This is a genomic window from Photorhabdus akhurstii (genome assembly GCF_019090985.1).
GTDB lineage: Bacteria > Pseudomonadota > Gammaproteobacteria > Enterobacterales > Enterobacteriaceae > Photorhabdus > Photorhabdus akhurstii.
In genome coordinates this window covers 4489875-4547545 of record NZ_CP020335.1, presented here as the reverse complement: position 1 = coordinate 4547545, position 57671 = coordinate 4489875, and the positions used below count along the sequence as shown (strand labels likewise).

General features: G+C 41.8%; 35 protein-coding genes and 2 pseudogenes (2 of these 37 cut by a window edge). 24 read left to right on the top strand and 13 right to left on the bottom strand.

Annotated features, from left to right (window positions below; genetic code table 11):
• The 6 genes from abiEi to B0X70_RS19440 all read right to left on the bottom strand — a co-directional run.
• On the bottom strand, window positions 1–260 hold the start of the coding sequence (gene abiEi / locus B0X70_RS19465) for a type IV toxin-antitoxin system AbiEi family antitoxin (protein ID WP_217470162.1). The gene continues 298 nt to the left of window position 1, outside the view; 260 of the gene's 558 nt are visible here — the first part of the coding sequence; the start codon lies at window positions 258–260; the stop codon falls past the left edge of the window.
• A 260-nt stretch (window positions 261–520) separates the two neighbouring features.
• Window positions 521–1585 (bottom strand): Fic family protein, encoded by a 1065-nt coding sequence (locus tag B0X70_RS19460; RefSeq protein ID WP_217470161.1) that lies wholly within the window; start codon window positions 1583–1585, stop codon window positions 521–523.
• A 134-nt stretch (window positions 1586–1719) separates the two neighbouring features.
• The gene (locus B0X70_RS19455) at window positions 1720–2571 is read right to left on the bottom strand and encodes a class I SAM-dependent methyltransferase (protein ID WP_036808718.1); all 852 of its coding nucleotides are present in this window, start codon (window positions 2569–2571) and stop codon (window positions 1720–1722) included.
• Between the two features lie 691 nt (window positions 2572–3262).
• Window positions 3263–4174: a recombination-associated protein RdgC gene (gene rdgC, locus B0X70_RS19450; RefSeq protein WP_105399777.1), complete on the bottom strand. Its 912-nt coding sequence runs from the start codon at window positions 4172–4174 to the stop codon at window positions 3263–3265.
• Window positions 4175–4390: 216 nt separating this feature from the next.
• Window positions 4391–5671 (bottom strand): aldehyde dehydrogenase family protein, encoded by a 1281-nt coding sequence (locus B0X70_RS19445; RefSeq protein ID WP_217470160.1) that lies wholly within the window; start codon window positions 5669–5671, stop codon window positions 4391–4393.
• Between the two features lie 82 nt (window positions 5672–5753).
• Window positions 5754–7274, bottom strand: a complete 1521-nt coding sequence (locus B0X70_RS19440) for a hypothetical protein (protein ID WP_217470159.1) — start codon at window positions 7272–7274, stop codon at window positions 5754–5756.
• Between the two features lie 1663 nt (window positions 7275–8937).
• On the opposite strand from B0X70_RS19440, the gene B0X70_RS19435 reads away from it, so the two are divergent.
• The 9 genes from B0X70_RS19435 to B0X70_RS19395 all read left to right on the top strand — a co-directional run bounded on the left by B0X70_RS19435 (window position 8938) and on the right by B0X70_RS19395 (window position 18313).
• Window positions 8938–10893, top strand: a complete 1956-nt coding sequence (locus B0X70_RS19435) for a bifunctional 2',3'-cyclic-nucleotide 2'-phosphodiesterase/3'-nucleotidase (protein ID WP_217470158.1) — start codon at window positions 8938–8940, stop codon at window positions 10891–10893.
• Window positions 10894–10980: 87 nt separating this feature from the next.
• Complete coding sequence (locus tag B0X70_RS19430) at window positions 10981–11760, top strand: ribonuclease T2 family protein (RefSeq protein ID WP_217470157.1); 780 nt, start codon at window positions 10981–10983, stop codon at window positions 11758–11760.
• 196 nt (window positions 11761–11956) lie between these two features.
• Entirely contained in the window at window positions 11957–12208 is a 252-nt protein-coding gene (locus B0X70_RS19425) for a type II toxin-antitoxin system RelB family anti-toxin (protein ID WP_036778377.1), read from the top strand.
• A gap of 3 nt (window positions 12209–12211) precedes the next feature.
• Window positions 12212–13510 carry a type II toxin-antitoxin system HipA family toxin gene (locus tag B0X70_RS19420; RefSeq protein ID WP_217470156.1) on the top strand — a complete coding sequence of 433 codons (1299 nt, stop codon included), beginning with the start codon at window positions 12212–12214 and terminating at the stop codon, window positions 13508–13510.
• A gap of 804 nt (window positions 13511–14314) precedes the next feature.
• Window positions 14315–14920, top strand: coding sequence for a DUF1062 domain-containing protein (locus B0X70_RS19415; RefSeq protein ID WP_036808733.1), 606 nt, complete (start codon window positions 14315–14317; stop codon window positions 14918–14920).
• Window positions 14921–14969: 49 nt separating this feature from the next.
• Window positions 14970–16484, top strand: coding sequence for an MFS transporter (locus B0X70_RS19410; protein ID WP_217470155.1), 1515 nt, complete (start codon window positions 14970–14972; stop codon window positions 16482–16484).
• 478 nt (window positions 16485–16962) lie between these two features.
• Entirely contained in the window at window positions 16963–17382 is a 420-nt protein-coding gene (locus B0X70_RS19405) for an Hcp family type VI secretion system effector (protein WP_246593542.1), read from the top strand.
• A gap of 26 nt (window positions 17383–17408) precedes the next feature.
• Window positions 17409–17816 (top strand): hypothetical protein, encoded by a 408-nt coding sequence (locus B0X70_RS19400; protein WP_217470154.1) that lies wholly within the window; start codon window positions 17409–17411, stop codon window positions 17814–17816.
• Between the two features lie 5 nt (window positions 17817–17821).
• Entirely contained in the window at window positions 17822–18313 is a 492-nt protein-coding gene (locus B0X70_RS19395; protein WP_217470153.1) for a DUF4225 domain-containing protein, read from the top strand.
• Here B0X70_RS19395 and B0X70_RS19390 read toward each other — a convergent pair.
• Window positions 18288–18890, bottom strand: coding sequence for a hypothetical protein (locus tag B0X70_RS19390; protein WP_217470152.1), 603 nt, complete (start codon window positions 18888–18890; stop codon window positions 18288–18290). The genes B0X70_RS19395 and B0X70_RS19390 overlap by 26 nt on opposite strands.
• 60 nt (window positions 18891–18950) lie before the next feature.
• Entirely contained in the window at window positions 18951–19160 is a 210-nt protein-coding gene (locus B0X70_RS26005; protein ID WP_377311842.1) for an Hcp family type VI secretion system effector, read from the bottom strand.
• A gap of 994 nt (window positions 19161–20154) precedes the next feature.
• Between B0X70_RS26005 and B0X70_RS19380 the strand changes: the two genes are divergently transcribed.
• The 11 genes and pseudogenes from B0X70_RS19380 to B0X70_RS19330 form a co-directional block, all read left to right on the top strand.
• On the top strand, window positions 20155–21525 hold the full coding sequence (locus B0X70_RS19380; RefSeq protein WP_217470151.1) for a condensation domain-containing protein: 1371 nt from the start codon (window positions 20155–20157) through the stop codon (window positions 21523–21525).
• 141 nt (window positions 21526–21666) lie between these two features.
• Window positions 21667–23262, top strand: a complete 1596-nt coding sequence (locus B0X70_RS19375) for a beta-ketoacyl reductase (RefSeq protein ID WP_217470150.1) — start codon at window positions 21667–21669, stop codon at window positions 23260–23262.
• Between the two features lie 114 nt (window positions 23263–23376).
• Window positions 23377–26682, top strand: coding sequence for a non-ribosomal peptide synthetase (locus B0X70_RS19370; RefSeq protein WP_217470149.1), 3306 nt, complete (start codon window positions 23377–23379; stop codon window positions 26680–26682).
• A complete protein-coding gene (locus B0X70_RS19365; RefSeq protein ID WP_217470148.1) occupies window positions 26675–30769 on the top strand; it encodes an SDR family NAD(P)-dependent oxidoreductase in 4095 nt (1364 codons plus the stop codon). Before B0X70_RS19370 ends, B0X70_RS19365 begins: the two co-directional genes overlap by 8 nt.
• Window positions 30770–30860: 91 nt before the next feature.
• Window positions 30861–32558, top strand: coding sequence for a beta-ketoacyl synthase N-terminal-like domain-containing protein (locus B0X70_RS19360; protein ID WP_246593342.1), 1698 nt, complete (start codon window positions 30861–30863; stop codon window positions 32556–32558).
• A gap of 50 nt (window positions 32559–32608) precedes the next feature.
• On the top strand, window positions 32609–34378 hold the full coding sequence (locus B0X70_RS19355) for an aminotransferase class III-fold pyridoxal phosphate-dependent enzyme (RefSeq protein ID WP_217470147.1): 1770 nt from the start codon (window positions 32609–32611) through the stop codon (window positions 34376–34378).
• 129 nt (window positions 34379–34507) lie between these two features.
• The gene (locus B0X70_RS19350) at window positions 34508–34993 is read left to right on the top strand and encodes a hypothetical protein (protein ID WP_046395736.1); all 486 of its coding nucleotides are present in this window, start codon (window positions 34508–34510) and stop codon (window positions 34991–34993) included.
• 98 nt (window positions 34994–35091) lie between these two features.
• Entirely contained in the window at window positions 35092–35961 is an 870-nt protein-coding gene (locus B0X70_RS19345; protein WP_217470146.1) for a beta/alpha barrel domain-containing protein, read from the top strand.
• A 17-nt stretch (window positions 35962–35978) separates the two neighbouring features.
• On the top strand, window positions 35979–36728 hold the full coding sequence (locus B0X70_RS19340; RefSeq protein WP_036782223.1) for a creatininase family protein: 750 nt from the start codon (window positions 35979–35981) through the stop codon (window positions 36726–36728).
• A 1763-nt stretch (window positions 36729–38491) separates the two neighbouring features.
• A complete protein-coding gene (locus B0X70_RS19335; protein WP_217470145.1) occupies window positions 38492–39490 on the top strand; it encodes an Rpn family recombination-promoting nuclease/putative transposase in 999 nt (332 codons plus the stop codon).
• A 117-nt stretch (window positions 39491–39607) separates the two neighbouring features.
• Window positions 39608–39892 (top strand): annotated as a pseudogene (locus B0X70_RS19330) (ISNCY family transposase); the annotation flags it as partial.
• 1576 nt (window positions 39893–41468) lie between these two features.
• Here B0X70_RS19330 and B0X70_RS25380 read toward each other — a convergent pair.
• The 3 genes from B0X70_RS25380 to sbcD form a co-directional block, all read right to left on the bottom strand.
• A complete protein-coding gene (locus tag B0X70_RS25380) occupies window positions 41469–41810 on the bottom strand; it encodes a hypothetical protein (protein ID WP_246593341.1) in 342 nt (113 codons plus the stop codon).
• A 292-nt stretch (window positions 41811–42102) separates the two neighbouring features.
• Window positions 42103–45789, bottom strand: a complete 3687-nt coding sequence (locus tag B0X70_RS19320) for an AAA family ATPase (RefSeq protein ID WP_217470144.1) — start codon at window positions 45787–45789, stop codon at window positions 42103–42105.
• Window positions 45786–47021: an exonuclease subunit SbcD gene (gene sbcD / locus B0X70_RS19315; RefSeq protein ID WP_217470143.1), complete on the bottom strand. Its 1236-nt coding sequence runs from the start codon at window positions 47019–47021 to the stop codon at window positions 45786–45788. The genes B0X70_RS19320 and sbcD overlap by 4 nt, the downstream gene beginning before the upstream one ends.
• A 304-nt stretch (window positions 47022–47325) precedes the next feature.
• Here sbcD and phoB point away from each other — a divergent pair, with 304 nt between their 5' ends.
• The 3 genes from phoB to brnQ all read left to right on the top strand — a co-directional run bounded on the left by phoB (window position 47326) and on the right by brnQ (window position 51057).
• Window positions 47326–48015: a phosphate regulon transcriptional regulator PhoB gene (gene phoB, locus B0X70_RS19310; RefSeq protein WP_217470142.1), complete on the top strand. Its 690-nt coding sequence runs from the start codon at window positions 47326–47328 to the stop codon at window positions 48013–48015.
• A gap of 23 nt (window positions 48016–48038) precedes the next feature.
• Window positions 48039–49376, top strand: coding sequence for a phosphate regulon sensor histidine kinase PhoR (gene phoR / locus B0X70_RS19305; protein WP_217470141.1), 1338 nt, complete (start codon window positions 48039–48041; stop codon window positions 49374–49376).
• A gap of 349 nt (window positions 49377–49725) precedes the next feature.
• Complete coding sequence (gene brnQ, locus B0X70_RS19300) at window positions 49726–51057, top strand: branched-chain amino acid transport system II carrier protein (RefSeq protein ID WP_036808777.1); 1332 nt, start codon at window positions 49726–49728, stop codon at window positions 51055–51057.
• Window positions 51058–51196: 139 nt separating this feature from the next.
• Here brnQ and ggt read toward each other — a convergent pair.
• Together ggt and B0X70_RS19290 are read right to left on the bottom strand one after the other, a co-directional pair.
• A pseudogene (gene ggt, locus B0X70_RS19295) lies at window positions 51197–52956 on the bottom strand (gamma-glutamyltransferase).
• Between the two features lie 220 nt (window positions 52957–53176).
• Window positions 53177–53779: a peroxiredoxin C gene (locus B0X70_RS19290; RefSeq protein ID WP_036808784.1), complete on the bottom strand. Its 603-nt coding sequence runs from the start codon at window positions 53777–53779 to the stop codon at window positions 53177–53179.
• A gap of 884 nt (window positions 53780–54663) precedes the next feature.
• Here B0X70_RS19290 and B0X70_RS19285 point away from each other — a divergent pair.
• Window positions 54664–57671, top strand: partial view of a toxin VasX gene (locus tag B0X70_RS19285; RefSeq protein ID WP_217470140.1) — the 5' portion only. Its footprint extends 7 nt past the window's final position; the window shows 3008 of its 3015 coding nt (coding positions 1–3008); it begins with the start codon at window positions 54664–54666; the stop codon falls past the right edge of the window.

Genomic DNA, 57671 nt, shown 5'->3' with positions numbered 1-57671 from the left:
ATGTAATTGTATTCACCACGTCGTAGAGCTTTGGCAATATGTTCAATGGCGTAACTATCGTGGCTATGAGCAAAGTTAAACAGATAAACCCCGCGTACAGGTCGTGCAAGCATTGATTCTTTAACCAGACGATTTAAGCCCGCTTGAAGTGTTTTAGGGCTATCTTCAGGAAAGATTTTTCTGAGATCGGCAAGGGTGAAGACATATCGTCCTTTTTTGTCCCAGTCAATAAAACGTTTAAGTGCAGTAGCTCTATTCATAAGTGGACAATAACTCTATGTATTTTTGGTTTTGATGCTCACTTGATTATAGTTATTTTAAGTAGACATTAAAGCACTATAATTATGGTGTTAATGTCCACTTAGTAAATTTGCCAAAATAGTGAAGGGAGTTAGTGTTTCGCTGGTATGGTTGAATTATTTCTTTAATATATTGATATTTAAGTAGATATTATAGTCCAATTTTATTTGTGCAGGTTTTCATCGAAGTCTCCGATAAGGTAGGAATTGGTTATTTTCCACTATTTGTGGTGATTTTTTAAATTTATCCCTTTTGCTGTCAAACGATAGTGCTGTGATGGGCTGCTAGGTTTTTCTGGATGGCTCATTTCAATTAATCCTTCTGCTAGTGCGGGTTGCAAATAGCGCTGTCGGAATGAATTACGATCTTTTAATCCAAGGGCTGATTGCAGTTGCCCACGGTTCATTTCCCCTTTCAATACCATAATTAGTTGTTTAACTTGTTGGGTAGCATGATGGGTAGCATGATGGGTAGCATGATGGGTAGCATGATGGGTAGCATGATGGGTAGCATGATGGGTAGATGTCAGAATTGCATCACGGATCATATGTAGCATAAACTCAATAAATGGCGCACAATCAACGAATTGGCTACTGAAATTAATTGCTTGATAGTAATGAGCTTGATGTTCATGAACCAGACTTTCAACGGGAATAAATTCAAATAATGGATTCCAGTGGCTTAAAATCAATGTTTGCCATAACCGGCCTATTCTGCCGTTTCCATCGGCAAATGGATGAATGAATTCAAATTCGTAATGGAAAATGCAACTGGCAATAAGTGGATGAATATCAGTAGAGCCTAACCAGTGAAAAAGGTCACCCATCAGCTTTGGAATCCGGTTTGCTTGTGGAGCCATATGAATGACTTTTTCTCCATCCATTACACCGACGCCGCTGTGTCGATAACTGCCGGCATTATCTAGCAACTCCTTCATCAGAACATAATGGGCTTCCAGTAAGTTTTGCTCTGATGTGAAATACCAATGGTTGAGCTTTTCATAAGCCAAGATAGCGTTACGCGCTTCTTGTATTTCACTGATCGGTGCAATAACTCGCTTTCCTTCAATAATGGCTGCGATTTGGCTTGCATCAAGTAAATTACCTTCAATTGCTAGTGAGCCGTGAATTGTGCGTATCCGATTGATACGTCTTAATCTCTGGGCTTTTATTTGCTCCTGTTCTGTGCTTAACCGCCCGATATTCTCACTGATTTCAGCAACTAACTGGATCATTTTAGCTGTAATTGAGAAAGGCGGTTGATAGCCTTTTTTAACTGAATTCATTGAATACCTAATTGGATTTGTAGGATTACGGTAAATAGCTTTAATTCTGTTATTTAGTTTTGGAATACGTCGGTATTATCGCCAGTAAGGTGATACTGAGCAACAGACTGGCGATTGTTACGAGGGTTGTCTGATTATTTCCCTGCCAGCACACCATACATTAATGGCATACGAGGCATTCCTTCCGGCTGTACCATTTTTCCGCCACCGATATTACGCATGCCTTCAAATCCACTCCATCCATTTGAGTAAGGGTATTCATTGAACTGTTCAATTCGTAATCCTGCTTGTATCAGAGCATTGAGTACTTCATTGATTCCCCAGTAAAATTCATAAGTATAGTGAGGGTTCTGGAAATCTTTAACACCTTCTTCTATCACTTCACCTGGATAGAGGGTTTCGACGGATTTAGCGACATAATCGTGAACTCCGCCTTCATCAATGACTGCGCCTTCCCTGAAATAGTCATAATGAGGCTTCCATTGCGCATTAAAATAGAGGGAGAATGGATGAAATTCAATCAATACAAATTTTCCCTCTGGTGTTAATAATTGTGAAATAAGTCGGGCCCAGTTTTTTAGGTCAGAAATCCAAACTAATACACCATAAGAACAGAAAATCCGATCAAATTTCAAATTTTCTGTAATGGCTTGTTCCATCCAATCAAAAATATCCGCTCGGTGGAATAGGGCCGGAATGCCACTATCGCTGGATAGCTGACGGGCGAAATTAATTGCTTCATCAGAAATATCAACCCCAGTTACATTGGCGCCATATTTCACCAGACTTAAAGTATCCTGACCAGAATTACATTGCAGGTGTAAGATATTTAGATCTTTTATATCACCTAGTAGTGATAGTTCCTCTGGATAGAGTGTGTTGCCGCCTTGCCTGAAAAAAGCGGCTTGATCACCTTTATGACTATTATGGGCAACAGTAGCGGCATTCCACGATAAACGATTTGCCTCATGAAATTTTTTATTCATCTGTTTTTACCTGTGTCAGATTGAGGATAAACTCAAGTTTTTCGTCAAGATATCCTGCCTGTGTTAGATGAGGGAGAATTAAGACGTTTTTGACTAAAATGAGAGTTGTATTTCGATATATAATAGTAATGTAACTTCATGTAATTATTTATTTTTATATTAAGGTTTGTTTATTGTCAAAACAATATTGCCATAAAAAAATTAAAATTGTTGTATATATTTTAATAACAATTAAAAAAACTACTTTTGGTAAATTATCGGTGAATAATATAACTTTAGTTACATGTTACATTTAATAATGTTATTTACTATAATTTTTTATAGAGATAAGCGTGGTTAAACGGATAAATCAATATGGAGTTATGGAGGATATACGCTTGGCATGGGAACATAGATCTTAGCTGATAAAGGTTAACTTTTGCGGTAGCTTCGTATTGTACTAGGATGGATGGCGGTTTTTGCTGAAATAAAGTTACGTGCTTCCTCTATTTCGTTGATTGGTGCGATGGCTTACTTTCCAATTTTGAATTGATTGTTCTCCAAATGATTTTTTCAGAGTAAATTAAAGAAGATATTGCTGGTAGTATGAAAAGGGAGTCTTTTTAAAAAATATCTGGCCTTGAATTGAGGAAGGCATAAAATACCGCTTTGAAAAATAGTTCAAAGCGGCAAATAGTATTAAAAATTGAGGTTATTTTTCCGCTTCGCCACCCAGCGCTTCAATGGTGCTTTTAATCAGCGCACTCAATTCGCCGGTCATTAGAATAAAGTCAGCATCAAACCGTTGGGCAAAATCTTCCCGATCAATGTCATCATTTTGTTCACGCAGAGTATCACTGAATTTTATGCGCTTGAAAGCGCCATCATCTGACAACATAAATTGAATACGCTCTTCCCAATCGAGCGCTAATTTGGTGACACATTTGCCAGCTTCTATATGAGTAGCGATTTCATCAGAAACCAAATCTTGTTTTTTACAACGGATCACGCCGCCTTCTTCCAAAATAGCTTTTAATTCGGCTTCATCCATTAAAGCAAAACCTGCTGGCAGATCACCGGAACGTACCCATTCTGTCAGGGTTAATTCTATTGGGTCTTTAAATGTCAGGGGAACAACAGGTAAAGAACCCAAGCTTTTTCTCAATAATGCCAAATTATCTTCGGCCCGTTTAGCACTGGCAGCGTCAACAACGATCAGATTGTTGGCGATATCGATCCAAATATAAGTTTGGCTGAATCGGCTAAATGCCCGTGGTAGCAGGGTATGCAATATTTCATCTTTCAGAGAGTCTTTCTCTGTTTTTTTAAGTTTGCGATGTTGTTCTCCTTCCAGTTTTTCAATTTTTGCCTGTAGTGCTTGTTTGATAACAGGTGAAGGCAACATCTTCTCTTCTTTACGGGCGCAAATTAGAATTTGGTTATTTGCGACATGGGTGAAGGCGTCACTGTGTGAACCCATTGGTGGCACCCAACCTGTTTTTGCCATATCTTGGCTGCCACATGGGGTGAATGCTAACGGACTCAATTGTTTTTCCAGTTCATCCGCAGAAAGTGAAATTTCCCGGTTTAAACGGTAAATCATTAAATTTTTGAACCACAACATAAAATTACCCCATATTTTTGCTCAATGAATCGGTGAGCATGACCAACATAAGGTAGCATGATAGCGAATCACAGGGATAAGCCCTAGTATCTTGTGTCAATTATCTTGCTTGGCGGTTTCGTGATTGTATTAATCGCTAAGACACGCCGTGCTTACTTGTGGAAAGTACGGCGCGGTCAGGTCATCCGTTGAAATAAGAGGATTCACCGGAGTGGTTTAAATTCCCGCTTGAACGCAGCGACGTTTTTCACCTTTTGGCGTGGGAAGGGGATCAAAGGGTTCAATTAAATAGTGGTATATGTCACGCTGTGGCAATGTACTGCCGCTAATCCGATTTCCTTCATACCAAAGGCATGAAGCCGCCGGCCCTTGACCGCCATAGGGAAGATAACCGTGTTCTTCCAGATGTAAGTCAGTATTGCTCAGAATACTATCTGGCAGGTGAAGGCGTTCGCTGAGTTGATGATGGATATAGTCACTGGTACCAAACAAAGATATATACATCGCATTAGCAGAATATAAGGGATCAGAAAAATAATGGATTAAATCTTGATCCTGATAATATCTTTGTAAGAAGAAAACCGGGGCAAAAAATTCTTTATAATTACCTCCTAATGATAATTCTTTCTCGAAAACCGTCGGTTTTATCATGCCATTGATGGGATTAACTTCTCCTCCATAGGTGCAATAGGGTCTATTTACTTTAAATACTGAAGCAATTTTTATACTGTGATCGATATCGCTATTGGGGCCGACGATATTCTTATAGTCACTATAAGGTCCAATTTTGTCTTCAATATTCTTCAAATCAGAGATTAATCGTTGCTTGAATAAATCGTATATATCATTGTGTACTAATATAGCGTTTGGACCCGCGCAATCCTGCCCTTGATTGTAAAGAACGACTCGTTTTGCACTTTCAACGGCCAGATTAATGTCTGCATCTTTTGAGATAATAAGTGGATTATGACCGGCGCCATTAAGAATAAATAAGGTGTTCTTTCTGAAATGTTTACGGACTTTGAGTGCATTCTCTGGCGTTCCCGTAAAGATTACCGCATCCGTTATTTTTACTCGTTGACTTAAAAATAACTCCTTATCTTCATAAGAAATAGATAATGTCGGAGAAAATTCGGATAAATTAATAACCTCCTCAAATTTTCTGTAATGTGTGTGCATTGCTGTCGGCGGACGTATGCACACGTTTTCTGCCATAAGTGAAGGGATAAAACCAAAACATACCGAAGCGTAAATGGGTTGATTAAGTGGGAGGAATGATGTCACACCATAAATTTTCTTTTTGAAATACGCTCTGTTGTTCTCAATATTATTCAAGACGTCTATTGAACGGAGAATTTCATCTTCGGTGACGTTTTTACATTGATAGCCAGAGAGTGCTTCAACTAGCGCCTCGCGATTCTTCTGTAAAGCTGAGGAAAGTTCATCACATTTTTTTCTGATTTCGGTGAAGTTAATTTTACTGTATAACTTAGTCATATATATTTGGTCCTCCTCGATGCTATTGTTTATTAATCTCTCTTTTTGATGTCTATTAATTTCGTTATTAACGATATTCTCCTCATTTTTTGGGGATTGGTTTTTTATATGGATTGTTAAAATGGGTTAGAATATGCTGCATGCAATTTAAATCTAACCATGTTTTAATTCGTGGGCCTTTGGTATCGCCAAATAACCCTCGATAGAGCAGAGACCATATTTGGGATGATTCATCATCTGAAAAATGGTCTTCATATGTACTGATTATACGTTGGAAAAGTTGATCTTTAGTGGATATTTCTCCTGAACTTATTGAATTGGCAATGTCTGAGAAATAATTTTCTTCTTTAATGTCTTGTAACCCTTGGTTTTCATTTTTACATGTCCTGATATAATAATTATAACTTATTTCCAATTCCTGATTTGAAATGGATTCTCCCGGTTTTTTATAGCAATTTAAAAAATTTTCAGCAGCGAGTTTACTCGCCGGTTTTGAAGCGTGTAATATTCTTGCTATCTTCGAAAAAGATAATCGTTTTCTATCTTTTTGCGAAATATTCACTTGATCATTGAGATGTGGCGCCAGCGCGACATAAAACTTAGATGATCTCTGTGGCTCTTTTGAGAGATAAGTGCGAATTGCGTCTCGTGTAAGCAGATGGCGAATATCATCCAAAGAGAAACTATTTCCTTTCGACTTCGATATTTTTTTACCTGAATCATCGAGGAAAAGCCCATATTTGTAAAAACGTGGAGTTGGCCTGTTTAATGCTCCCGCGATCTGGCGAGCAACGGCGGCGGAAGCCAGCAGATCTTCACCATGCATTTCAAAATGAATGTTCCTGGCAAGGAGGCGCATACCCCAGTCTGCTTTCCATTGAAGTTTAGATTTACCGTTTAGTACCGAAATAGTTTGCTCTTGATCTAATATCTCATTTTTATAGAATTCCCGAATTTCTACGCCATATTCATAACCGGGTTTATTAATGACTTCATCACCAGGTATGTAATAGGTTATTTCTCCTGACGCAGGGTTCACACCTGTGACTATGATATGCTCAAGTACCGCACCGGTTCTTTCAGAAATGGGCATGATCATGCTGTAGGTTCTTTGTCTTAAAGATCCCGTCGATGCCTTGCATATTTGGTTTATTACTGAGAAATTTTGCAGAAATAGTTTGATTCCGTCATTGTAATCGCCATTTTGATAGGCTAAAGAGTTTCTGACTAGTTGACACTCTATTTCATATTCTGCGGCGAGCTTCATGAGTTGATATTCCGCCATTTCAGAGAATGACGGGAAATTGCCGAAAGGGTCCGGCACCTTACTTATCGGTTGGCCTAAATAAGGCGTTAATGTTTCAGCATTTGGAATATTCAGAGGCACTTTTCTGAAAGGGTCCAAATCATCTGAAATGAGATAAAAATTAACTGTTCTGCCTGCTTTCTCCAATTCGGTTTTGATGAGATTGGCACGGAGGATTTCACAAAGGGTTCCTATGTGTGGCAGTCCTGTTGGTCCAAAACCCGCTTCGATATTGATTGATTCCTTGTATGGTATAGCCTGATTAATTTCGAGGGCTTCCTTGACATACCATTTCATTTGCAGTTACCTCCATCATAATGTTTTGATTATTTTAGGGTTAATGGTGATGAATAAAGACGGTAGAGGTGTTATCAACTTGTCAGGAAATCCTCAGTAATCCTGATGAGAAAAAATGCTTGAAAATGTTAGATTATTTTATATTTTTTGTTTTGATATCAGCGATTAACCTTAAAACTTCTTTAAAATGAATGAATAGTTAACGCTAGTTCTAGCTAATTAATTATTACTATAAACTTATTCTAAATTCTTTCGGCTCTACTGAAGTGCTGAAATGATAAAGTTTAATGATGCGCTTTCTAATGTTAAATAAAATTAATGTAATTATTGTTTCTGGTCAAGTGGCTGACATAAATTTTTTTATTTTCTCTTCATTGCTGAATTGAGTGAGATGGTGGCGACATTGATGAATGTGTCATGCTGAGTAGAAAAGTCATTTATAGGAATTTAGTGTAGCTCAATTTATTGAAGAAATATAATGCTAAAAATAAATTTTATACTTTTTTTCTTTTATATCAATGTGATGAGATTATTCTGAATTTTATTTGTAAATTAATTTTGTTTTTTTCTTTAATTGTTTTTTTTAAATTTTAAGTTTAATTAATAAAATGAATTTTTTATTTTTATAATATCTTTGATATAGATTTGTTTTTAACATAAAAATAATAAAAATTAATTTTTTAGATTATTTTTATGTGAAATAAATAACATTGTTTTTTTATGCTTTTTAATATCTTATTATTTTAGAGTTAAAATTAATTTATATTAAATATAATTGTTAAAGTTTTAATCTGTTAAATGATTTTTTCATGAATAAGGTAATTAATAAAATTCAATTAAAAAGATCAAGTTACCTGACAATGTGATTATTATCACAAATAATTGTAATTATCTGTGTATTTAACGATATAATTGTGCATTTTATCACGAAAATAATTTTTGTTTTATTTATTATATAGTTGCAATAGATTAAGTGGCTAAAAATCACATCGAAAAATTGAAATGTTAATAAAGTAACTTTTTTAACTAAAAGCTTTCAGTTATTTTGATGTAAATTAACAATTGCTTTACAATTAAATGCCGTAAGAATTTATATAAGTAGACCTAATATGGGTAATAATTAATTGCTTAAAAATATTTTCAATTTGTTAGTAATTTTATTTTATACAGTAATATTATGAGTGGTATTTATTAGCCTGAATATTTTACCTGGTTAAACAGAATAGCGAGATTTTTGTTCAGAAATAAAGCTAATAATTAAATATAAAGTATTATAGATATTTTATTCTGACTTAATTGAAATGGAGTACTGTTAAAGGTGGATGAAGAGCAGATTTTATCGTGTTAGTGACAAAAAGAAGGAGTGAGATCCTGGCAAAGTGGTATGCGCGGGTAACTCTCTGCGTGTTAAAAATGAAAAGGCCCTAACTATAAAAAAACAGAGTTATCTCGTTGGTTGAGATAAACGTTTAACAATTTCTCAGTACAATAGCCTGCGTTTGTTCGTTGAAACGGCATATGATGATGTGCACAGCGACAATCCAGCTTATGAAAATAAAAAACAGATGGTTCTGGAAACGAGAACTTGTCTGTACTTATAAGTTGACAGTGATAAGAGAACTGATTTTAGTTTCTCTAAACTAGCCTAAAAAAGAGGTGTGAAATGGTTAACAATGTGTTGAAAGTCTCCACATTAACCTTATTGGTCGCATGTAATGTCCATGCTGCAACAGTTGATTTGCGGGTAATGGAAACATCTGATGTTCACAGTAACCTGATTGACTTTGATTATTTTAAGAATAAGCCTACGGAACAATTTGGTTTGGTACGCACAGCGAGTTTAATTAAAGCAGCTAAAGCGGAAGCTTCCAACACCATCTTGGTCGATAACGGTGACTTGATTCAAGGTAGTCCACTGGCGGATTACGTGGCGGCAAAGGGCCTTAAAAAAGGGGAGTCTCATCCAGCACATCAGTTAATGAATACAATGGGTTATACCGTGGGTAACTTTGGTAATCACGAGTTTAACTTTGGTTTGGATTATCTGAAAAAAGCTATTGCTGGCGCGAAGTTCCCCTATATCAATGCCAACATCATGGACGCGAAAACCGGTAAGAACTATTTCACCCCCTATATTATTGTTGATACGCCGGTGAAAGACCGGGAGGGTAAAAACCATACCATTAAGATCGGCTATATCGGCTTTGTACCGCCACAGATTGTTATTTGGGATAAGGTCAATCTGGATGGAAAAGTGGTCGTTAACGATATTACTGAAACTGCGAAAAAATTTGTTCCTCAAATGAAAAAAGCGGGGGCAGATTTGATTATTGCTATTCCTCACTCCGGTTTTTCCAAGGAGCCTTATAAGGCAATGGCTGAGAATTCGGTTTATTACCTGAGTGAAGTTAAAGGCATTGATGCGATTATGTTTGGTCACTCGCACGGGGTGTTCCCAAGTGAAGAATTTGCAGACATTAAAGGCGTTGATGTTGCCAAAGGTACGGTTAACGGTATTCCGGCCGTTATGCCCGGCCAATGGGGTGATCATTTAGGCGTTGTTGATATGGTTATCGACAACGAGGGCGGGACATGGAAAGTGGCGCAGGCAACAGCGGAAGCGCGCCCGATTTATGACAAAGTGAATAAAAAGGCACTGGTTGAGAGCGATAGTGAGTTGGCGCACATTGTCGATCAAGCTCATCAGGGAACACAGAGTTTTGTGGGTAAATTTATTGGTAAAGCTTCCGCCAATATGTATAGCTATCTGGCTTTGATTCAAAGTGACCCGACAGTGCAAATCGTGAATGATGCACAAGCAGATTACGTTCGGCATTTCATTCAGGGTGATCCTGATTTAGCGGATATTCCGGTTCTGGCCGCCGCAGCGCCATTCAAAGTGGGTGGACGTAAAAATGCGCCGGCAGAGTTTGTTGAAGTTGAAAAAGGCGATTTAACCTTCCGCAATGCAGCAGATTTGTATCTCTATTCCAATACACTGGTGGTCGTTAAAGTCACCGGCGCTGATGTGATTGAATGGCTGGAGTGTTCGGCCGGTATGTATAACCAGATTGATCCAAATTCAACTCAACCACAGTATCTGTTGAACTGGAGCGGCTTCCGTACTTATAACTTCGACATGATCAGTGGCGTGAATTATAAGATTGATCTGACTCAGCCTGCTAAATATGACGTTGATTGCCAGATCATCAATCAAGGGGCGAACCGTATCAAAGAACTGACTTACCAGGGTAAACCGATCGATCCTCAAGCTAAATTTCTCGTTGCTACCAATAATTACCGCGCCTATGGCGGTAAATTTGCCGGTACAGGCGAAGATCACATCGCATTCGCTTCACCGGATGAGAACCGCGCTATTTTGGCGGCTTACATTGTCAAAATGTCTAAACAGAAAGGGATGGTAGAGACTAACGCCGAGAATAATTGGTCGATTATGCCAATCAAAACTGATAAGCAACTGGATATCCGTTTTGAAACGTCTCCAAGTGAGAAAGCGGCGAAGTTTATCAAAGCATTTTCTCAATACCCGATGAAATATTTGGCAAACGATGATATCGGTTTTGCGGTATATCAAATTGATCTAACTGAAAAAAAATAATTTTAACTGTCCTACGCCTGCCCTGATTTGGGCAGGTTTTTATTTGCTTACCATCAACAGGGAAATCATTTCCCATAAGGAATTAAGATGCGTTTTTTTAATTTATTATCAGCAATAGTCGTTTTACTGGTTGTTGGCTGTGCGAAACAACCAGAAGTAACAGGAGTGGCTGACTCGTTAGAGTTTCGAGCAACATTGGAAGAGGGTGCATCTTGTATCTTACCTGCTACTCCGCCGAAAGATTATGACTTCGTTGCCAAAAATGACCGTTATGGTCAGAATGCAACTGCATCGACAGATTATTTCAAACTGGCTATTAGTTATTCTCCAGCATTTTGTAAGAGCAAAGAAAAGAATATTAATAAACTGAAAAGTAGTAACAAACTTGCTGAGGCGCAGCGTGAATATGAAAAGTTTGAATTGCAATGCTTCTCCGAAAACAAATTTAGTTGGGTCATTCACGGCTTATGGGCGCAAACCTGCAACGGTAAATCAATGGCGCAGTGCCGTGATTGGTCTGATGTTCGCAAACATCCACGTCTTTGCAAAGGGGATTTGCCACAACTGGATTATCAGGTGATTGAACCTTATCTGTGCGCTTCTCCCGGGGCAGATCTGTTGCAAGGCGAGTGGGAAAAACATGGTGTTTGCGCGTTTGCAACGCCAGATCAATTTTTCAGTAAACAGCAGGAGCTGTTCGATGAGTTGGTATTGCCGAGTAATCGTCCATCTAATGAACAATTAATTAAGTTCCTCCAGAAAAATAACCCATCATTGAAGGGAAAAACCATTCAGATCAATAGTGATGAATTGTACATTTGCTACAGCAAAAATTTCGACGTGATTGATTGTCCAAAGCGTGAGTAATGATTGTTCTCCTTTCTATAAAGGAGGATCACAGTGATGTGCCTGACCTGCGGTAGCGTGGGTCAGGTTTACCTTCTCTTCAAATAGTCGATATATCCCTTTCAGGGGATATTTTTTTCTTATCCTTTATAGGGGATAAACTTGAATTTATCCTCTACAGGGTATATTTTGTATTTATCCGTCATAGGGGATAATTATGAAGATCACATCACCAGCAATGCTCGCACTCGCAATGAGAGAGGCCCGTAAAAAAAGCAAATTGACTCAGCGGGAAACGGCTGATCGGGTCGGTATTAAACAGAGCACTGTATCGGGATTCGAGAAGTATCCAGAGGGCAGTAAGATGGAAACCTTGTTCAAGTTACTCTCCGCATTGGAACTGGAGCTCCATGTATCAGAGCGCGGGAATTCACAAAGAACGAGCACCGGTTGGAAAGAGGAGTGGTAATCGATGAAGGCGTTGACGGTTGCGCTTAATGGTTTTGAGGTCGGAACGCTATTTCGTGATGGCACTGGTGCGATGTCATTTCAGTACAAAGATGAGTGGTTGCTCCTGAATGGCGCTCGTGCCATTTCACTTTCAATCCCTCTTAGCACCCAACGGCATAGAGGCAAAGAGGTATTTAATTTCTTCGATAACTTATTACCAGATTCTGATGCGGTTATTGCCAGGATACAGGCTCGGTTCAAGGTACAAAGCAAGCATCCTTTTGATCTATTGGCTAGTGTGGGAAGGGACTGTGTAGGGGCCATTCAGCTTTATCCAGAAGGAGCGGACATCCCTCCCGTCAGTGATATGGTTGGTGAACCGCTTAATGATGATGCTATTATCGAGCTGCTAGAAGGGTATCAAAGCTTCCCGTTGGGAATGACAGAGCGAGATGATTTCAGGATCTCATTAGCCGGAGCTCAAGAAAAAACCGCGCTTCTCTGGCATCAGGAATGCTGGCAACGCCCCCAAGGAAGTACACCCACGAGCCATATCTTCAAACTGCCAATTGGTCGGATAGAGCAAAACAATATTGATCTCAGAGAAAGCTGTGAAAACGAATGGCTTTGCCTAAAGATTGCTAAGGCATTTGGCCTCCCTGTAGCTAATGCCGAATTGGCAACCTTCGGAAAGCTGAAAGTATTGATTGTTGAACGTTTCGACCGTCGATGGTCATCTGATGGGAATTGGCTAATGCGTCTTCCACAGGAAGACCTTTGCCAGGCTCTAGGTATTGCTCCGGCACTCAAATATGAATCGGATGGTGGACCTGGCATTGCAGACGCTATGAAGCTGTTGCTCGGTTCTCTACAACCAACTCAGGACAGAGAAACGTTCTTCAAGTCTCAGATCCTGTTCTGGCTGTTGGCGGCGATTGATGGTCATGGCAAAAATTTCAGTATGTTCATTCAGCCTGAATCAGCGTACAAGATGACACCACTTTACGATGTGTTGTCGGCTTACCCTATTTTTGCGACGAAGGGGATAGCACCGAAAAAGGCCAAGATGGCAATGGCATTACGAGGAAAGAATAGCCAATATAATTGGGCGTATATCCAGCCACGTCATTTTTTATCTACCGCTCAACACGTTGGATTTTCTACTGAGACAGCAGAAAGTCTGATGACGCGGATGGGAGAAATGTCAGGAGCTGTAATCGACCAAGTTGCGCGTGAATTACCTAAAGACTTCCCTAGTCACATTAGCGGTCCAATCTTTGAGGGGCTTGATAAGCAGGCTAAAAAACTCCGTGTTGGATAAATCAGTTACTGGAAAGGTGGTGTGCCACTGTAAGATAACGAACAATTTCCCTCTTAGGGGATTGTTTTGAATTTGTATGTAATCTTAAGCTAAGTACATATAAATATATATGCTTAGCTTTTCCTTCTCTCACTTATATACGCAAAAACTATAAAGCAAACAACAATAGCGATAACACCAAAGAGTGTTAACCAACCCCACACATTTGGGAAAAAGAATAAAGCAATAGATGACCACACAACAATAACTACCAAAGGAGTATACGACCACAAAAGATCCTTAAAGAATATAAAAAAAGCGCCTTAAACCACTCCTGGCTAAAAAGTTTTTTGCTCATATTCATACTCAAATATTAATTATATCCGCAATTGCATGAACAATATCATCTTAACTGCACTGTTTCCCGATAAAGCTAACTTGTAGTGGCTCACAAAATCATGACACTCGCATAGCCTTTTCCCATTAGCTTTTCGTATTCAGTCGGTGAAATTCTCCCATTATAACTATTATGGTGCTGATATCCCGAAATGAACGGCGTCTGATGCAGAATTCAGAACGCCTTCGAAAAAACATTGCTTGCAGTCTTATAAATTCACGTCAAGCTCTTCTGTCTTCTGTCTTCTGTCTTCTGTCTTCTGTCTTCTGTCTTCTGTCTTCTGTCTTCTGTCTTCTGTTTCTCTGCCCCCTAAGCAACGAATTGATAAAGGGTTTCAAGATCTGATGTTATAGAATATCATCAAAATCAGATCTGAAATTAACCAATTTAGCCGTAACTAACTCAACCAATTTAAACTTGGATCTATCATGACAAATAGAAATGTTATCTGGTTAGTAAGGCCTGTAGGCTATCAGGCCATTTTGAAACGTTGCCCTGGCTGTGAAGTAAAAAAGGAGTTTTATCCAGCCGGCACTTTTAGGGTTAATGCGCAAAAAAAAGTCTTAGATGTGTGGAGTATCTATAAATGCGAAAAGTGTGATTACACTTGGAATATTGATATTTTTTCCAGGATTCATGTCAACAAATTGGAAAGCAATTTGTATGAACGGTTTTTGCATAATGATCAAGATGAAATACGACGGTATGCGTTTGATTATCGCGTATTGGCAAAGAATAGAGCTGAACTCGGCGCGGCTCCTGACTTTATCATCGAAGGTAAAGAGCTTCATGACATCGCTCAAATTCCAGCGGCAGAGATCACAATACAGCTTGAATATCCCATTCCTATCAGATTGATCTCAATCTTGACCAAAAAGCTTGCATTGTCACGTAGTCGAGTGGCTAAGCTCGTTGATCAAGGCACTATTCAGGGGGTAACAGAAACGGAATTAAACAAAAAGTTGAAACGCGATATCACTCTTAGCGTTAACGTTAACGATTTATTGCAAGAGTATGAGAGTCATTGTGTCTAGATGACACAGAATTTCCTGGAGATGACGGGTATAAGAATGGATGAATGAAATGAATACAATAAAGAAATGGTGGGTGCTCACTGCTGTTTCAGTCGCGTTATCGCTGGTTGCTATCGATATGACAGTGTTATATACCGCGTTACCGAGTCTGACCCACAGTTTGGGGGCGAATACAACGGAAAAGTTATGGATAGTGAATATCTATCCTCTTATCGTCTCTGGGTTGTTGCTAGGTGCGGGTACCTTGGGAGATCGCATCGGGCATAAGCGGTTGTTTGTTTACGGTCTCATCATCTTTGGCTTCTCATCCCTGGCGGCGGCCTACTCTTATTCGCCGGAGATGTTGGTTGTTGCTCGGGCGTTATTAGGGGTTGGGGCGGCCATCATGATGCCTGCCACACTGTCGATTATCGCTTTGACATTCGAAGATGAAGATGAGAAATCATTTGCCATTGGGATCTGGACTGCGGTTGCCTCTGGCGGCGCGGCGATAGGCCCCCTGATTGGCGGCTTATTGCTTGAATATTTTTGGTGGGGATCAGTGTTTCTGATCAACGTTCCTTTGGTGATTTTGACACTCATTCTGTCATGGTTGTTTGTCCCAACGGCGAAAACAGATTCGTCTCATCCGTGGGATCTTATTGGCTCCTTGCAGATCATGGTTGTCTTGATAAGCTTCGCCTATGCTATCAAGGAATTTGCCAAACGGCAGCCCTCCTATATCGCAATATTGGTCACTTTCACCCTGACGATAGGTTTTCTGGCGTTGTTTATTCGACGGCAAAAACGTAGCGTGCATCCGTTGATTGATTTTGACCTGTTCAAAAGCCCGGCTTTCTCATCGGCGGTTATCGCCGGGCTGGTGGCTTCCGCCTGTTTGATGGGCCTTAATTTGGTGTTAAGCCAGCGTTTGCAACTGGTATTGTCATTAACGCCTTTGCAATCCGGGCTATATTTTCTGCCATTCTCATTGGGCGCGATTGTTGCAAGCCCGGTGAGTGGTTGGGTTCTTCCTCGTTTGGGCAGTGCTCGATTCCTCATAACCTCGTTATTGATGTATTCCATTGCCATACTGGCGCTCATGGCGAGTTTTTCAACACCTCTGCCTGTGCAGATAGCTTGCTTTTTTGCGCTCGGTATGTGTCTTGGAGCAACAATGACCGCTGCATCCACGACTATCATGCAGGCAGCGCCGCCAAATCGGGCAGGTATGGCGGCGTCGGTTGAAGAAGTTTCCTATGAATTGGGCGGTGGATTGGGCATTGCGATCATGGGTAGCATTATGTCATTCATCTATAGCTATTTCATTGACATTCCAGTGGATTCTCCAGTCTACGATATTGCTAAAGATGGTATTGATGGCGCACTGACTGCGGCAAAAGATATGGCGCCGGATGCCGGGCAAGCTTTGGTCAGCCTCGCTAAGTCAGCGTTCGACGATGCTGTTTTTTCTGTGATGGGCGTTGCGTCCCTGTTTCTCCTGATGATGGCGGCGTTGGTGTGGTTCAATTTCCGCCGCTCCTCATTGAGTGATGCATCTCATGCTGCGGTTCATCATCAGTGAAATAGGTGAGTAGGATTGATTGCATCCATCGTTTCTTAATCAGAAGTTAATGGTTGAATAAGGGAGCCGCATTTTTGCTGGCTCCCTTCCTCATTTAGCTTCATGGGTACGCTTGGGTTTCGCCTTGATATTCAACCCAGTGACCCTTTTTACCAGTACCCGGATAAAACCCTAAATTGAGATGTTAAAGACGCACTCAAAAGTCGTAAAACCGTTCTAAACTTTCAGGATGTGTTTGATCTTAAAATCACTCACGGGTGTTTTTAACGTACTTAACGGGTATTTTTAGTGTCTAAAATCGTCCGTTTAACATAATGGGTCATGGGTATCTGAATTTATAGATAAGATAATTTTTTTATTTTTAATGTTTTATTTGAGTTATTTTTGTAATGTTATGATTTTTTTTAAGGAAATTATATGGGGTATAGTGATGGCGAATATTATTTATCTTAAGTTACAAGGAAAGAAATAGGGTTCAATCTCTGGCGGATGTTCTACTATAGAGTCTATAGGTAATAAATATCAAAAAAGTCATGAAGATGAAATATTAGTTAATGAATTATCTTCCAATTTATCAATGCATCAAAATGTGAATTTTCAACCTATAGATATACGTAAACCTATCGATAAATCTTCTCCTTTATTATCACAAGCGTTAACATCAAATGAAATATTAACATGTGAATTTTTCTTTTATCGAACTTCGATGAGTGGTGGGCTTGAATTATATTATAAAGTTAAATTAACCGAGGCATCTTTGGTTAATATAAATTTCTTTTGTCCAAACTCTATAACACATAATGACGCACAACCAGAAGAATCTCTATCCATTAAATTTAAATCTATTACGTGGGAACATGTGACTGCCGGGACTAGCTCCTATAGTATATGGGAATAGAGGGTGTACTAATGATAATGCCGTCAATGAAACAGTTTGATTATTATGGTGATGAATTAATTAAAATATCCAGATATTCAGCAGCTTATTTGTTGGATGATATTGAACTTAAAAATAACTATTTACGTGAAATTAGTCAGGTGGTTAGATTGATAAGGAGTGATTTTCAAATTGCCTTATATAATTATAATCAAGGGCGCCAGGAGTACTGGGCTGACATAAAAAGATGCATAGCCGAAATAAGAATGGAATTGGATGCGGAAAGGTATGGTTATGAACAAGGAAGAAAAAAAGATAGGAAAACATATTTAAAGACTCAAGAATATTCAGGAAATGGATTTCTATTTTATGGTAAAAATGGGTTAAAAATTATTGGAGGCATTGTACAGTTCGGAGCTGGAGTTATGTCTTTTCGCACGAAGGTGGGGGGGTAAAGAAAATGGAGTCTAGAGGTATGGGAGTTTTAGGGACAGTAACAGGGATTGGCGATACAGTGGAAGGGGTAACCAATATCATGTATGAATTTACAGATGGTGAAATTAATCCCGTAAATCCCATTAAATATTTTACAGAAGAAGGATTCTCTTTTTTGGGCGCTGATGAGGGTTCTGGGGAATTAGCGTATGATACTGTAAACTTTGGCGTTGGTATTTATTTTGGGTTTGCAGCGTTTACTAAATTTAATCCTTCTAAAAGAATTATAAACTTACCTGTGGAAACAAAAAGTGGTCTTGAAAAAGTACCACTTTTACATAGATTGTTCACTGAAAAGGGGGGAGTTAGGTTATTCAAATATATGGAAAGTGATTATAACAGAAAAATGTTTACCAGTAGTAAAGCGGTGCTTACTTATAAAACTGGGAATACGGCAATTAAAGCATACTTGCTGTTAGATAAATATCTTTTTAATGAGAAAGATGAAAATAACTGAAAAGGTAAATTATTTTTGCCTTTAAGTATAAAAGGAAACTAATTTTTTTATCTAATGATATTACTATGGGTATATGGATTATAGCAACGAAATATATTGATGCAAAAATGTAAAACATTACATATGGGTTGTTATTACTTGCGTATATGCTTGCGAAATATAGTAATATGAATATGAAGTTGAGTGTGATTATTGTGGGTAGATCCCAGCGAAACAAATCACTAAGCCATTCATTATATTTATCTTTTGATTTGATTTGTTGCTCATATTCCTCGTTAGAAAATTTTATTTCCTTCTCATATGAGTCGTTTAACAATTTAATTTCTTGCTCATATGCCTCGTTTAACAATTTAATTTTTTCCTCACGATGTTCATCGTTTAACGATTTAATCTTTTTTTCGTGTTTATCTCTTAAAGATTTAATTTTTTTCTCATATTTCTTTCTTAAAGATTTATTTTCTTTTTCAATCTCATCCCTTACGTATTTCATTTCTTTCTCATAGGCATTTCTTAAAGATTTATTTTCTTTTTGTGATAGTTTATTTAATAGGTAAATGTTGTTATTTTTCATTTTCATAATCTTCTCTCTTTTTTATGGGCGATGGTATTTTTTGTCGCCCATCACTAATGTTAGTTATCAGGCTATTTTTATTTGTATTTTTTCATAAGGAGAACTTTCGTTTAAAAACTTAGTATCTATTCTTTCTATAAACGCATTTTTAAATTTAAATTCATGTGCGATTTTTCCATCAACATATTGAAAAATAGTCAATTCTAAATTTTCGTTTTTATCAATAGCATTAAGTAATAAAGGGGATGAACTATCTAAATTTTTTTCTAAAATTATTGTTTCTATATAACTTAAGTCATCAATACCTTTTGATAACTCAAGGTAGTTAACCTGTATTTTATCTTTATGGGTATCATTGAACAGTTTCTAGACAACAACCCTTGATTTGCCCCTGTAATTTCCATGTAAGTGGTATGCTGCATAGCATTTCTTCCTTTGTTACTTATTCCTAAGTAAGCCTTTATTTGAAAATAGTCAATAAAAACTGATGCATCGTTAGATATATCATGTATGACATAAATATTAATGTCTAGATTTATTTAAATAATGCTGACCTGGTTACTTTAGAGCTGATGATAGGCTTCCGTGCAGTTTCGGGCACTTCGGATCGCTTTTCTGAGTGCCATATCGTCAATCAGATTGAGGACATGAGTGCTCTTGACGATGGAGTCCCGCTTTATCATAGATCTCCTTGGCCTGCTGTTTACCATCCGAAGTGAGTTTGTAAGCTAGGCGGGTTGGCAGCAAATAACACTAGAGGTGATAGCTTCCACAAGTCAGACCAGAGCGCCTAAAAGAACAAGAGGGCATGACCCGGTTTATTGCCTGGCTGGACTTTCTGTGTGAACAACTTGAACCGGGCACAACCGTCTGGCACTTAATACGAGAAACGGAAAATATAACGGAGTAAATCTAATATCTCCATGCCGAAAGTATCACGTTGATTTTATATAACTATGGCATTCATAAAAGCCGGAAAGTGAGGATATGGTTAAAGCAAAACGTTAACCAGATTACTTATTTAATAGTAATAATGTATTAATTATTTTGGTCCAGCTCAAATATCTGGATTGATTCGTGGAGGTTTCCTTTTTTATTGCTACTTTTAAAATCGTCACTGTATTTTTAGTACCTTAATAAATGACGCAAATTATCATTCCATGCGGGGTAGCCGGGCTATCAATTCCCGTTTTTTACTCTGCATGTTCGCTTTCTCTGGTAGTCAAAAGTAAACGCTGTGTTATTCGACTAGTTTATATGCAGATAGAGTATGGAATCTGCACATTTCGTTTCTGCCCGTCGGGCTTGCAATGGAAAGGTGAATATTATGCGTGTTCAATTAGGGCAATTATATGATTTGCGATATTCGCTGAGAGTTGATCAATTATGTGTCGGTGAAGTATTAATGCCCTTGGAGCGATTGGAACCGGCACACCTCAAGGTAGCGATTGAATATATATTGAATAAGTATTCTATTCTGAGAGCACGGTTTATCGGTAGCGGGATGGATATGAAGATGGATTTCGTACCGCCTGACAGTGAATTATTGCATCAAGCTTTTGAAGTCAGAGAGCGAACCGATAGTCCATGTGATCGCCGACGCTTAATATCAAACTACATTGCTGAGGTTAGGGCTGCCATGAATTTGGCAAATCCGCCGTTATTGCGTTACTGCCTGTTTGATGGCAATTGTGCCCGTGATCAAAGATTGGTATTGATATTCAATCACTTAGTTTGTGACGGTATTTCCAGCCGGATCTTATGGCGAGATCTTTCAAAGGCATACAGAATGTCAGTGAGTGGTCAGCCCCTTGCCCTTGAGAGTGCCACAAATTACGAGCAATTTTGTGCTGAGTTGTATGAACGACATCGGCAAATCGTAAAAGCTGTTATCCCTGATGATGAACAACAAGTTGAACAACCTACCCTGAATATTCTCGGTGGGCGAAGTGTTGAGTCACTCCCCATTAGCAGATTGTCTGAGGCCGTCACAGAAATCAGGCAGCTTGATGGCGAAGCTTTAAATAGGATACGCCTTTTGGCTAAGCGACATCGCGTCAGTGTTGCGGATTTATTGTTAGGTAGTTGGTTAAAGGCGCTGGCGGCTGTTTTTGGGAAGGGCAGCCTGAATATGCTGTTGTGGGTCAGTCCTCATTTTGTAGGATATTGGGAAACCTCAGTGGCTAATCTTGTCGGGTCAGTATCATTTCCAATCACAGTTAAGTTTAATATTGATCCAGAGCCATCGTTGGATAGCACTCTCCAGCATGCGGTACAAGAGTTCAATAACGCGATGGAAAAAGCGGCGGATTATGCTGCGACTTACTTGGTGCCTAATTCCATCTTTGGATGGCCTGAACTTCCTGCAATTTCTTTCAATTTCGTTGGTGATCAACGACGGTCTCCTAATGTTATTGGCTATGAACTGTCGCCTGAAAAAATACGTATTGGGAAACCCGATGAAGATGCGCAAGAGATACCATTGAGCATGGATATAGAGGTCTATGCCGATATGATGGAAGTCACTATTTCTTCCAGGCCAGATTGCCATCTACAGATTTTACCGCCTCGTTTAATGGATCTTTGGTTAGAAATGATTGGAGAACTTGGAATTGAACAGCCGTTTTTCTCTGGTTATTAATAGCATATCTCACCGTTTTTTCGCCTTTTATGGGCGTAAAATTTGACGCATAGGGGACGAAAGCCTGATGCGTTTTGATAATGTGCAGCTTAAACGGGCTACACGTGTGATGTTTTGTTTCGTGGTTTGGAGAAGAGTGGCATGCAACTATTCAATCTGGATTGGGTGAAACGTAATATCGTATTGCCCGAAGTTCCGTTATTAACTCAATGTACTGTCATTAGCAGAAACACCGATTTTACTCACCGGGTGAAGGAATTGATTGAGGCGAAAGGCATAGATGTCGTTGATATTGATCTTGGCGCAGATCCCGCCTCCCAAATTGACTCAATAGGGGACACGGACACCCTGATCTATTTGGCTAGCCACGAAGAATTCTTGGACGCTGCGGATATTGTGGCTAATGAATTACGTGAGTTCGAAAGTTTACGCCTTATTGCTAATAAAGTTGCTGAGCGCCCTCACGATGCAAAACCGCGGCTTTGGGTCCTTACCCAAGGTGCGCAGAGGTCTGGCGAGCAATTTAATACAGTAGGTTTGTCTGGTAGTAGTTTATGGGGATTAGGCCGGGTCATTGCGAAAGAGTATCCCTCTGTTGACGTTGGCTTGATTGATTTGCCGGTTAAACAGGTTGGGAACGAAGAGATAACATCGGTTCTTGCCATCATGGCAAATCAGCATCAACAGAGAGAGTTTCTCATTCATGATCAATGTATTTGGCAGCGTCAGGTTGGACCGTTAGCGGTTAGCCAAGAAAAGACGGAGATAAAACAGAATGCAAACTATCTTATCACCGGCGGGTTTGGCGATACCGGGCGTATGCTGGCGGATAGTCTGTTTGCGGCCGGAGCAAGGCACGTCACGTTGATGGGGCACTCCGCTCCGCCAGCTAATTTAATTACTGAGTCTGAACAGCGAAAAGCACAGGGTTGCAATCTCCGTTTGTTCCAAGGTGATGTAGCCGATATCGAGGACGTCAAAGCGGTGTTGCGACGTATCGATAGAACGGGTCACTCTTTACGGGGGATCTATCATTTGGCAAGCGTTGTTGAAGGCGCTCTGCTTACCACGTTAAACAGCCGTTCGGTTGAAAAAGTTTTCCGCCAGAAAATAGCGGGAAGCTGGAACCTACATCTGGCAACTCAAGGGTTAAACCTGGATGGATTCATGACATTTTCTTCACTGTCAGAGATTATTGGCGTTGCAGGTCAGGGGGCATGTACTGCCGCGAACGCATTCGTGGATGCCTTGATGAGATATCGGGCCGCGACTGGGTTATCAGGCATGGCGATCGCATGGCAGCCTGGGGGGGATATTAAAAATGTCATGGATACCGTCATTAGAGCGGATATTGCTCCTTATGCCGGGCTGATTGCTGGAAACTTTAGTCAGGTTGCTCTGGAGCGGCTGATTTACCAGCAAGAGCCGGTGAATGATATAGAGTCCGCTTTCAGTTCTACGCAAAGTGATAATGCTATGGTCACGCCTGAAAAACCTTCTCATGAAGAGCAACGTCAGGCGATGACTGAAATAGTGATAGAAGAGCTGAAAAAATTGGTTGCAGGAGGAAACGTTACTGCCGACACGAAATTGAGTGAAATTGATATGGACTCTATGTCGGCGGTGACGATTGCTCAGCGGTTGCGTGGGATCATTGGGAAATTAGTCCCCATGTCCGTTTTTTTTGACGACTGTAGCATTTCTGAGCTGGTTGAAAAGTTGAAACGCTATTTCTGACGAGCCGTTGATTGATGGAGTAACACCAAGCACAAACTTTGCCCTCTCCGTAACGAGGCTGGCTTAGCCAGAGGGTAGGGATACTGTTTAAGTATTTATGGAGCTTGACACGTTATGTATAAAGATTACTCACAGATTAGTGATGAAGAATTGCTGTCCATGCAACAAAGAGCCTTATGGTTCATTGACAACTATACCCCTGGCGATTCCAAATATAATATTTCCATGGCATTCCGTACTCACGGATCGTTTCAAATCGATGCTTTTCGTTACGCGGTCAACCGGCTTGTTTCTAAGAATGCCACCCTGAGAAGTACTTTCGTTAATGTGAATGGCGAACCAAGGTTGGTCATTAACGAACACTTACCGCCGGCATTGGAGGTTTTCGATACAACGAACTTGAGCCAGAAGGCGCTTGAGGATGCGGTTCAGAACTTTCATTCCATCCCTTTTCAATTAGAAAAAGCGTCGTGTCTGCGTTTTGGTATCTACGTCGTCGGCGCGGAAGAATACGTTTTACATATGTGTGTTCACCATATTGTGTCGGATTTTACTTCACTGGGGCTGATGTGGGATCAGCTTGAACACTATTATCTGGCTGAACTTGGCGAAGATGATGATTCCTGGTTGCCGCCCGCAGAGGATTTTAAGGATTATGCCGTCAAAGAACGAGAGTATTACCAAAGTGAAGCGGCGGAGGAGTCGAAAGCTTATTGGAGTGAATGTTTAAAGCAGCCGCCAGCCGTGTTGCAATGGGATAGTTTTTGGCGTAAAGGCACTAATGACAAGTCATCCATTCTGTTTAGCATTGGTGAAGAGACAACCCAAAAAATCAAGCGGCTTGCTTCAGGAATAGGTGGATCGGTCTTCACGGTCATGTTAGCCGCATGGAGTGTTTACATTGCCAGAGAGACAAAAGCTGCCGATATCGTTATGGGGGTGCCGGTATCGATGCGTCACTCGGTTCATCAGCACATTGTCGGCTGTTTGTTTAATGTATTGCCCATACGTTTATCCGTCGAACAGACATTTAACCACTTCCTATTGGCAGCGAAGGAGCGATTGTTATCGGCCCTTGATAATCGAAATTTTTGTCTCAGCCAAATGGTCGAACACCTGGCTGTGGAACGATATGATGATCGTAATCCATTGTTTCAGACAGCGGTGAATATGTTAGGGCAGGTGGGGCAATCGCGTTGGGCTGCGCTGGAGATGGCTGACGATTCTGTTCAGGCATCATGGGCGGGACAGACTATTTCCCCATTCAGGGTTTGTCAGCAGGAAGGCCAGCTTGATATTGACCTGTTTTTTGTGGATGCCGGTTCCCACTTAAGATGTGAGTTTAAAGCGGATAAACATTTTTTCTCACATTTGGGCCTTCGGATATTTGCAGAGCGCTTCGAGCAAGTGCTTGAGATGTTGATGGCAAATCCTGATGAAGAGATGAATACTCTGTTGGCGCCAGAATCAGAGGATTACAATCTGCCATCAGGCCCGATTAATGCTGGCGTTCTTCCAGAAGTATCAAACCAAACCCTCGTTTCTCTGTTTGATCAACGGGTGACGCAACAGGCGGCGTCAATAGCGATTCGTTATGGCGCCGATACATTAACTTATTTGGATTTGCAGCGTTGGTCGCTGGAGGTCGCTGTTCAGCTTAAACAAAATGGGGTTGTACCCGGCGATCGCGTCGGGATTGCATTGTTGCCTTCACCGGAAGCGGTGGTGGCGATGCTTGCTATTATGCGTGCGGGCGCGGGATACGTACCGTTAGATCCCAGATTGCCGCAGAACCGTTTGGCGCAGATTGTCGAACAATCAGAGATGAAGGTTATCGTTGTTAACGCTGATGTTGACTCAGATAACGGGTGTACAGCTAAGCTGATGACCATTGCGACAGGACGAGTTGATCACAGTACACCTGATCACTGTACATTTGATCATTGCACGCCTTCTTCAATCGCATACAGCGTCTTCACTTCTGGCTCCACTGGAATCCCCAAAGGCATTGATGTTGAACACAACAGTGTTGTTTCCTGTTTTAACGCAATGGACGAATATTTAGCCCCCACGCCAGGCGAAGTATGGACGTGGTTCCATGCCGCCAGCTTTGACTTATCTGTGTGGGAGATTTGGGGCGCTCTGTGTTCCGGTGGGGTTTTAGTCATTGTGCCCGATGATATACGCAACCAACCTGACAAGTTGCTGGATCTGATCGCGGCAGAGCAGGTAACGATTATCACCCAAACGCCATCCAGTTTGAAAAGCCTGTTATCTGAGTTTCAGGCTCGGCCAAGGGCTTATGCGATAAAGCATTGGGTAATTTGTGGTGAAGCGCTACTCAGTGCCACGATTCGGCCCTATTTGGATGAGCGGTGGACATTGTGGAATATGTATGGCCCGGCGGAGGCAACAATTTACACCACCGTGGAGAAAGTAACGGCAGAGCTGACTGGCTACAATGTGATCCCCATTGGCAAGCCGTTAAACTTCGCAACGGTCTATCTTTTAACTCCTGCGGGGCAAACACCCCCGATAGGTGAGGTTGGCGAAATTTACATTGGCGGTCGTGGCGTTGCCCGTGGTTATGTTGGTCTTGAGCAGTTAACTGATCAACGTTTCATTGCCGATCCCTATATTCATCATGGACGTATCTATAAAACCGGTGATTTAGCCTATTGGGATGGGGAACGAATCCATTTTTGCGGTCGCGTGGATGACCAGGTAAAAGTTTCGGGTTATCGAATTGAGATTGCTGAGATTGAGGATTGTCTTAATCGCCATCACGCTATTGCGGACGCCGCCGTTATTATTGAATCTCACGAAGGGCTTGATCGTTTAGTCGCAATATTCGTCCCTGTCAGTAAGGATAACCTTCCCGAAGAGTCCGCTATTCGTGATCATCTCAAGGCTTATCTCCCCATCTACATGTTGCCTGGCAGGATTATGTTAGCGGATGAATTGCCGCGTAATGCTCACAACAAAATCGACAGAAAAGCATTAAATGGTTTGATTAAAGTGGGGCAATTGATCGATATCAGTTCGTTGAGACCGGCGCCTGTGTTACCTGCTGATTCGATTTTCGCTGAAATTTCGAGAATTTGGTGTGACGTGTTGGGAAGATCAGCCGTCGGGCTGGATGATGCATTTTTTAATATTGGCGGTACTTCATTAGCACTGACGAAAATCCATGCACAACTTGTTCAATTACCGGGATGTGGCGCTTTGACTCTTGCAGATTTATTCCGTTTTCCAACTATTCGAAAGTTAGCTAATTATCTTTTAACCCCTCTGCAATCGATGGCGCCGGTAGAAGTCGCGGATAAACCGACCCAAGCGCGACGTCAGAAAACGTTGAATGCAAGAAAAGCGTTGAAGGAGAGACAAACTCACTCGCCAAAAGGGGAACAAGATGTCTGAGAATGCGATTGCCATCATTGGCGTAACTTGTCGGTTACCTGTGGCGAATAGCTTGGATGCGCTATGGGAGAATCTTGTTGCAGGCCGAATACTTGCCAAAAGATATAGCCAGGAAGAGCTGATTCGCCTTGGGGTAGCACGGCATATATTCACGGCAAAAAATTATGTTCCTGTCGATTCGTGTTTACCGGATATTGATCTATTCGACCCGGATTTCTTTTCAATCAGCCAGCGAGAAGCTGAATTGCTCGATCCTCAACATCGAATGCTGCTTGAATGCGCATGGGAACTGGCCGAAGCGACGGGTTATGGTAATCCTTTCCGACGCCCGCGTATCGGGGTTTTTACCGGGAGTTCGATGAATACCTATTTGCCTAATGTCATTAAATCTGAGTGTGATCTGGTTTCAATAATGGGGACCGAGCTCATGCTGACTAATGATAAGGATTATCTCCCGGCCCGGATTTCATACAAACTCGGTTTTAACGGGCCGAGTGTGGCTGTTTTGACTGGCTGTTCGACGTCACTGACAGCGGTACATATGGCGATACAAAGTCTCTTGCTTGGTGAGTGCGAGATTGCTTTCGCCGGTGGTGTTTCTGTGAATGCCTATTCTCGACCGGGTTATTTTTACCAGAACGATATGATCTTCTCAGAGGATGGTTATTGTAGACCGTTCGATGAGAAGGCATCAGGGACTTTCTTTGGTGATGGGGCGGGGCTGGTGGCGCTACGGCCATTGGATGAAGCCATTAGCAATGGGGATACCATCCATGCGGTGATCCTCGGTTCAGCGGCGAATAATGATGGTTCAGCGCGGGCGGGCTTTGCGGCGCCGGGGGTGGATGGGCAACGAAAACTGATTTTGGATGCTCAGGCGCTCGCCGGTGTTGGGCCGGATGAATTAGGAATGATTGAGGCGCATGGTACCGCAACGCCGCTTGGGGATTCGGTGGAATATGCCGCGCTTTGTCAAGCTTTCCGCCAGAATACGGATCGTGAGAGATTTTGTGCGTTGGGATCGATCAAGGCTAACGTAGGTCATTTAGCGGCGGCGGCGGGAGTTGCCGGATTAGCCAAAACGATAATGGCGCTCAAGACCGGCGCCATTGCCCCACATCCGACTTTCAACAGGGCTAGCTCTGCTATGAATCTTGAGCAAAGTCCCTTCATTATCAACACGATTCCCATTAATTGGCCGGTGAAAGGGCCACGGCGGGCAGGGGTTAGCTCTTTTGGCGCCGGTGGTAGTAATGTTCACATGATTTTGGAACAAGCGCCGGTACGAAGGGCAGGCCAAAATAACGTTGGCTGGCGAGCTATTCCGTTAGGGGGACGCAGTGCCGATGCCTTGAACACATTGAGCGCCGATTTGGCAAAAATGTTGGAGGCTGAACCAGATACGCATATTGATGAAGTGGCTTTTACTTATGCGGAAGGGCGTGCCGCTCAGCCATACCGAGCCTGTTTGTATGCTAAAGATGTAAAAATGTTGATTGATGGTATTAAAAATGCCGATTTTACCGTCACAGCACAAATCTCTGAACCACAACGCTTGGTGGTGGCGCTTGGTCCGGCTATTCGATCCGCTTTATCAATGCAGATACCTGGCTATTGGCAAGAAGTGGATAGGTTGCTGTCTGAATTGCCGACAGATGTTTCCTGTGACATCAGTAAAATCGATATCACTGAAATGACAGTAAGTGATGGCAATAAGGGAAAAATTGCTAATCTTGTGGCGATAATCGCGGCGATCAATTGTTGGCGGAAGATGATTTCGACGCCAATATTCATCATATCCGATAGTCGTTACGACCTTGCGGTTGCTTGCTCGTTAGGCATGCTGACACTGCCTGAAATCGTTGATAAGTTGCTAGAAAACGCGACATCACATTTCGTTGAACGTGCTATCGCTTTGCCCGGAAGTTTTTGGTCTAAACATCACGGCATGATTGATGGCAATAATGTGAAGGCCATCTTAATTAATGGAGCCTCTTCGAGCTTACAGCAACAGAATGAGATCATATCAGCAAATGACGTGATATTAGCATTGGGCTATTCGCCTGATAGTTTCTCTGAAATCGTGGCAAAACCTGAAAATATTATTCGTTTGGATGCTGCCCATGAAGAGCACGACTCTCTTAAAGAGCACGATCTGGCTTTAGTCAAACTGGTCGGCAAGCTCTGGCAACGTGGTTTGGTGATAGATTGGTCGATATTGCGAGGCGGGGAGGTTGTTCAACGTATTCCACTACCGGTTCAACCTTTGCAACGTCGGCGCTGCTGGTACACAGATTCAACATTACCCGAGTACAAACCGGAGACTTATGGTCAACCTATAGCAAATTCTGAAACTTCCGACGAGTCAGTCGGCGTTTATGTTGAACGCTGGAAACGAACACAGCGCCTGTCGCCGGTATCATCATCGGCGACTAAGCATAACTGGCTGATTTTCTACGATAACAGCGATAAAGAAATTTGTCCGATTGCGGATGTACTGCGTGAACTGGGGCAAAATGTGTTTGAAGTGCATGAAGATCGTGCCACTTCTTGCGATGAAACAGCTTTCCATAAAACAGCGTTTAGCGTCAACGTTGATGATCCCATCAATATTCAGTGTTTGATGCTAAGGTTGCAGGAACAACAAGCGCATACGCCCGATCATATCCTCTTCATTTTGGGTGATATCCCGTCAACGGATGACCTGCCGGTAGAGAAAGATCGATTCACCTTTACGCTATTTAATTGGGTGAAAGCGTTTTCTCAAGTGGGAAATAAAACCATGTCGTTAACATTGATTGGCCCCGGTTTTGTTGACGTGATGGGCAGCGAACCACGGAGTGTTGAGCGGGCTACGGCGCTGGCATCCATTCCCGCGATCAGCCAGGAATTGCCCGGCATGATAGTGAAAGTTATCGACACACCAGCCAAAGAACTTAGCTCTCTCAATGATGCTCAACATATCGTGGCTGAACTTTTCACTGCTCACGATCAGAATGTGGTTGCTCTGCGTCAGGGTTGGCGTTGGGAACGCTATTTTGACGTTGTAAACCCGGCAGTTAGCGAAAATCTTTCATCTGGCATGATCTGTTTAGTGACCGGAGGATTAGGAACGGTTGGTTTTGGTATTACACAATATCTGGTCACTAAGTTTAACGCGAAACTTATCCTGCTCGGCCAGACACCCAGAGATCTTACTCAATCTGATACGTTGCAGAGCCAACGGATAGCGCAATTGCGCAATATGGGGGCGGACTTTGCCGTGATTACCGCCGATGTGACAGATAAAGCCGGTGTGCTGGCGGAGCTTTCCCGTGTGGAATCCAGACTGGGGGCTGCGAATTGCTTTGTCCATGCCGCCGGGCCTTCTGGTCAGGCAACGATCCAGTGGCTACAAAATTCTGACCATCATGATTGGGAAAAGTTGATGCAGCCAAAGTTAAAAGGGGCGGCTGTTTTGCATGAAATATTTGCCGATCGTCCTCTGAAGTTTGGTTGTTTTGTCTCATCTCTGTCAGTGTTCGCGGGGGGATTGGGGCTTGCGCCTTATGCCGCGGCAAACGAAGCGGGTGCCGCATTTGCTGCAATCCACCATTTGGATAAACCCTATTTCTCCATTGATTGGGATGGATGGGAAGGTTGGGATGAATCAAGTAGTTTCAAATACAGCGTAAATCGCGCTCGCCCGTTACATCATGCCGATGTCGTTAATGCATTGGATATTATTTTCTCCGCCTGCCATGCAGAGCCGCGTTTTGCCGTCTCCACCATACCTTTGAATGATCGGTTGCATGATGTTGTGGAAAATTCATTGCCGGCGGAGACGGCGCAGCCTGCAATGGCATCTCCCTCGGCATCAAATAAATCCATTATCGATGAGATGGCAGCCATTTGGCGTGATGTACTGCGCTGCCCTGTTGATCATGAATCGAACTTTTTCGATTTAGGGGGAGACTCACTGGTCGGAGCTGAGTTGGTGAGACTAGTTAAGGCTCATTTTAATGTTGCGGTATCTATGGTTGATCTTTTCGAATCGAGCACCGTGGCGTCTCTTACGATGCAAGTCGAGAAAAAACGATGCAAATAGAAAAAAAGCGCAATCAAAGCAGGGTGCTCTAGTGCAAATCATGCTCTAGCGCGGATCGGCAGGACCAACGTGTTCGGGAAAGGGAATTAGCATGAAATCAAAAACACAAATGCATTATTCAACAGATATTGCGGTTACCAGCATAGCTGGACGTTTTCCTAATGCGGATTCGAGTCAAGATCTTTGGAAGGCGATCTTAGGTAAACGAGAACTGATTTCGAGTTATACCAATGAAGAACTTCATCATCGGGGCGTTAATACTGATGAATGGGGATTGCATTACGTTCCGCGTGGTGGGTACCTCCAAGATCCAGAGGCATTTGATTACAGCTATTTTCAAATAATGCCGAGAGAAGTTTCTAAAATGGACCCTCAACAACGGATTTGTCTGGAGGTTTGCCATGAGGCGCTTGAACTTAGCGGTTATTCCAGCGGGGCAGACGCAGGGATCTGTTCAGTGTTTGTCGGCTCTCGCCGGAGTACCTGGCAGGCTGCACCGACGCTGAACCATTCTCCTGCTGACGCCATGCTGTTATTTGGCGGAAGTTCTGTCGATGCTTTGGCAACACGTGTTGCGTATAAGCTCAACTGCTTAGGGCCTGCTGTCAGTGTAGGCACTTTCTGTTCAGGTTCGCTGGTTGCTGTGCACATGGCTTGCAACAGCTTGTTGCTAGGTGAAAGTGACATGGCGCTGGCAGGGGGTGTTTGCGTCAGGTATCCGGCTCATGTTGGCTATATTTACCATGCAGGGGGAATATTGTCCCCGACGGGACGAGTTCGCGCATTCGACGAGAAAGCTGACGGTACGATTTTCTCTGATGCCGCCGCATTCGTAGTATTACGCCGTCTGGAGGATGCTCTGCTTAATGGCGAGCCGATTTTAGCGGTTATCAAGGGATCGGCCATCAACAACGATGGGGCGGTCAAAGCGGGTTATAGCGCTCCGGGTGTTTCAGGTCAGGAGCAGGTGATCCGTCGTGCGCTTGCCGCGGCTGATGTTCGAGCTGATCAAATTGGTTTAATTGAAGCGCATGGGACTGGCACACCTGTTGGTGATGGGATTGAATTACGGGCGCTAGGACGAGTATTTGCCGATGTATCTGCCAGATTCTGTGCTTTAGGCTCGATTAAATCCAATCTTGGTCATGCTGATTGTGCATCAGGTATCGCCGGGCTGATAAAAGCCATCTATGCTGTCAACTTAGGCATTATTCCGCCGTCAATGAATTGTGAATCTCCTTGTGCTGAACTACGGGACCCTGAATCCCCGTTTTATGTACCTACTGAATCCAGAGACTGGAATAACGATAAGGCGGAGAGAATTGCTGGTGTTAGCTCATTTGGGATCGGCGGCACAAATGTTCATGTTGTCGTTGCCGAACCACCGGCGACAAAGCCTGACACACCTTCCTCGGCGGCGGCACATCTGATCCCGCTGAGTGCACGTACCGAGGCAGCGTTAGCGCAAAAAATTTTGGATTTAGTGAAATATTTTGAACAGTATCCAGCCGTGAATATTGCTGATGTGGCATTTACCTTGCAGCGTGGCCGACGACATTTACCCATACGCAAGGCGATTGTCGCACGTGATATTCATGAACTGATATCGGGCCTGTTAGATAAATCCCTGGTGGTAGCCCCTCAATTGAGTGAACTGCAAGAGATGTATATTTCGCCTGCCTCTGTCTGGCAGGCCGGGGAAAGTATCAATTGGGATATTTTTTACCAGACCGAACATCGTAAACGGCTCCCGCTTCCAACTTATCCATTTGAAAGAACGGCAATCTGAGCTGTAAAACGGGTAGAGATCGTCTTCATTTTGAGGAAAGTGAGGTTGATATGAGTAATATTGAAATTATTCAGAGAGAAATAATCTCTATTTTTGCAGAAACATTTGGTTTACCGAAGGAAGAGATAAAACTGGAAATACCGTTAGTTGAATTGGGGGCGGAGTCACTCCTGTTATTTGAAGCATTGGAACCAATTCATAAACGATTTGGTATAAAATTTTCAGTACGACAATTTTTCGCAGAATTACAAACGGTTCGTCAACTTAGTGAATATATTTTGCTGGCGGATAAAAATAATGTTGTGGTGGATAAAAACAGGATTGCGGAAGATAACCATGCAGTAATTCAGCCTCAACCTGTCTTGGCTGATCAAGAAAAAAGAGTTGCTCAATCCGATACGCCAAATATTCCACCGGCTAACAAGGAACGCTTTTTTCAATGGATGTCGAGAAGTGCGCTACCGATTGAATCTGAGGAGAGAAAAAAATATCTGGCTTCATTTATATCTAAATATAACGAGCGAACGATTAAATCAAAAACGCATTCGGTAGCGGTACGTAAAAATATTGCAGACAGCCGTTCTGGGATTGGCTTTAAACCCTCCATAAAAGAGCTGCTTTACCCGATTGTCTGCACCAAGTTTGCTGGGCCTATCGTCCAGGATATTGATGGCAATGATTACATCGATATGACGATGGGGTTTGGCGCGCATCTGTTTGGTCATAGCCCACCCTTTGTAGTTAAAGCGCTTACTCAGCAAATAGACAACGGTTTTGGTTTGGGAACCCGGCATGAGATAGGCTTAGAAGTGGCTGAACTGATCAAAGAGATTACTGGCATGGATCGCGTTGCTTTTGTCAATAGTGGAACGGAAGCGGTAATGAATGCGGTTCGGGCAGCTCGGGCGCTTACTCGTCGTAATCATATTGTCCTTTTTTCTAGCAGTTACCACGGACATTGGGATGCGGTACTGGCGAGAGCCAGTGAATATGATGAAGTTAATACGACAAAACCTGTTTCAGTAGGCATACCTGAAAATATGGTTGCGGATGTTTCGGTGTTTGAGTTTGGTTCCAATGAAGCCATTGAATTTCTCAAAACGAATAGCACCGATATCGCTGCGGTGCTGGTAGAGCCGGTGCCGACTCGTGACCCAGGACTAAGCAATCCAGATTACTTGCGGCGTTTGCGTCTGGCGACCAGAGAGTTAGATATTCTGCTGATATTTGACGAAATTGTGACAGGTTTCAGAACCCATCCAGCGGGTATCCAGGGATTATTCGGCATTGAGGCGGATATTGTGACCTATGGCAAAACGATAGGTGGTGGAATGCCATTGGGCGTCATTACCGGTAGGAAGAATATGCTTGATTCGATTGACGGCGGAAACTGGAACTTCAACGATGACAGCTTCCCCGCAGCGGAGCCGACATTCTTTGGCGGGACCTATTTTCAACATCCGCTTTGCATGGCTGCCGCGAAAGCCACTTTGCTGGAGATCAAAAGGAGAGGGGAATCTTTTACCAAGGCATTGACTCGACGTACTGAATGGTTTGTTTCACGTTTGAACCAACTGTTCTTAAATCGTCGGGTTCCCATCGAAGCAAGATCGTTTTCCTCATTTTTTAGATTAATTCATCGCGACAACATGGATTTGCTTTACTACAACCTGTTGATGAGAGGGGTTTATATCTGGGAATGGCGTTGCTGGTTTATCTCCGATGCACATGATGACACTCATCTGGAAAAAGTTTATTTGGCATTTGTGGATAGCTTGGATGAACTTGAGGAAAACAACCTGCTTCCTCGATATAGCTAGATCAAACTAGATTATTGTGAGCGATAACTTATTGAACTATTAAGCATCCTATCCTCTGGCTGTGCTGATTTCGGTGCTTTGAAACGACGGCTCATAGTCTGTTGGGTAAATAAAATTAAGGAGAGCGTTATGCCGTTGGCAAACAAAAGCGTTTTCATTGGTGGGCCGATTCAATCCGCAATTTACGATGGTGGTTTTCATGAAGAGTTAAGAATGACCATCCAATTGGCGGTTAAGACGGTAGAGACACTGAATGGCAAGGTATTTTCGGCACATTTAACTGAGAAATTTGGTATTGATACCCCCAATTATACGCCGGAGATGGTATCGAAACGAGATTTCCAATGGATGCAGCAGTGTGATTTTTTCATGCCCATTCTCCCGGTTCATCAGGATGATGAATTATTACGTACTGACGGTACGCATATTGAGCTTGGTTGGGCTTCTGCCCTGAAACGGCCTGTCTTGTTGATCACTAAACTACCGATAGTGCGTGGCGGTAGCCATTTATTAAAAGGATTGGAGCATATTTGCAATTTGTCGAAATTGGACATTCAAGATTTTCGTCATAATCCGCGGCAAATTGGCGAGATTTTCAGGAGTTTTGCAGTTTAGTCGCTATGGAGCGCCTTTTGGAGATATACCGCCTTTCTATTGAATTGAAAGGCGGGTTAATAGCAAGTTTGTTTGAATGGGTAATTTGTGGAGTTACGATGGAAAATCAAGTTATTGAACCGATTTATGATGTTTTAGGAATGAAGATAAAAAACCCAATTATTGTTGGGTCGGGCCTGCTTTCTGATCAAGCTAAAAATATTCGCCAGTTCATCGCTCACGGCGCAGGGGCGGTCGTGACAAAAACGATTTATCCGCGCTCAGAAAAATTGCATACAGAAAAGACCTACTTGTTCAGTACAGGGATGTTGAACAATACGACATATTCGAAGAAAACCGTTGAATATTGGTTAACGCTTCTCCGTGAATTTAAGGAAGAACAACTTCCGGTGATAGTTTCTATCCATGCTGAATCACCTGCGGCGTTAGGTGAATTGGCTGTTCGAATCTCGGAAGTGACCGATGCCCCTTTGGAGTTGGGTATTTCATGCTTGCATGCGGACGACTTCACGGAAGACACACCGGAACGTGTATTCAACTACACCAAAGCGGTGAAGGAGCGAACGGATACCCCTTTTGCGGTCAAACTCTCGCTTGGCGATAATTTGTATGGGCGAGTTCAAGCTGCGGTGGAAGGAGGAGCTGATGCGATAACCTTGAGCGATACCATTTCGGGAATTGCATTCGACACCGCGAATGGCGAAGCGCTGCTTAATGGGGTTTGCGGATACTCTGGGCCGGGGATCAAACCAATGGTGCTTGCCGCTATTTATAACCTGCGTAAGAGAGGGGTGACGATTCCGATACTTGGGTCGGGAGGCGTACAGGATGGTAATGATGTTCATGAATACCTAATGACAGGGGCGAATACGGTACAGGTTTATACCGCGCTTCATCGGCATATGTATAAAACATTGCAGCGCATTGTTCATGAATATACGCAAGCCATAACGTCAGAAAAAGTATGAGAAAAAGGGATAACATCATGAATAATAATAAAATTAGAGAATTTGCGGAACTGACCAGTGAGCAGGTTTTAACCGCGGTCGAAGGTAAAACGTTGATATGGCCGATTGGCGGGATTGAGCAGCATGGGCCTCATCTGCCATTGAATGTGGATTCAGTGATCCCAGAAGCTTTTGCTCGCGTGTTGGCGGAAGATATTAATGGCTTCACCTTGCCGGTACAGCCAGTGTCTGCCAGATCATTGCCACAGAGTGGTGGAGGACTTGAATTTCCTGGCACGATTTATCTGGATGGATCAACATTTACCGCTTATATCAACCGAACAATTAAAAGCTTGTGTTCATTACCCTTTAAACAACTGGTGATCATTAATGGTCATTTTGAAAATGAAGGTTTTATTTTCGAAGCAGTAGACGCATTACGGGCGGAAGGGCATTTTAACGATCGTTCCGTTATCGTATTTAGCTGGTGGAGTTTGGTCTCTGATGATTGGACACGTGAACATTTAGTTGATTTTCCCGGTTGGCACGCTGAACATGCAGGGTTAACAGAAACGAGTTTAATGTTGCATTTACGTCCCGATTTAGTGAGAGCGGAGCGACCTGACCACGATAAACCGCCACGTGCCGGGATCTATCAAGTACCGATTAAAAAAGAGTTTTCAACGAGAGGCGTTCTTTCTAAAACATCCGGCTCAAGTGCGGAGATAGGCGAACTCATTTTCGAGCATGTCAGGCAGCAAATACTGGAACTGGTTACTGCGGATTAATCAGTCGTAATATCACTGTGTCTTTTTGATTTTGCCCTGGCTACTGGGGAAAAGTTTATTGCTTTTATATTATCAGATGCGCCTTAAAACCTTGTCTTTCAGGGGAAGGTTTAAGGCGTAGTTTTCTGTCTATCAGTATGGTTTTAACATCGGGAAAAAAGTGGCAAGCGTATTATGAAAAAACAGGTAAAAACTTTTATCATCAAAGATAAAAAGAAGTGGTTAATGTTCTTTTTCAGCGGATAAAAAATTCGATGCTATATTGGCATTGGAAGAGAAAACATCATGAAAAACAGGTTTTAAGTTTATTTTACATGGTTTTAAGAAGTTTACTGAAAATCAGAGATAATCGTTAAAGAAAGCGGATAAGATTTTAGATTAACCAGATTAACCAGATTAACAGCATTAAAAATGATTAAAGAAATATGCTTTGATTTTAATGCCATTAACACACCATTTACTCTCTATGTTTTTAAAGTATAGAAAAGAAACATAGAGTTATTAAAGTAAAAGTGAAAAAACCAAAGTGTCAGTTTAATGGAAAGTATCAATTTAATGAAAATGGCATCGTTAAATACGAGATGGAAAATAGAATTATTTACCTGTTACAGGCTCTGTTTATCATCTTTTTAACAGGGTTAACCTTATCTTTTTACTTGCATTTTCACTTCCAGACAATTGAAACTGCTTTTTACCGATAATTAGTTAGCTAAGGATTGAAAAAAATAGGTGCTTCATTAATGCCAGGTTTTAAAAAAATACAGAGTGGCTAAAAACAGCCGCTTCTCTGTCATATTTAATACATTTATCGGCAATACTATCCTCCGATTATTTTACGTTTACCTAATCTGATGCAACTATTCAAAAGTGATAATGCGGAGCGATTAAAGCTATAAAAATGACGTAATGAAAAATAGGTAAACGGTTAATTTAGTAGGATTAAAAATCTGAAAAAACATAAAGGAATATCCTTATATCATCAGGCCATTTACTGGCTTATTTATCAAAAAATAAAGGGTTGGGTTTATTAAAACCACTCAAGATTGCCGGTAAAACAGAATCAGTATTAATGCGCGTTGGTAAATAATGGATAAAAAAGAATGAATGATTAAACAGATAAATGATTATTATGATCAGCAAAGATAGAAAGCCGGTATGATTAAACTTAATAGAAAGCAGATGTCGAAAGTGGTAAAAATATCGATTAAAATTTTATACCGCTTAAAATCCAATGTTAAAACAATGTGTTCTAATAACAGTTTAAACCCTGCTAATCATAAAGCCATCAGTGAAAAAACTTGACTCTATTAATGCTTATGTAATCAGGGGGAATAAATAAGAATATGAATAAATTAATCAGATAATCTGTTTTCTTAAAGGAGCTGGATTTAATAACGTTTTCAATTGGAAAATAAACTTGTTTATAAAATAATTAAATAATTTATTATGGTAAATAGGTATAAAACCCCCCAAGAAAATGATTTAAGGGAATACGAGTATGTTTACTTCCGGATTAACGATGTTGCACTTATTATGTGAATCTACCAATAACTTTCATTGAGTAGTTGTTGTAAATATAATGTTTCCTCGTTTTTTCTTTGTTGGTATTTGATTCTTTAGGCTCTTCTATTAATGCATTCGGTAAAGACTTGCCTGAGAAAATCTGGGAAAATGTTTTTTGTAACTTGGTTGCGAGTTTTCCAGAGATATTATAGCTTTTACAATAAGTGGCGATGACTAATAGATAAATAGAGAAACAGATTGTGGCAAAGAAAGAAAAACGGCCTCACCATGATGTATTATTCAAATATTTTTTAACGCAGCCTGAAACGGCCAGGGAGTTCTTATCCTTTTATCTGCCCGAAGAGGTCCAGTCGTTGTGTGATTTAGCCACATTGAAACTGGAACCCGGCAGTTTTGTGGACCTGCATTTACGTCAACTGCACAGTGATGTGCTGTACTCGGTTGAAACGGCTCGGGGACAAGGCTATATCTATTGCCTGATTGAACATCAGTCCACCCCTGACCCATTGATGGCCTGGCGGCTGATGTATTATGCCATGTCAGCTATGTCGGCTCACCTGAAAAAAGGCCATACTGAACTCCCTTTGGTCGCGCCTCTGCTGTTTTATCATGGTGAGGTTCGACCGTATCCTTACTCAAACCGGTGGCTGGATTGTTTTACGTTCCCCGAACAGGCTGCCCGCTTATACCGCCAGGCGTTTCCGTTGGTGGACGTCAGTGTGCTCAGCGATGAAGAGATCCTGACGCATAAAGGGGTTGCCCTGATGGAGCTGGTGCAAAAACACATCCGCTGCCGGGATATGCTGGAATGGGTCCCCCAATTGGTGGAACTCCTGAATGGAGGGTATAATACAATCGAGCAGCGCAATGTTGTATTACGCTATATTTTACTGAATGGACATACGCTGGATATCTCACACTTTGTCCATCAACTGATTGAACAATCTCCGGAGCATAAAACAATGTTGATGACTATTGCAGAACAGCTTGAACAAAAAGGGCGCGAACAAGGTATTGAACAAGGTATTGAGCAAGGTATTGAGCAAGGTATTGAGCTAGGCCGAGAGGCAGGTCGAGAGGAAGGCCGAGAGGAAGGTCGAAAGGAAGGTCGAAAGGAAGGTCGAAAGGAAGGTAAACTGGAAACGGCTCGTGCCTTATTACGGCATGGCGTGAGTTTAGATATTATTGTCACCAGTACCGGCCTGAGCCGGGATAAAATTGAAGCGTTAAAGCATTAAATTAATCTTCTCTTCCACAGCAAAATGCCGATGTTCAAGATCGGCATTTTTATTCTTATTCAGGATGATGGCTATACGAGGGACTTTTATGTTTGCCCGGCGAAGCTGAAACCGGTCAGACTAAAGCAACAATCTCCGGAGCATAAAACAATGTTGATGACTATTGCAGAACAGCTTGAACAAAAAGGGCGCGAACAAGGTATTGAGCAAGGTATTGAACAAGGTATTGAGCTAGGCCGAGAGGCAGGTCGAGAGGCAGGTCGAGAGGAAGGTCGAAAGGAAGGTCGAAAGGAAGGTAAACTGGAAACGGCTCGTGCCTTATTACGGCATGGCGTGAGTTTAGATATTATTGTCACCAGTACCGGCCTGAGCCGGGATAAAATTGAAGCGTTAAAGCATTAAATTAATCTTCTCTTCCACAGCAAAATGCCGATGTTCAAGATCGGCATTTTTGTTCTTATTCAGGATGATGGCTATACGAGGGACTTTTACGTTTGCCCAGCGAAGCTGAAACCGGTCATACTGAAGCAACTTTATAGAGGACGAAATGACACCCTAATAGCATGGGGAGAGCGATTAGGTGAGTTGTTTGTGGAAACAAATACTTGTTCTGTTGTAGTAGTTATTATTCCTATTGCATATTCCTTATTACCTGTGAAATTAATCTATAAGTCGTTTATGTTTATGAAAAGATATAAGAAATTTATACCTTAATATTTTATTTATTATATGAATCCAAGGGGGATTAGTTAGCTAAGGACTGAAAAAATAGGTGCTTCATTAATGCCAGATTTTAAAAGAATACAGAGTGGCTAAAAAAATCCGACTTTCTGTCATATTTAATACATTTATCTGCGATACTATCCTTCGATTATTTTACGTTTACCTAATCTGATACAATTATTTAAAAGTGATAATGGGGAGATATTAAAGATTTTATATAACTAACAGGAGGATATTCAGATGCTTTTTCGTTGTTATTTTACGATAAAATCTATAAAAATAACGCAATAAAAAATTGGTTGATAGATTAGTTTAATAGGGTTTAAGTTATAATGGTTGAATTAATTATCTGAAAAAACATAAAGGGATATTTTTATATCATCAGGCCATTTACTGACTGATTTATTAATAAAATAAATAGTAGGGCTTATTAAAACCACTCAAGATTGTCGGTAAAACAGAGTCAGTATTAATGCGCGTTGGGAAATAATGGATAAAAAAGAATGAATGTCCAAACAGATAAGTGATTATTATGATCAGTAAAAATAGAGAGCGGTTATGATTAAACTTAATAGAAAGCAGACGTCGAAAGTGGTAAAAATACCATTTAAAATTTTATACCGGTTAAAATCCGATGTTAAAATAATGCGTTTTAATAACAGTTTAAATAGCGTTTCATAATTCTGCTACACATAGTCTTATCCAACCCGTTGTTATACATGGAATTATGAGTGGTATAAGGTGTGGCGCTATTTTGGAATCTTATTTAAAACCTGCCAATCATAAAACCATCAGTGAAAAAAACTTGACTCTATTAATGCTTATGTAATCAGGGGGAATAAATAAGAATATGAATAGATTAGGTAAGCTGTTTTCTTAAAGAGACTGGCTTTAATAACGTTCTCAATCGGGAAATAGACTTGTTTATAAAATATTAAATAATTGCTCATCGGAAGTTGGCATAAAGATCCAAAAAAATGATTTAACAGAATGCGAATCTGGTTATTTACAATAGACCCTGTAAATACTTCAATTTAAGCCATGTCTCTTTTCATGCCTTTAATGTAATCTCATGCACAAATCAATTTGTGTTGTTATTTTTATAAACTATTTTTGCTCTCGGTTTACATTTAAATACCCACTTAATTGTTATCGCCTTTCTGGATGATTAATCTAACAAACCTTTTACTATCGATGATGAAAATAAGGCGTTATTAGAGAAAATCAATCAATAGACAATACGCTACCTGAAATTTTATATGATGGAAAAAACTTTATTTTTAAAAGGGGTTGTCAACGGCTTATGAGTTATTAAGGTTAAACCTGTTAAACCTGTTAAACCTGTTAAACCTGTTAAACCTGTTAAACCTGTTAAACCTGTTAAACCTGTTAAACCTGTTAAACCTGTTAAACCTGTTAAACCTGTTAAACCTGTTAAACCTGTTAAACCTGTTAAACCTGTTAAACCTGTTAAACCTGTTAAACCTGTTAAACCTGTTAAACCTGTTAAACCTGTTAAACCTGTTAAACCTGTTAAACCTGTTAAACCTGTTAAACCTGTTAAACCTGTTAAACCTGTTAAACCTGTTAAACCCATCGTTTTTAACAAAACCTGCGGACTGCTCTCTCCTGAATGTTAATTATGAGTAAAACGCGCTTTTAACATCAGGGGAAGAGGGATAACAAACAGCTCGAAGAATTATCATTTCGTTGGACGTTCTTGTTTCTTGATGTATGTTGGCGAGAGTAAGCCACGCAATATATTCAAAACCAGCAAGGTAATGCCTTGCCGAAATTTCTTTCCCGCCTTTATGCTGGCGGGAGTATCCTTTTCAAGGAAAAAATGGCGGAAATCAATTCACTTTAGGAATACTTTTTATTGTTTCCCGCTATTGTTTACCATAACGAAACTCAGGGGAGAGTTTACTTATCCCAAGCCCATTAATTTTTTTAACTTTGATCTGCACGGGTATCCGTTCTTTCATGGCTTCAATGTGGCTGATAACACCGATGGTTTTACCGGAAGCATTTAAATGATCCAGCGCGTCAAGCGCAATATCAAGGGTTTCTTGATCAAGTGTGCCAAAGCCTTCATCCAGGAATAGTGAATCAATACTGGTTTTATTGCTGACTAAATCAGATAGCGCTAAAGCCAAGGCGAGGCTAACCAGAAAACTTTCGCCGCCAGAAAGCGTTTTGGTATCACGAATAGCATCGGCTTGCCAGGTATCAACCACTTGTAGTTCAAGACCATCACTGTTTTTACGTTGCAAATCGTAGCGTCCATGCAATTTTTTCAGCCGTTGATTGGCGAGATGAACCAAATGATCCAGTGTTAATCCTTGAGCAAAACGACGGAATTTAGCGCCATCAGCCGAACCAATCAGGTTATTAAGATAACTCCAGTCATCATAATTTTGTTGGCAATGACTGATCTCTTCCAATAAGGATTTTTGCTGTTGACGGCGTGTTGCATCATTACCAAGCAGGTTTTTCAGCTCTCCTTGTTGTAAGGTGTTTCTTTTTAGCTCATCAATAAGGCTTTCCAACTGTTCGGTCAGTTGTGATTTTGTATATTGATCAAGTAATTCAGGGCGATTTTTCCGATGTTGTTGCAGGGCCTCTATCGCTTTCTGGCATAGGGCGTTGGCTTGTATCTGCTGTTGTTCAAGCTGTTCTTTGAGTTGTCGTAATTCCTTACGTTGTTCTTGCGATAACAGTGCCGCTTCAAGGGCATGTTGATCGGTAAATGAGCTTTTAGCTAACGCGACATTAAGGTTCTGTTCTGCCTGCTGTTTTTGTTGTTCAGATTGGCGACAGTTTTTTTCTGTCTCATGAATGGCGCCGGTTAGTTGGTTGATGCTGGATTGCGCTTGTTGCAGATGTGACAATGCTTGTTTGTGCATTTCCTCCAGCTTTTGAGATTGTTGTTGTAATGCTTGAGTGATTTCTGTAACAGATTGTTCACCAAATAGCTTTTTGCGTTGTTGTTGTGTCTCTGCGAGTTGTTGTTTCTGCTGTTGTGCTGTTTGATTAAGCTCGTTTAAACGGGATACATATTCTTCTTTCTGTTTATGCAATGATTCAATCTGATTTTGGATAACCGCTTCTTCTTTTTGGATCTGTTGCCAGTTTTCATGACAGTTTTGATATGCCTGCCACTCTTTTCTACGTTGTTGCAGCCAGTTTTCACTTTCATTCAACATTGGCAGTGATAAATCATATTGCTGTAATTCTGATGTCATTTTTTCGATGGCATCCGTCAGCTTACGCTGCTGCTGTTGTATCTCTGGTTGCAGTTCAGATAAGTGTTTTTTCAGTGCATTGTATTGATGCTTACTCAGTTCAATATTTCGCTCAATTTCTTTAACGTGTTCTTGATGAGCGGCCACTGTTTTTTCTGTTTTCTGGTACGTTTTTTCTGCTAGTTCAAGTTCGGTTAATTGGGTTTGGCAAAGCTGATGAGCAGATTGGTTTTGTTGCACAAATAGTTCGAGAGCGGGTTTATCTGAAAGAGAAATGTCGATCTGTAATGTTGCGCAAGTTTCCTGCCATTGTTGAGTTAATATATTCAATCGTGGTTCAGCATCAGCAATTTCTTGCAAAATATGGTCGTATTGTTGCTGTTGGAACTCTTTTTTATTGACCAATGATATTTGGGTGGCTTGTAACTCGTCGAATTGCAGACGTAAATCTTTTAACCGTTGTTCTGATTTTGGCAGTTCAATATTTTGATAAGCTTGAATGGCAGGATGATGTTCAGAACCGCACAGTGGGCAAGGAGAGCCTTCCTTGAGTTGTGTCCGTTCTTTTTCCAGACTGACAATCTTTTGTTCTAACTGAATACGTTGAGTCAGATCGGCTAAATGCTGCTGTTTGTCTGAGAGTTGTTTATCAATGGTTTCAATTTGAACAGGAAGTTCCTTTAATAACTTTTCCGGTTGTTGTAAGCGAATATGGTGACTGGCAATAGCGGCTTGTAATTGCAAGATTTGCGGCGATAGGATTTCTAGTTTATGTTGCAGCGGTAGCTGTTCCTGATATTGAGTTAATTGTTTTTTTAATTTCTCCGGCGAATATTGTTTTTGCAGAGTAAAAAATTGTTGCTTAGCTTGTTCAAATGCCAGTTCCAGCGGTTGGTTATTTTCAATCTGTTGTTTTAAATCTTCTCCTTGTTTGTTCAGATTATCGTTAAGTTGCGCGATTTCGGCGGTGAGTTCGCCAATTCTTTGCGTTTGGTGATCAATTTGTTGCTGCTGTTCTTGCCGCCAAGAGAATTGATGTTGCCAAAAAGCCAGCTTTTCACCGAAATGTTGATGATAAGGTTGTTGTTCGAAATAGTTTTCCAGTTGTTTTCTTTGATTGGTGAATGATAGGGCGCGCTGATTTGCGGTGTCATATTGCTGACAGCGGTTTTCAAGTACGGTTTTCTGTTCGTTGATTTGTTGCTGAGTAAGATTGAGTTCTTTAATCTGCACCGCAATTTGATGATCTAATGGAATCACCTGTTCTGTTATCAGCTTTTCTTGTTGTTGCCGGTGTTGTTGGTGTGCGGCTCTGGCAGAATCTGCATGAGTCACGTTTTGCTGTATCGGCGTGAGCGTCTGTTGTTGTTGATGAAGTTGCTGATGCATCTCTTTCAACTGTTTGCTGATTCTCTGATGTTCATATTGCGTTCGGTTTTGATCATCCAGCAATGGGCGCAATGTTTCTGCCGGTTCACTGCTAGCCAGTTTTTGCAGTTGCGGCTCTGCATGAGTAAGCGCCTTTTCTGCCTGTTGTAAGGAAGCGTTATTTTCAGTAACAAGTCGCTCAAGTTTTTCTTCACGTGTCAGCCATTGTGCCGAATGTTGCACTGTTTTTATCTGCTGATTGAGTTGTGATTCAGCATGAGTGAGTTGTTGCTGTTGTTCTAGATATTGTTGATATTGTTCTGCTGTTAACAAATCAATGGCGGATGCTTTGGCTTGCAGAATATCCAGCTCTGATTGTGCTTGTTTATGTTGTTGGTAAATTTGTTGGGATAGAATGCCGTAAATTTCAGTGCCGGTTAACTCTTCCAATAAATCAGCCCGTTCGTTTGGTTTGGCATTGAGGAAAGCGGCGAAGTCCCCTTGGGATAACAACATGGATTTGGTGAAACGGTCGTAATCTAATCCAGTTATTTCAATGATTTTCTCTTTCGTATCTTGGGGCTTATCTGCCAGAATTTTACCGCTGTGACTGAGTGCGAGCTCCGCTTTAGGGGATTGCAGATTGCCATTTGGTTGATTACGTGCTCGCCGTTGGCTCCAGAAAGCACGGTAAGCGACACCTTTCACTTCAAACTCAACTTCGGCTAGTGATTCTGCGGTGTGTCGGGTCATCAGCTCATTTTGTGAGGTAGAAATCGTCAAGCGTGGGGTTTCGTGATAAAGCGCAAGGCAGATCGCATCTAATAAGGTAGTTTTACCCGCACCGGTCGGGCCGGTTATGGCGAACAGACCACTGCTGGCAAACGGCTCTGCTGTGAAATCAATTTTCCATTCACCTTGTAATGAATTAATGTTCTTTAGCCGTAGACTCAAAATTTTCATGCCTGCTCCTCCTTGTTTTTAGCCTGATAGATATCGTTCAGTGTTTGTTCGAAAAGAGTGGTCAGACGTTTTTTATGTTCTTCATTTTCGAGTGCTGATTGGGCAAGCCGTCGAGCAAAAACTTCGTTGACGCTAAGTTCTGTCAGGGTTTCTCGGTTTTCTTGCGCTAGCTTATTTTGCTGCTGTGTTTTACTGCGCCGTAGCAGAATGACTTCGACTGGAAGTTCTGCAACCATTGATTGAACCCTTTTTTGGATATCATGGAGGTAATCTTGGGTGGCAACTTCAATATCCAGCCAGACAGGCTGCTCTCCTTGATGGTCATTAAAAGTTTGTAATTGTTGCTCAATCTGTTGTAGGTCGCCCTTGATAAGCTGCATAGGCTGATATTGTGGAATGGGTAAAAGCTTAATAGATTCCAGTTTGTCTTGGGTAAATTCCACCAAACAGACACTTTTCTCTTGCCCGACTTCATCGAAACTAAGAGGAATAGGGGAGCCGCTGTAGCGAATATGTTCAGATTTAGCCACGATTTGTGGCCGGTGAATATGCCCAAGCGCAATATAGTCTACCGGCGGAAACGCTTGTGCCGGGAAGGCGTCCAATGTACCGATATAAATATCCCGCACTGAATCTGTAACCGTGGCGCCAACGGTCGTTAGGTGTCCGGTAGCAATGATAGGTAAAGGCAAATTCAATTCATCACGTAATTCACACGCTTGCTGATAGAGTCGATGATAGTGTTCTGCAATGGCTTCTTGTAATGCGAGTTGTTTTTGTTCTCCTGATTGACCGGACTGGCTGATCATAATATCTCTTGGCCGCAGAAAAGGGATTGTACAAAGAATCGCACCGGCATTGCCTTGTTTGGTGGTGAGGACTTTTATCTGTTTTTGTGGATCTTTTTCTGCGTGAGCGATAACGGTGGTATTCAGGCAGGAAAGGAGTTCTTTTGATTCATTTAATGTTGCGACTGAATCATGGTTACCACCAAGGATAATTAACTGACAACCGGTAGGCTGTAGTTCAACGATAAAGCGATTATATAGCTCGCGGGCGTAGCTAGGCGGTGAGCCGGTATCAAATACATCTCCGGCAACAATTAATGCATCGGCCTGGTAGTTTTCGATCTGTTTAATCAGCCAGCGCAGAAAATGTTGATGTTCAGCAGCCCGGCTTTTTGTAAAAAAATATTGGCCGAGATGCCAGTCTGAAGTGTGAATAATACGCATAGTTTCGCCGTCATTGGTTAAAGTGAAGCATGATTATAATCGCTGTATTCTGAATGTCGCTTTTAAATCCGATCTCTTGAATATATCTCCGAGCGGCTTCGCATTCATTATGAAATATGACAATTGTTAAATTAATTATTGCGAAATAGATTGCAGATAGCGGATAACCAAGGCAGGATTTCATAAATTTGTCATAAAACTGACGCATAATGCTTTTTCAAATTAGGCTGTTATCAGGTGCGCCGTAAAACCTCGTTCTTTAGGGCGTAGTGGATGTCAACTCAATATATTAACGGGATTAATCATGGCAAGACGCATTCTGGTAGTTGAAGATGAAGCTCCGATTCGTGAGATGGTCTGTTTTGTTCTGGAAAAAAACGGGTATCAGCCGGTAGAAGCAGAGGATTTTGATTCTGCGTTGGCATGTTTATCTGAGCCATATCCTGATTTAGTGTTATTGGATTGGATGCTTCCCGGCGGCTCTGGCTTGCAGATAATTAAACAGATGAAACGGAATAATAATATCCGTGATATTCCGGTGATGATGCTGACTGCCCGCGGTGAAGAGGAAGATCGGGTGCGTGGCCTCGAAGTTGGGGCGGATGACTATATCACCAAGCCTTTTTCTCCTAAAGAGCTGGTTGCTAGAGTTAAAGCGGTATTACGGCGTATTTCACCGATGGTCATGGAAGATATTATCGAAATGAATGGCTTGGTTTTGGATTCAACCTCCCATCGGGTGACCAGCCAGGATAAAGCACTGGATATGGGGCCGACGGAATTTAAATTATTGCACTTCTTTATGACTCACCCTGAACGGGTCTATAGCCGTGAACAGTTGCTTAATTATGTTTGGGGAGCAAACGTTTACGTTGAAGATAGAACTGTTGATGTCCATATCCGCCGTTTACGTAAAGTATTAGAGATTGGCGGCCATGATAAAATGGTGCAGACCGTTCGTGGTACGGGTTACCGTTTTTCTACCCGTTACTAAATCCACGCACCGGAGAATCTAATGTGTTAGAACGTTTATCCTGGAAGAAGCTGGTTTCAGAACTGTTTCTCTTTTGTTTGCCTGCGTTAATTTTGTCGATATTTATTGGTCACTTATCCTGGTGTTTATTTGTTTCGGTGTTTTTGGTGTTGATGTGGCATGGTTATAACTTGCTAAAACTGTCGAACTGGCTATGGCTGGATCGCAGTATGTTGCCGCCGTCGGGGAGAGGAGGGTGGGAGCCAATTTTCTATGGTATTCACCAGATGCAGCAACGGAATCGAAAACGGCGTCGTGAGCTGGCATTGTTGATCAAACGGTTTCGTAGCGGGGCGGAATCATTGCCCGATGCCATTGTGATGATGACAACAGAAGGTAATATTTTCTGGTGTAACCGCCTGGCGCAACATTTACTCGGTTTTCGTTGGCCTGAAGATAATGGACAGCATATTTTTAATTTACTCCGCTACCCTGATTTTAGCCGATATATCCTTTCCAGAGATTTTTCACGTCCTTTATCCATTGAATTAAATAATGGTTTCACGGTTGAGTTCCGGGTGATGCCTTATACTGAGGGACAGTTCTTGATGGTTGCCCGAGATGTGACTCAGAAGCGAACATTGGAAAATGCCCGTCGTGACTTTTTTGCCAATGTCAGTCATGAAATGCGTACCCCTTTAACCGTTTTGCAGGGTTATTTGGAAATGATGCAGGATCAGGCAGAGGATAATCCGCTAAGTAAGAAAGCGTTGAATACAATGCAGGAGCAAACCCGGAGGCTGGACAGTTTGGTGAAACAATTGTTGCAATTGTCTAAAATTGAAGTCGCTCCCCAGATTGATATGAATGAAGTGGTTGATGTGCCTTTGATGCTTAAAGTATTGCGTCAGGAAGCCACAGCATTGGGTAATGAATGTTATAAGATTAATTTTGATATTGGTGAAGGGCTCAAAGTGTTCGGCAATGAAGAGCAGCTTCGCAGTGCAATGTCGAATTTGGTTTATAACGCGGTTAACCATACCCCTAAAGGGACTCAAATTGATGTCAGTTGGAAAAAGAATTCCCAAGGCGCTGAATTTACTGTGAAAGATAATGGGCAAGGTATCAGTGCTGAACATCTACCTCGTTTGACCGAACGTTTTTATCGGGTGGATAAAGCACGCTCCAGACAAACAGGGGGAAGCGGTCTCGGTCTTGCGATTGTGAAACATGCCTTACATCATCATCATTCTCATCTTGAAATTTCCAGCGAAATAGGGAAAGGGACAGCCTTTAGTTTTACTTTACCGCCAGGATTGATTGTACCTGTTAAAATAACCAGCAGAAGAGATAGGAATAGTTTGATTAACAGTAATAATTAATCTTCGCAATTGATTATTATTTTTTCAGGTTAAAAAAAACGCAAATCATATAGTGTTTATTCAATGATAGCTAACAGCAATCACTGGTTTTGAAAAAGAGTACGGCATATACTTCTGCATTCTGGTTTATCTATTGCCTTCTGGCACTATAAAAGTTTTACTTGTGGGCAGTTGTTGGCGATTCTATCTATAATAATCGCTATAATCTGTCTTCAACAGATACCTGGTGAATATTATTTTGATAATAAATCGTTAAATTAGGGTTCAATATTGTCAATATGGGCTTAGCTATTGGCAGTATTTATATTATTCAGGCCATAAATATGGTAACAAAATATTAATAATCATTATGACACATCGTTTATCATCTAAGGATATTTGGGCATTAGGGTTTATGACTTTTGCTCTGTTTGTGGGGGCGGGAAATATCATTTTTCCCCCGATGGTGGGGTTACAATCAGGTGAATATGTTTGGTTAGCAGCACTAGGCTTTCTAGCAACTGCGGTTGGTTTACCCGTCATTACAATCATCGCGTTGGCAAAAGTTGGCGGTGGTATTGAAGAGCTGAGTTCACCTATTGGTAAAGTTGCTGGTTTGCTGCTGGCGACAGTTTGTTATTTGGCTGTTGGTCCTTTATTCGCTATCCCACGGACCGCAACTGTTTCTTTTGAAGTAGGTATTGCCCCGCTTACCAGTACCGGCGAGTTACCCCTGTTTATCTACAGTCTTATTTATTTTGTGTTGGTAATTGCTGTTTCCCTGTACCCAGGCCGTTTGCTTGATACTGTCGGGCATGTGTTAGCGCCTATCAAGATGTTGGCGTTAGGTATACTTGGTGTTGCTGCTTTACTTTGGCCGGCCGGTGATTCAATTCCAGCGATTGATGTTTATCAGCAAATCCCATTCTCCAGTGGCTTCGTCAATGGTTATCTGACGATGGATACGCTGGGAGCGATGGTGTTTGGGATTGTTATTGTTAACGCCGCGCGTTCAAGAGGCGTTGCCGCATCTTCATTATTGACCCGTTATGCAATGTGGGCAGGTTTTATCGCCGGTCTTGGTCTGATACTGGTTTATCTTTCCCTGTTCAAATTGGGCGCTGGCAGCGGATCGTTAGTGCCTCATGCAGAAAATGGCGCGGTCATTTTGCATGCCTATGTTCATCATACTTTTGGTGGTGTTGGCAGTCTTTTCCTGGCTGTGCTGATTTTTGTCGCCTGTATGGTGACGGCGGTTGGATTAACCTGTGCATGTGCTGAGTTTTTCAGCCGCTATTTGCCCCTGTCTTATCGTTCATTGGTTTTGATCCTTGGAGGATTCTCCATGTTGACTTCTAACCTTGGTTTGAGTCATTTGATTAAGATTTCTATACCGGTACTGACAGCTATTTATCCACCTTGTATCGTTCTGATTGTGTTAAGTTTTACGCTGTGCTGGTGGCATAATTTTACCCGCATTTTGGCTCCGGTAATGTTAATTAGTCTGATATTTGGTATTTTGGATGCGATTAAGTCATCTGAAGCACTGGTTTATTTGTTACCAAACTGGGCAACACGTTTACCACTGGCGGACCAAGGGTTGGCTTGGTTAGCGCCATCCCTGTTGGTTTTAGTTGTGGCTGGTATTTATGACCGTGTTTTAGGGCGCTCTGGTACCCGCGAGACGCAAATGCATCAGTGATGATGTTTGTTTCTCTGACTGTTTGCCATCGTCGGATGTTCAGGGAAAGTATGGGATGGGGTTCCTGAAAAAAGGATATCCCATCCCGATATTGCCTACACAGATTAGCTATTTTTTTAGTTGTTGGTCATTTTGGTCATTAGTAACCAATAGCCGCACCGGCCGGGCGTCGGACATCATTGGCGCCATAAAAATGGTTTTCACGCACTTTACCAGATACGGCGGCATCATTGCCTGAAGAATTAGCTGAATCGCCAGCGGTTTTAGGTAAACCCACCATAATCACTTCAGCAGCGCCCCACGGTATCTGTTCCACCATCTTGTATCCCATTTTTTCTAGTAAATTCAACGAGTCTTTAGAAATACCACGTTGCTCATAATAAACTTCGTCGGGTAACCATTGATGATGAATGCGGGGGCTATTAACCGCTTCTTGAGGAGACATCCCATGTTCAATGATGTTTAAGGCAGTTTGCAGGGTAATAGAGATAATACGGGAGCCGCCGGGTGAACCCAGAACAAGGAATATCTTGTTGTCTTTTGTGACAAGTGTCGGACTCATCGAGGATAGTGGGCGCTTACCTGGGGCAATAGAGTTAGTCGCGCCTTGGATGAGGCCATAAAGATTCTTCTCACCAATTTTAGTGGTGAAATCATCCATTTCATCATTGAGGAAGAAACCTGTCCCGGGGGCGATGACGACAGCGCCGAAAAGTCCGTTGATAGTATAGGTGGTTGAAACCGCATTACCTTCTTTGTCGACAATAGAGTAGTGAGTAGTTTCTGGTTTTTCATGGGGGCCAATACCTGGCTGAACATTCTCCGATAATGTTGCTTTACCTGGTTCTATTTTTTTACGTAGAGATTCAGCGTAATTCTTACTCAATAAGCGATCGATGGGATTTTTAACAAATTCTGGATCGCCAAGGTAAGTATTTCTATCCATGTAGGCATGACGCATGGCTTCTGTCAGTGTGTGAATATAATTAGCCGAGTTGAATCCCATTTCTTTGAGGTTGTAGCCTTCCAAGATATTCAAAATTTCACACATGGTTACTCCACCTGAACTCGGTGGCGGTGAAGAGATAAATTTATAACCGCGATAGTTACAGGTGACGGGGGTTGTTTCTGAGATTTTATAGTTGGCAAAATCAGCTTCGGTAATAATGCCGCCGGATTTTTTAGCTGCTTCGGCGACCAATTTAGGAATATTTCCGTGATAGAAAGCTTCTTGCCCTTTTTTGGCAATTAACTCCAACGTATTCGCTAGATCGGTTTGTATCAGCCTGTCTCCCGGTTGATAAGGAGAGCCATCTTTGCGTAGGAAGATACGGGCTGCTTCTGGATCTTTGCGGAAGCGTTTGATTGAAGTATCTAGAATATCAGTGTCTGCGCGGGTCAGTATAAAACCTTCTCGTGCCAGCTTAATCGCAGGCGCCATAACTTGTTCACGACTTAATTTGCCATATTTTTTAGGGCGCTGTTTAACCCCATCACAGTTCCAGGCACACCGGCCGCGCGGTAACCATATAAACTTGATTCTTTAATAACATTGCCTTCTTTATCCAGATACATATCGGCACTTGCTGCATTTGGCGCGGTTTCGCGGAAGTTAATAAAAGTATTGGTGCCATCAGCCAAATGAATTGTCATAAAACCACCACCACCGATATTTCCACAACATGGATTAACAACGGCTTGGGCATAGCCAACGGCAACGGCTGCATCAACTGCGTTTCCTCCTATTTTTAGGATATCGACACCCACTTGTGAAGCAAGGTGTTGAGCTGAAACGACCATACCATTTTTAGCTTCAACAGCCGGTTGCGAAGCGGCATAAAGATGGGATGAGATAAGCAAGGATAAGATTGCCAGTGGTGTTTTCCATGTTTTCGACATATTGCGAGCTCCTGTTTTTTGGCGAGGTTATTTTCGTCAGTTGTAATAAGCTGTTTTATTTACACTGATTTTAATGTTAAACAATTGTAAATTTAATTATAAATGGCGATGGTTATCAGGATGAGGGAGTTTTTGTGCGCAAGGTGGCAAAACGAGGAATTTCAGCAATAAAAAACCAGCCGGAATAACCGACTGGTCTGAATATGGGTAATATCTAAGGTTATAGTTTACCAGCGTTTTGAGACAGGTATTTAGCTACGCCATCTGGAGAGGCGCTCATACCTTCTTTACCTTTTTCCCACTGTGCAGGGCAGACATCACCGTGCTCTTCGTGGAATTGCAATGCGTCAACCATACGCAGCATTTCGTCAATGTTACGGCCCAGAGGCAGATCGTTAACGACTTGATGACGAACCACGCCATTTTTGTCGATCAGGAAAGAACCGCGCAGAGCGACACCCGCATCTGGATGCTCAATGCCGTATGCTTTTTGAATTTCACGTTTAGTATCGGCAACCATTGCATATTTAACTTCGCCAATACCACCTTGATCGATAGGAGTTTTACGCCATGCGTTATGGACGAATTCAGAGTCAAAAGAAACACCGATAACTTCAACACCGCGTTTTTTGAACTCTTCGTAGCGGTGATCAAATGCGATCAGCTCAGAAGGGCATACGAAAGTAAAGTCCATTGGCCAGAAAAAGATAACCGCAGGTTTACCATTCAGGTGTTTTTTCAGATTGAAATTCCCAACTATTTCGCCGTTGCCGAGGACTGCTGCTGCTGTAAAGTCAGGGGCTTGACGAGTTACCAGAACCATGAGTTACTCCTGTAGTTTTACGAGGTTTATGTAAAAATTAGATATAGAATAAAGAATTAGCGTACACCAATAAAGGATAAAATACTAATCTTTGCAATAGATTTTACCTATTAATACTTTATTTTTATTTTCTTTACCTTAATAAGATAGGGGATTTTTGCAAAGGTTTATTCGGATTCAAACTAAGAGACTTATATCAATTAGTCTATTTTTATTCGTTATAGAGCAAATCTGGGCACTGTTCGGGCCACTCCTAATACAACCCGTCAGCGCGACCGAAGAGCATTATTCTCACCTATTACTTACCTACATTTACTTACATGACGATTTCTGTGTCCATCATTTATTCTCCAGCATAGATGGGCAATTTGTAGTTATTGGAATAAGAACTTACTGAAATAAGTTAAATAATTATGTTACTTAAACATTTATAAAATTTATATTATTGACTGTTCTGAGCAAAAATTTACATTTACTTAAACTATCAATTTTGATATTTATTGAGGATAAATATAAATTTATATTAACTTTCTAACGTGAAAAACAGAGGTAGAAATGAGGAATCTTAAAGACGTCAATAGGGAAAAATTTTTACAAATAAAATGTAATATGAATGAATTGACGCGAGAAAACCCACATTTTTCCCTGCTGATTTCTCCCGTTTCAAGCAAGATCCGGCCCTATTTTTGTATCCTATTTCCTCCAAACAGCTTTTTGAAATGTTGTTAAATCATTTGTGTAAGTTCACTGCTTGAACAATGAACTTATTCAGGATTGTAACCAGTGAAAATATTCTCAGCCTTTGGTTGTATGAACTTTTTTGAATAATAAGAGTAGCCGCAGTGTATCCATGACATCCTTAGATTAACAACAAAGGAGATATTATGACCATCAATATTCAGGAAGAATTTGACAAATTAATAGAAAAAGCTTACGAAATGTTCCCACAAAATCTTGAAGCAGATACTTATATTCAGCCCTGTGACTGCGATGTTAAACCGATTTACCCGGTTCGCTATGCTTATGTGAACTTTTTCGGCAAGGAGCTGGAAAAACCAGAAGCGCCCCCGGACATCCACACCCTGATGTTCTCCTCATCACTCCAACAAACCAAAGGCTATGCCGCCCGCCTTCTGCGTCCCGGCTGGATATACATTAAGGAAGAAGACCCGCTTACCGCTCGCGGCAGCAAGGCCCGGGGCTATCTTCATATCTTTAAATACTGCGTGTCAGAGAAAGAGGTTAACGGCAAAAAACAGCGGGTAGAGAAATTTAGAAAATATATGTTTCTCAACCGCAGAGATGCCAGTGAAGGGCTTATCCCTGAGCCGGGCATTCGGGGTGAAGGTCATTCATTCCTGTTTGTCGCCAAAGATGTCATCAATATCAGTATCGCCTACAGTGAACACCCGTGGCACTCCTCGGTACTGGCTAAGATTGACAACAGTCTTGAACTGCGGCAAAAAACCATGCAATTCATCAACCTCGAACAGAAGCAATCTCCCTTTGCGGTTAACGCCTCAGACAAGTATTTTCGAAAACTGATTGTCGATTACAAAATCCGGCAGGAACAGTTTGCCAACATCAAGGCCATCATTGAAAAAGACATCAATGAACTGGATTTGGCTGACGTCAGTATTGATACGCTGACCACTCAGGACAGCTACGAAATGGACGCCGGTAAGATTATCCAGGAAATCAACAGTTATCTGCACTTCAATGAACAGGCGCGGATTGTGATCCTGCATGACCCGGTAGGCCGTCAGCGGGACATTGTGGAAGCCTACTCTATCCTGAATTTGTGGCAACAGAGCTATAACGCCTCCAATATTTACCCATTGACCATCGGTTTCTATGTCGAAAAGCTCAAAGCCACCAAAAACCCGGAGCTGAAAAAGAAAATAGATGACAGTATTCATCAGGACCGCTGGAACAACGACTGGCCGAAACTGAAAAAAGTCACCGAAGATTTTGAAGCGCGTCAGGCGATGTTTATGAAACTGTTTGAAGCCTTTGCGGATAACCCGGACCTCAGTTATCAAGTCGGCGGGCTGCAAAATTACTTTCACTACTTCTTTTCACTGCAAGATGAAAAACAGACGCTGGAAGAAGAAGATGCGCTGGAATTCCGGTTTTTCAGTGAAATTCTCTCAGGTCTGCTCGGCAACCTGCAATCATCCTTGCCCGGCCAGCAGGTTTTGGCAAAGCTTGCGGCCAAAGAGTCGGACAGCGACGGGGATGGCAACTTCTGGCGTACTATCACCACCGGGGTTGTCACCGTACTGAATAATGACAAAGTAAAATCACCGCTGCTTAAAGGCCCGTTTATTAGTGGAGTCGATAATATTCTGCTGGGGATGGGGACCTTTCTGGCAACCGTCTGCGCCTATACTCATCAGGCAATTTATCAGGGTTCAAGTTATGTCCGCCAGCTTCCCCAGAAAGCGATTGACCAGATAACCCAACAACTGGTTCCGGCCTTGTTATCCACGCTAGGCGTAGTGATTGAACCAGACGGCCGAGTGGCACTCAGTGAACAGAGCTATCAGGAAGTGCTTAAGCGGCTGGAGTCGAAAACGAATCGCCACCGACCTGACCCGGCAGTGCGTCAACAGGCTATCGGAGAACGGATGATTAACTGGAGTAAGCGCCTGGAATCACTTGGCAATAAACCGGTGATAACTCTGCCCGAAGTTAAGACCAGTGTGGACTCGCCGGTTCAGCTGTTTACCTTAGAAGGGGCTAATAAAACCTCTATTGGTTTACTGTTTGATTCTTCATTGACCGGTGTCAGCCTGTTTCTGAATGCCTTTACCCTGGCGGACGTGGTTATGCAGACAGAATATGCCCGCAACAACCCTTTACAACCCGGGCCTTCCTATATGAATCTGCTGCGCTTTAGTACCGCGGTGATTGGTATGAGTGCCGATTTGACTTCTCTCGGTTCAACGCTGGCTAGCAAAGTAAACTCTCCCATAGTGAAAGCACTGATGAATGGGCTAAAAGTGCCTGCCATCAATGCGTCGGCGGTCAGTCAGTTCTCCCGTGTTGCTGGTAGCGTTGCAGGATACTTAGGAGCAATTATCTCCTTCTATGATGCAAATAACGCTTTCAACGTGGGTAATAAAGTAGAGGGTTATGGCTTGGTAGCGATAGGAACAGGTTCCACTATTTTAACAACCGCAGTCTGGATCGGCGTTGCGGCAGGCACCTTCCTGACTGCGGGTGTACTCACTGCGATAGTCGTCGGAGCCAGTTTGCTTATCGGTGGCAGCATTGTCCAAGCCAGCAGTGCCTGGTCAGATTTAGAGAAAGTGTTGAATAACTGTTTTTGGGGAGCAGCAGATAAGTATGGTTTTTGGGATGAAAAAAAGGAAAGACTATCCATTGAAAAACAGTTAGAAAATGCAAGAAGAATGGACAATGATACTCAAAATCATTTTATTGTCGAAAACCAGGAGTTTTTAAATCTCTTTATTCAGCCACAACTGAAAATACAACAGGGATTTGGTGTTACTACCTATCGTTTCACTTTGCCTGCTTTTCAGATGAGTCTCTCAAATATCCGCTGGATCTTTATAACCTCGGCTAAAACTTCTTATTGGGGAGAAAAAGTTGATTATATTGAGATTAACCGCCTCAAATATACCCCTGATACTTTCCGCAATACCAAATTTAGAGAAGCTCAGGAAAAATCCAAACTCACTCTGAATGGCGATACCGCAACACTGGAGGTAGTAATGACGGAAGTGAAGGGTGTTTTCCCTCGTGGTAGCGAACTGTACTGGTACTATGAACAATCAGCAAATGTCATCGCTCCTCTACGCTATTTTTGGGGAGAGAAACCCACAGCAGAAAATACCATTAAGGGTAGTTTTGACGGAGAACGAAC

Coding starts and splice junctions, on each gene's coding strand:
- B0X70_RS19460 (WP_217470161.1), bottom strand. CDS start 1,585: ATGAATTCAGTTAAAAAAGGCTATCAACCGCCTTTCTCAATTACAGCT.
- B0X70_RS19455 (WP_036808718.1), bottom strand. CDS start 2,571: ATGAATAAAAAATTTCATGAGGCAAATCGTTTATCGTGGAATGCCGCT.
- rdgC (WP_105399777.1), bottom strand. CDS start 4,174: ATGTTGTGGTTCAAAAATTTAATGATTTACCGTTTAAACCGGGAAATT.
- B0X70_RS19445 (WP_217470160.1), bottom strand. CDS start 5,671: ATGACTAAGTTATACAGTAAAATTAACTTCACCGAAATCAGAAAAAAA.
- B0X70_RS19440 (WP_217470159.1), bottom strand. CDS start 7,274: ATGAAATGGTATGTCAAGGAAGCCCTCGAAATTAATCAGGCTATACCA.
- B0X70_RS19435 (WP_217470158.1), top strand. CDS start 8,938: ATGGTTAACAATGTGTTGAAAGTCTCCACATTAACCTTATTGGTCGCA.
- B0X70_RS19430 (WP_217470157.1), top strand. CDS start 10,981: ATGCGTTTTTTTAATTTATTATCAGCAATAGTCGTTTTACTGGTTGTT.
- B0X70_RS19425 (WP_036778377.1), top strand. CDS start 11,957: ATGAAGATCACATCACCAGCAATGCTCGCACTCGCAATGAGAGAGGCC.
- B0X70_RS19420 (WP_217470156.1), top strand. CDS start 12,212: ATGAAGGCGTTGACGGTTGCGCTTAATGGTTTTGAGGTCGGAACGCTA.
- B0X70_RS19415 (WP_036808733.1), top strand. CDS start 14,315: ATGACAAATAGAAATGTTATCTGGTTAGTAAGGCCTGTAGGCTATCAG.
- B0X70_RS19410 (WP_217470155.1), top strand. CDS start 14,970: ATGAATACAATAAAGAAATGGTGGGTGCTCACTGCTGTTTCAGTCGCG.
- B0X70_RS19400 (WP_217470154.1), top strand. CDS start 17,409: ATGAAACAGTTTGATTATTATGGTGATGAATTAATTAAAATATCCAGA.
- B0X70_RS19395 (WP_217470153.1), top strand. CDS start 17,822: ATGGAGTCTAGAGGTATGGGAGTTTTAGGGACAGTAACAGGGATTGGC.
- B0X70_RS19390 (WP_217470152.1), bottom strand. CDS start 18,890: ATGAAAATGAAAAATAACAACATTTACCTATTAAATAAACTATCACAA.
- B0X70_RS19380 (WP_217470151.1), top strand. CDS start 20,155: ATGGAATCTGCACATTTCGTTTCTGCCCGTCGGGCTTGCAATGGAAAG.
- B0X70_RS19375 (WP_217470150.1), top strand. CDS start 21,667: ATGCAACTATTCAATCTGGATTGGGTGAAACGTAATATCGTATTGCCC.
- B0X70_RS19370 (WP_217470149.1), top strand. CDS start 23,377: ATGTATAAAGATTACTCACAGATTAGTGATGAAGAATTGCTGTCCATG.
- B0X70_RS19365 (WP_217470148.1), top strand. CDS start 26,675: ATGTCTGAGAATGCGATTGCCATCATTGGCGTAACTTGTCGGTTACCT.
- B0X70_RS19360 (WP_246593342.1), top strand. CDS start 30,861: ATGAAATCAAAAACACAAATGCATTATTCAACAGATATTGCGGTTACC.
- B0X70_RS19355 (WP_217470147.1), top strand. CDS start 32,609: ATGAGTAATATTGAAATTATTCAGAGAGAAATAATCTCTATTTTTGCA.
- B0X70_RS19350 (WP_046395736.1), top strand. CDS start 34,508: ATGCCGTTGGCAAACAAAAGCGTTTTCATTGGTGGGCCGATTCAATCC.
- B0X70_RS19345 (WP_217470146.1), top strand. CDS start 35,092: ATGGAAAATCAAGTTATTGAACCGATTTATGATGTTTTAGGAATGAAG.
- B0X70_RS19340 (WP_036782223.1), top strand. CDS start 35,979: ATGAATAATAATAAAATTAGAGAATTTGCGGAACTGACCAGTGAGCAG.
- B0X70_RS25380 (WP_246593341.1), bottom strand. CDS start 41,810: ATGGGTTTAACAGGTTTAACAGGTTTAACAGGTTTAACAGGTTTAACA.
- B0X70_RS19320 (WP_217470144.1), bottom strand. CDS start 45,789: ATGAAAATTTTGAGTCTACGGCTAAAGAACATTAATTCATTACAAGGT.
- sbcD (WP_217470143.1), bottom strand. CDS start 47,021: ATGCGTATTATTCACACTTCAGACTGGCATCTCGGCCAATATTTTTTT.
- phoB (WP_217470142.1), top strand. CDS start 47,326: ATGGCAAGACGCATTCTGGTAGTTGAAGATGAAGCTCCGATTCGTGAG.
- brnQ (WP_036808777.1), top strand. CDS start 49,726: ATGACACATCGTTTATCATCTAAGGATATTTGGGCATTAGGGTTTATG.
- B0X70_RS19290 (WP_036808784.1), bottom strand. CDS start 53,779: ATGGTTCTGGTAACTCGTCAAGCCCCTGACTTTACAGCAGCAGCAGTC.